The organism is Legionella sp. MW5194, assembly GCF_016864235.1.
Classification (GTDB): domain Bacteria; phylum Pseudomonadota; class Gammaproteobacteria; order Legionellales; family Legionellaceae; genus Legionella_C.
Window position 1 is genome coordinate 3,117,843 of sequence record NZ_CP045732.1, and the last position, 56,781, is coordinate 3,174,623.

The following is a 56,781-nucleotide window of genomic DNA, read 5'->3' on the forward strand; positions in this document are numbered from 1 at the left end:
TGGGGGGGGACACAATCAAACCGCGCTGACCGCGGCCAAAGGGAGCGCATAAATCCACAACCCGGGCCGTTAAATCTTCTGTACTGCCATTGCCCTGCTCCATCACCAATCGCCGGGAGGCAAACAGCGGTGTTAAGTTTTCAAAGGAGATTTTACGTTTGGTGCTGTCAGGGGAATCAAAGTTAATCTGGTCAACTTTCAAGAGAGCAAAGTAGCGTTCATTGTCTTTGGGGGGACGAATTTTACCGTACACCGTGTCCCCTGTACGCAGGCCAAAGCGTCGAATTTGACTGGGGGAAACATAGGTGTCGTCAGGACCGGCCAAATAAGAGGCATCGACTGAACGCAGGAAGCCAAACCCATCGGGCAATACCTCCATCACACCGCCGCCCAGGATATCCTCTCCTTTGCTGGCGTGCGCTTTGAGGATGGCAAATAAAATATCCTGCTTGCGCATACGTGACGTGTTTTCGACCCCCATTTCCTCGGCGATAGTAACGAGGTCACCAATGGGCATTTGCTTAAGTTCTATAAGATTCATACTTCTCACTTGAATGTGTTATTAAATGAAATGAATTTTCCAGGAAAATTGTATGGGAAAGTCAGCAAGGAAACTGCTGCCTACGGGTTCATTTGTCAGTAGCCAATCTTTTTATTTCTGAAATAACTGATTACGAAGTGTTGGTGTAATTTAGCAAATCAGAACAGTCTGGGATTGGTGACCTGAAAAATTAGCCACATATTGAAGTTTTATCGTATCACACTCTGGCTATGAAAGCCATCTTTTTTTACCCTGACTGCGCAAACAGCCAGGGTAACCACTCGTTACACATTGCTTTCGACAAAAGCACTTAATTGGGATTTAGACAACAATCCCATTTTAACGGCCTCTACCTGCCCATTTTTAAACAGAATCAGGGTAGGAATACTCATCACGCCATATTTGGACGGCATTTGCTGATTTTCATCGATATTCAATTTGGCAAACGTCACGCTGTCGCCGTGACTGGCGGCCACCTCTTCGAGGATGGGGGTTAATGCACGACAAGGACCGCACCATTCCGCCCAGAAATCAACCAGAACGGGTTTATTGGAATTCAGTACATCCTGTTCGAAACTCGCGTCCGTTACTGTTTTTATATAGTCACTCATGGATATAGCCCCTGATTTAGGTATTGGAAAAAGTATAGCAATTATAGATCACCCCAGACCGCTTGCAAAACACTAATGGCCGTAATCGCAGCCGTCTCCGTACGCAAAATACGCGGCCCAAGGCTTAAAGGCAGAAAGCCCGCTTGCTGAGCCTCATCTGATTCAGAGGGACTTAAGCCGCCTTCAGGACCAATTAACAGCATCGCTTCCTGCACGTGAAGGTCGCTGTAGCTTCGGTAATGATGCAGCGTACCCGGTTGCAGAATAAAGCCGGGAAAACCGTTTCTCTTTAATAACACCTCATGAAACGACACAGGACTATGCACCAGCGGCACCTGGTTGCGGCCGCATTGCTCACAGGCGGCCACGGCTATCGCCTGCCATTGTGCCTGCTTCTTCTCCAGGCGCGCCGCATCAAGTTTGACCGCACAGCGCGCTGTGAACACAGGGCTGATGCTAGCGACACCCAGTTCCACTGCTTTTTGCACCACCCATTCCATGCGGTCGCCTTTGGAAATGCCCTGCGCCAGGTGAAGACGAAGCGAGGACTCCCTGTCCACCCGTTCGGCCTCCTTAAGCCTCACGGTCACGCGTTTTTTATGAACAGCCGTAATTTCAGCCTTAAACTCACGGTTATCACCAGAAAAAAGGGTCAGCCCCTCACCGGGCTGCATGCGCAGCACCACGCCAATGTGCTGACCTGCTTCTTCCGTCAGCGTTATTTCCTGCCCGGCCAGGTAATCACCAGGCTGGTAAATGCGTACTTCCCTCACCTTGCCCCCTGCGTCTTAGGACGCCGCCTCGCTGGTTAAATCGTCCTCCGGCGCGAATTCGATTTGTTCGTGGTGCGCATTGTCGATAACCAGCTCTGACCAGTACAGCATGATTAGGCTGAAAGGCAAAAGACAAACCATATCCCAGGGAAACTGCAAAATACCCAGGCCGCCAAACGAACCCAGATAGGAAATCACCAGCAACACGGTCATGTAAGATAAGAACCAGAATAGACTCTGACCACAGGCCCTGAGTGGCTTGCGGTTATAAATCAGGCTAATCACCAATCCTGCCAGCAATGCCGCATACAGTTTCCATAAAATCGCGAAACCGCACCAATACAGCATTAAATTACACACGTAAAACGCAATGTGCGAAAAAAAGCCGCTGTAAGGCAGTCTGAACGGTCTTGGGGTATCCGGCTGCAATCGTCGCATTGCCAGAAGACAAATGGGACCAATGCCGTAAGACAGAATACTCGCTGACGATAAAAACGCCACCAGCTTCTGCCAACCAGGGAAGGGCAGGAATGAAAACAATCCTACCAGGAAATTGGCATACAAGGTGACGTAGGGGATTTTATGGCGATTCACTTTAAGGAAAAATTCAGGCAGGTGATGATTTAAAGCCATGCCATACACGATACGGGACGTAGCCGCTGTATAAACCAGCGTGGTGCCAAAGGGGGAAAAGGCCGCATCGATCATGAGCAGTGTGGCCACCACGGTTAAACCCAGCAACAGGGTTAACCCGACCAACGGACCGCTGTCGCCCGGATAGTGGAGTGCCTGCCAGCCATTGCCCAGGTATTTTTGCGGCATGGCGGCAAGGAAACTGAATTGCAGCATGAAATAAAGTGCAAAGCCAATTAACACCGCCCCGAGAATTGCGATGGGAATATCACGCTGCGGGTTCTTCACTTCGCCAGCCAGAATCAGGCCATTTTGAAATCCGGTAAAAGCAAAGGCCACGCCTCCGGCAGACAGGGCCGTAAAAATCTGCACCCAGCTTTCCTTATCGCCAAGATGGATGGAAATATTAGCCAGCGACGGACTGTTATGAAGCAGCGCGATAATCGCAATACTGGGCAGAATAAATTTAATGATGCTCGCGTATTTGTTACATTCCGCCAGCATTTTAATGCCATAGGAATTGAGAATCACCACAAAGAGCATGATGGCGCCTGCAGCCGCATACCCGTATCCTGACAAACTGAGTGCGGCGGGATCACCTGCCATCAGAGCCGGGAAAAAATGGCTGGAGTATTGCAGGATCGCCTGAATCTCAATCGGGGTCATCACCACATAGGAAAGCCAGGATGTCCAGGCAAACAAAAAGCCCACCTCCTTGCCGTGAGTGAACGTTGGGTAATTAGACATCCCGCCCGCAACGGGAAACATCGTCCCCAGTTCACACAGCGGAAGAGCGATAAATAACATGAACAAGGCAGCGATAACCCAGCTGACCAAGGCATTGCTCCCTGCCATCTGCGCACTGATGAAGGGGCTAAACAGCCAGCCTGAGCCAATCATTCCACCGGCGGAGGCGACTAAGATATTTGTTCTCGAAATATCGCGTTTTAACATGTATTGTTTTCCTTCTATCGCCCATTCTGATCCCTTGGCCAAAGCGGCTTGCCCCCGGAACTCGTTGTTATTTCACATCGCCTGACTGTTTTTAATCAAATCACAACCAGATTTAGCGAATGAATAGACAAAACCTTTTTCGATGGTATCATTACAGCGCTTTTTCAGGAAGTAATGTAACGATTTAAGGGAGTAAATAACGTGAAGTATTTTGTCAATAAAACCAGCTGCCTGACCCTGGCTTTAGCCTGTGCAACACCTGCTTTTTCAGGCACCATGGGTGCAGCGGAAGATCTGGGCCATCATTTTTTCTTTAGTGTCGCCCCCTTTTATGGCGCCATCACGGATGAAGGGATTAATAAACTGGTCTTTGCCGAGCAGGCAACACCGTCAGGCCAGGTGACTGCCTTCCTGCCCGATGGGGAATCCGACTGGGGTTATACCTTAAGTCTGGGCTATGCGTTTGATCCCAACCATGAGCGCGATCTGGTGCTGACTTATTCCCATCTGTCAACTGAAACCAGCAAAAACATTGCCGTGGGCGAAGATGGCCTTATCATTAACCGTTTAAGCCAGCTTGCCAATTTTGGCCCTCAGTACGTCAGAGGCCCCGCGTCAGCCGGTATAAGTGCGGATTATGAATACCAGACTGCCGATTTGATTACCAATCACTATTTCCCATCCGAACAGTTTAACCGGGTCGAGTTTTCCCGATTTTACGGCATCAAGGCCACGGAATTTAAAAAGGGATTCACAGCCAATTACAATGGCCGTTTCATCAATGAGTTCGCCGGGATAAACATACCCTCAATTGACAACATCAATTACTCCGCCAAGTATTACGGGATTGGCCCACGCATCGGTATGGGCGGCAAGTGGCGCTTAAACCGCATTTTCAGTGTCGGCGGCGATGTATCGGCATCCATTCTAGTCGGCTCCTATAAAAACGAATGGAATGAAACGCTGGCCTTTGACGAGTTCCTTGGTGAACTTCCGCCAAGCCCTGTGCACACCTACACTCAAGTCACCAACAGCCGGGCCTGGGTATCGCCTGTATTAGCCGGAAATCTGGCCGTGGCCGCTGATTTTGATGTCAGAAGCGCCAACCATATCCGCATTGAAGGCGGTATCGGTTCCGAACAATACCTGCCCCACCTGTCGCCCGATTCCTACCGTGCCAAGGAAGGGGATAATACACTTTATATTCCTCAGCATTTCTCCATCAGAAGCCTCTTCATCAAATTCACTTATTTCTGCTAATGGATCTTCACAAGGCTTGATTCCAATCAAGCCTTGTTTTGTTTTTTTGGAGGTATGGTCGTGCAAATGAGTCAGTTGGATCAGCAGCATGTACGCGACAAAGTTATTCCTATTCACCAGCAAATTCATCCTACTGCCCTGATTGCCCAGGGAGCAAGAATCGGATCCAATGTTAGCATTGGTCCGTTTTCTGTCATTGGCGAAGACGTTGCCATCGGCGCCAATACTGTCATCGGCTCCCACGTGGTCATTGAAGGCTGGACGACCATCGGCGAACGCAATCAGATTCATACCGGCGCAGTCATTGGCTCTGTTCCGCAAGATTTGAAATTCAATGGCGAAAAAAGTTTCGTTTCCGTGGGTGATGACAATATTATTCGGGAATACGTTACCATCAGCCGCGGCACAGCCGGCGGAGGAGGCGAAACCACCATTGGCCATGCTAATTTATTAATGGCCAGCTGCCATGTGGGCCATGATGTACGAATGGGCGATCATAATATCATTGCCAATGCTGTCGGTATCGCGGGGCATGTCATCATCGAAGATTGGGTCACCATTGGCGGTATTGCGGTTATTCATCAATTTTGTAAACTGGGACGCATGGCCATGATAGGCGCCAAGAGTTACATCAATAAAGACATCCCGCCTTTTGCCCTGGTGCAGGGAAATCCCGCCAAATTATATGGGGTCAATATTGAACGCTTGCGCCGCAATCAGTTTAAACCTCAGCAGCGTCTGCTTATCCAGCGCGCTTACAAAATCCTTCATCGCTGCAATTATCATTTACCCAATGCCATTGCCGAAATTGAACAGGACTTGTTGCCGGATGAGCAAATCGCCTGCCTGCTCCATTTTCTTCGTCACAGTGAACGCGGCATTTGTCGGGGGAATCGCGAATGAAATCCTTGCGTTTTAATCAAAATCACGGCCCATTCAGCTTAGCCACCTTGGCCCGGATTTCTGACGCTGCACTGCATAACCCCGAAGACAGCGATTGCCTGATTCATCAGGCAGCGCCTCTGGATGAGGCTAAAGAATCAGACATTGCCGTATTCCATAATCTAAAATACATCAAGACCTTTAAAAACTCCTCTGCGGGAGCCTGCGTCATTTTCCCGGACGCGGTTAAACATGCCCCGCCGGCTATGAAGTTGCTGATTCATCACAACCCTTATAAAGCCTTCGCACTGGTCATGCAGCATTTTTATTCCCGCCCCAAAGAAGCACCCGGTATTTCGCCCCAGGCTTTTATTGCCAGAAGCGCTTCCATTGGCAAGGGGTGCATTATTCAGCCTGGGGCATACATTGGTGAACGTGCCGTCATCGGCGAGGGAAGCGAAGTTGGCGTGAACAGTTACATTGGCCATGACGTGATCATTGGTAAAAATTGTCGCATAGAAAACAACGTCAGCATCACCAACACCCTGATGGGCAATGACGTGGTGATTTATACGGGCGCTAAAATTGGGCAGGAGGGCTTCGGCTTTGCCACGGACGCAGAAGGCCATTACAGCATTCCTCATATCGGCTGCGTCATCATTGGTAACAACGTGGAAATAGGCGCCAATACTTGCGTGGATCGAGGTTCCGTTAAAAACACGATCCTTGAGGATCATTGCCGCATTGATAACCTGGTGCAGATTGGTCACAATGTCACCATTGGCCGCGGTAGCATCGTGGCCGGCACTTCCGGGATTGCCGGCAGTTCCCACCTGGGGGAATTTGCGACCGTAGGCGGGGGCGTCAGCGTGGTTAACCACGCGAAAGTCGGCAACGGCGCCATGGTATTAGCCCACTCGCTGGTCATTAACGATGTGCCGCCCGGGACACGGGCAGGAGGAACCCCCGCCATCGAGGCCCGCCAATGGCATAAACAATCATTAAGCTTGAAAAAATTATGCCGATGAAGGCGCGGCCTGGAGGAGTTTGATGACCGCCATGGCGGCCTTGCTATTGGCATCCTGCTTTAACTGCTGATGCAACCGCTCAAATTTTTCCATTACCCTGGCAGGGGCGTCGCCCTTGGCCAGTAATTCTAGAAGGCATTGGCTGATGGCCTCAGGCTTGGCCTGCTTTTGAATAAATTCCGGCACCAGCGCCTCATTGGCCAGCAGGTTAGGCAGCGCAATGTAGTTAATTTTAAGCTGCGGGGCAATGATGAGGTGACTCAAGGCACTCCATTTATACGCGACCACCATATTGCATTTTAATAACATGGCTTCAAGGATTCCCGTACCCGATTTAACCAACACCGCATTAGCCAGCGCCATCGCCTCTCTCGCCCCCCCCTGCTGAAGTTTTATATTCAGATGAAGATAACCTGACGCACGCCATTGCGCCTCGAACAATGCCATGGCTTTTGAAGTTGCCAGGGGCACGATAAAGATAAGATCCGGCCGTTTCAGGCTCAGTTGCTTCATCACGTCAAGATACAGCGGACCCAAGTAACGAAGCTCGCCAAGACGACTGCCAGGCAGCAGGGTAACGAGGGTATCGGAATCAGCATAACCAGCCTGTTCTCTTAGGCGCTTTTTATCCACTTGCGGGTCAATCATATCCGCCAGTGGATGGCCAACGAAAGAAACCGGTACCCCGTACCGTTGATAAAATGTTTTTTCAAAAGGGAACAGGGTCAATATCAGATCCACAGCCTCCTTGACTTTATACACCCGTTTTTGCCGCCATGCCCATAGTTTGGGACTGACATAATGGATGGTTTTTATCCCTTGCTTTTTAAGCTTTTTCTCGACGACCAGATTAAAACCGGCATAATCAATGCCGATAAACACGTCGGGGGGATTCATTGTCAATTCCCTGATTAGTCGTTTGCGCAAAAAAAGCAGCGGCAAGTAACGCTTCAACACATCGGTAATCCCCATGACCGACAGGTAGTCCATTGGAAAAAAAGAATGAAATCCCTGGCTTTGCATTTGCGCTCCGCCGATGCCGACAAACGTGACATTCCCAAGCCCCTCGTTAAGCGCCGCAATTAATCCCGCCCCTAATAAATCCCCCGAAGGTTCCCCTGCTACGATGGCTATTTTGATTGGACGCTCGCCCATCCCTTACTACTCTGCGGAATTTTAAGTAAACCGACTATAGTGGACATTCCCTTGCTTTACAATGCACACGGTGCTGGTAAAATTCACGTTTTGTGCTGTGAGAGTGCTATGGAACACAAGGAAACATCCCATGAGCCATCCATCACCTGGTTAGGGCGGCTGTTTTACCATGCATTCCATAAACCGACGTCTCAAACCCACACCAACATCCATGCTGCCTTTGGAAATCGACTATCGGACAAACAAAAAAAACAATTGATTATGGCTTTTTATTCCCACATGATCACGCTGTTTAAAGAGTTGATTATTTGTCTGTTACGGGGGGTGAAACCCCTGAAAAGAAAAACGGATATGCAGGGGCTTGAACATTTATTGGAAGCCGTAAAGCAAAACAAGGGCGTCCTGCTGCTCACTGGCCATTTTGGCAACTGGGAAATTGGTTGCCCCCTCTGTTATGTCATGCTCCCTACTTCTAACCCGGCCTATGCTGTACGCAAGCCCATTAAACGCGCCTGGGCGGAAAAATTGCTATTTGCTAATTACCGACGTCACGGCTTAACCATTATCCCTAAAAACAAGGCCAGAGGCCCTATCCTTGACGCTCTCAGGCGGCAAGGCTTGGTCTTCATCACCTTTGATCAACGAGCGCCAGCGAAATCAAAAGGGACGTTACTCACTGATTTTTTAAATTTGCCAGCCTACACTTATCAGGGTTTGGCTTTATTAGCCAACGAATCGGGTGCCCCTGTCGTTCCTGTTTCCTGCCATCGATTACCGAAAGGCAGGCATCGGATCGAATTTCATCCCGCACTCACCTGGCAGGAGGATCCAGATTCAGCCGCTGCCCTATTAAAAAATACCGTGATTTATAACCAAACACTGGAGAGGCTGCTGTTGCGTCATCCCGAGCAGTGGATTTGGTCTTATAAGCGCTGGCAACTCTAAAGGACCCGGAGCATCCATGCCGCAAATCTCCCTCGATAATCTTAAAATCACTGCCGTTGGCCGCCTGATGTATTATCTCGTCCCGCTGCGCAAGCGCATTATCATGAAAAACATAGAGCGCGTTTTTAAATGCCATTCCAAACAGGAAAAAATGAATCTGGCCAAAGCCTTTTATTCCCACTTTTTAACAACACTCAAAGAAATCATTTCTATACGATGGTGCAATCATGACAAGCTGAGAGAGGGAATAGAAATCGAAGGCCTTGAGCATCTTCTGTCTGCCCATGCACAACAACGCGGCGTGATTTTACTTTGTGCTCACGTAGGCAATTGGGAATATGCTCCCTTACTGGGCTTTCCCACGATTGCGGCCCTTTCTGGCCGCTTTTATTTTGTCCGCCGTGCAATCCGTATCAAATGGTTGCAAAAAATCCTGTTCCAGCGCTTTCAAAAGGCAAATCTTTCCATCATTGACAGCCGCGACATGTTTAAACACGCACGAAAATTGCTGCGTGACAATAACGTCCTGGTGTTTACATTTGACCAGCATGCCAGCATAAATGGACGTCATGGTATTGCCGTTGATTTTTTTGGCAGCAAAGCAGGAACCTATAAGACGCTTGCTTTCCTGGCAGGTAAAACAGGGGCGTTGGTTGTCCCCGGCGCCACCTATAGACTCAACAAAAAACACCATGTTCTTCAGTTCTATCCCGCCCTCGTCTGGAAAGAAAATGAGGATTGGGAGCAGGCCCTGCATGACAACACCCGAATTTATAATCAAGCCATTGAGCAATTCATCTTAGCCAATCCCGCCCAATGGTTATGGCCGCATCGGCGCTGGAAACTGGACGACCTGGAAAAAAGCGGTTGATTCTGTTGCGGCCCGCTGCTGTGGCTGTGTTAAGATTAGCATTTTGCTAATCAGGAACCCATTATGAGTAACACACGCATTGAAACGGACAGCATGGGCGAAATTGCTGTGCCCGCTTCCCGGTATTGGGGCGCACAGACAGAGCGATCCCTTCATCACTTCAACATTGGCCGCGACATCATGCCGCGAGAAGTCACCCATGCCTTTGGCATTTTGAAAAAAGCAGCGGCGTTAACCAACCTTGAGCTTGGCAAGCTAAGTCAGGATAAAGCCGATTTAATCATCAAAGCCGCCGATGAGGTCAGTGCCGGCCTGCTTGATGAGCACTTCCCCCTGCACGTTTGGCAAACTGGCAGCGGCACCCAATCCAATATGAATGCCAACGAAGTCATATCCAACCGCGCCATTGAGCTGGCCGGCGGCGTCATGGGCAGCAAAACACCGATTCATCCCAATGACCATGTCAACATGTCACAATCGTCGAACGACACCTTTCCTACCGCCATGCACATCGCTGCCGCACTGGCTTTCAAGCAGAAATTAATACCCGCCGTGCAACATCTTCGCGATGCGCTCGCGGACAAAATGGATCGTTTTAACCGCATCGTTAAAATTGGCCGTACGCATCTGCAGGATGCGGTGCCTCTGACGTTAGGTCAGGAGTTTTCGGGTTACGTAGCCCAGCTTGATGCCTGTCTGCATCGTTTTGAGGCGGTGTTGCCGGAACTTTATGAACTGGCTTTAGGGGGTACCGCTGTCGGTACAGGATTGAACACTCATCCCCAGTTCGCAGACAAAGCCGCAACGCATATCGCCGCATTGACACAACTACCCTTTGTGTCAGCAGCCAATAAATTCGCGGCCTTGGCCTCGCATGAGGCACTGGTGATGGCGCATAGTACGATGAAGGCTTTAGCCTGTGCTTTGATGAAAATTGCCAATGACGTGCGCTGGTTGGGCTCAGGTCCTCGCTGCGGATTGGGCGAATTGATTTTGCCTGAAAATGAACCCGGTTCCTCCATCATGCCCGGCAAGGTTAATCCCACCCAGTGCGAGGCCATGACCATGGTTTGCGCTCAGGTGATCGGCAATGACACCAGTGTCGCGGTGGCGGCCAGCCAAGGGAATTTCGAACTCAACGTCTTTAAGCCGGTCATTATTTTTAATGTTCTGCATTCTCTGAATCTGCTGGCAGACACCTGCCATTCATTCCAGGAGTTTTGTGTGGAAGGGCTTGAAGCCAATGAAGCAAAAATTGCGTATTACCTTAAAAACTCACTGATGCTGGTCACTGCGTTAAATCAACACATTGGTTACGACAAAGCGGCCAAAATTGCCAAAACAGCCCATCATGACAACACGTCGCTTCAGGAAGCCGCCGTCAAGCTGGGTTACCTCACCGCTGAACAGTTTAATGAGTATGTTAAACCGGAAGAAATGATTTCACCCCGCTAATCCTTACGGGCAATCTCGTTACTCAACAGGGCGCTGACAAGCTGCGCCCTGTTGGTAAACACCCATCGAATACCGCGATTCAATTCCCGATACAGGCTGTTTTTTGAATCGATGAATCCAACCCCCACCTGCTGCCTGGCTGCCGTGAGCGGTTTGATTTTTTTATTGCTCAATAACAAATAATGACCTAACACCCCGCCGTAATTTGCTTTTAAACTCAAGGTGCAGAACTGTTGCACATTGTTATGTTCCGGGACGAGAAGAAGGGCTGCTCGCGGGAAACGTGTGAAGGGACGAAGCAATGCCTCATCAAGGCTAATCAGATGGTAATCGTCAATTGGGGTTAATGCCTGCAGGTCTTCATACAACAGGGTCTCATCCACGGGGGTTTTCAATTCAATAAACAAATGAAGTCGCTTGCCATAATGGTTGATGACCTCCGCCAGCGAAGGAATGTCCGGGACCCGTTCCCGCAAGTCTTGAAAAGACAACTCGCCAATCGCTTCAGGTCGCTGCCATAATCGCATAAGGGTGGGGTCATGATGCACAACAAGAACACCATCCGCAGTGCTTCGCACATCGAGTTCGATTCCCCAACAATGGCAGCTTAGGGCGCGGGCAAAAGCCGCGTCCGTGTTTTCGATAACCTGGCGGTCATGGGCACCGCGATGAGCAATCACGCGCGCCTGTTTAAGGATCTCAGGCGACGGCCTTCCACGTGGAATGACCGCCATGATGGTATTGATGCACCGTTCAATCACCGTGACGAAAGACATGAGGTTTTCCAGAGTTTTGTTTTTTGTAAAAAATTCAACTATAACAAGAATACAGGGGTATAGAGAGTCAGAAAAACACTTTATTTCATAAAATACTCGAATAATCATTGACAGACCCGACGTTCTTGAGTATTTTACCGTCCTATGCCGAGGTGGTGGAATTGGTAGACACGCTAGCTTCAGGTGCTAGTGGGGGTAACCCCGTGGAGGTTCGAGTCCTCTTCTCGGTACCATTGATGGATTTCATTTTACGCAGTAAATCGTCGCATTACATGAACCATTTTTGAAATAAATACTCGCGATTTTTCTTCATTCGCCTGAATCAACATCATTAAAAACATCAGTCAATGTTTCAATTCATCCATTATCGTACTGAAACGCTCATGTGTTTAATCCCCTGTGCCATTCTGGCAGATAACAATAGTCGCAACGGTGACAGCAACACAGGTTAGTCTCGAGCCAATGGTTATTTTTAAGGTGAAATAGTCGCTAGCGCTTCACCATAACGAATTCCATCGCCAGCCTTAAGCGATGGAAGCCAGTCCACTTTGGCGCCATTGGCAAACATCAGCACCACCGTTGACCCGAGTTTGAAGTAACCCATCTCTTGCCCTTGCTCAAGGCTAAGGGGGCTTTCAGCGTAGCTGAATTCCTGCACCTGATGCAGGCGCTTTAAATCGCCCTCCCAGGCCGTGCCAATCGCCCCCACAATGACAGCTCCCACTAATACCATGGCCATCAATCCAACCTGGGTCTCAAAAAAAACCACAAGGCGTTCGTTGCGCGCAAACAGGCGCGGCACCGTTCTGGCGGTGGCGGGTTGTACAGAAAACAATTTTCCTGGGACATAGATCATGTGTTGCAAAGTCGCCTTTATCGGCATGTGAATGCGGTGATAATCCTTAGGCGACAGATAAAGGGTGGCAAAACGGCCATTCACAAACGGCTCATAGCGCGATGGCTCGCAGGCCAGGAAATCATCCACGCTATAATAACGCCCTTTGGCCTGCAGTAACTGACCCCTGTCAATACGACCCAACTCACTGATTACGCCATCCACGGGCGACACAATGTCAGCGTCCGCCAGCGGACGACAATCAGGCTTTAAATGACGAATAAAAAAATCATTGAAACAAGCATAATTCTCGGGGTTTTCCTCGTACGCCTCACTCATGTTCACGCTGTATTTGGCAATAAAGCGTTTGATCAAACGGTTTTTGACCGCCGGCACTTTCACTTCCGCCAGCTTACCTGCCATGGAGGTTAATGTGTGTTTTGGCGCAATGAATTGCGGCAGGGTTTTTAGAAAATCACGGGACATGAGTATTTATTAAAAAAAGCAGGATGAGGAAATATACCCTGAAAATACGCCGTTTGTCATGAATTATAGCGTATTGTGAATGCTGGATTAGAAATCATTTTACAATTGGATAATTATATGGCTAATTAATAATTGGTTTTACAAATGAATGGAATGGAGCTCAACTAGGATGGTTATTGCTCTATAGGACGTCAGGGAGGATTTATGCGGGAAGGGCATCATCAAATCACCTATCGCGCCATGCCGCCACAAGCCCGGTTTGGTTTTTTTACTCGTCCGCTGCATGACGAATCCTGCTACACTCAGGACGAACTGCAATTGCGGGAAGCCATTGTCGCGGCCCGTAGCCAAAGCGGCCTCGACCCCGACTTGTTGCGCACGGACATGGCCTGGTTTTCCCCTGATAACCAGGTGGCCCTCGTCAATGTCAATGAAGGCTCCTGGATTTTTGCCAACGAATACCGCCCGAGACAGGGTTTAAGCCGTGATGATTTTCACATCGGCCTGATAAACCGCCAGCTTCATTGGCCCGCCTTAAACACCATGACCCGCTACATCGGCGACTACCTGTTAATACGTAATAATCAATTGGACGACCGGCATCTGAATCAGCCGCTTAATTATGTGTTCCTTGATGCCGTACAAATGCTTAACCGCATGGCGGTTATTCATGATGGGCGATTTGTTAACAAACAGCTGCAATTGCTTAATAAATACCTGCGTGTGGTCGAAACACACGTTTCACCGACTCAGGGAAGCGACCGCCTGTTCCTTGCCGATTGCCGTTACACGCTGGAACATCGCATTGCCAAAGACATTGAGAATAGACAGCAGTCACACCAGTTAAAATTGCAGTTTGAACAGGTTAGACACCAATTAAACCGCGTCGCTGAACTCCGTCACACGGTGCTGCATTTTGCCCTGACAGACGGCACGGTTAACCCTCATCCCTATTGGGAGCATTTTTCAGACGTGCCCAGAGGCATTGAAGGCAAGCAGGAGTTTCCCACCCTCTCTGCCAAACACTGTGCCGAAAAGACAAGCGATGCCCTGGCACAACCCGGAAACCCGGAACTAAGTCAATTAAAGCTGACGCCGCATACCCTGGACAACTGCCCGGCGCTGGGATTAATTGACAAAACCTCGACAGACATTAAAGCGGCTTACGGTCAGAGCATCAGCGACTTGCAAGAGGTCTTGCGTTTTCAACATATTCTCGATTCCCTGCTGCAATTATTTGACCAGGCCGGCGAAGTGTTTACACTCATCCAGTTTCGAAGGCAAATGAACAATCTGCTGCTTGGCATTGAACAGTTTGTTCAGCAATCGGAACAACACATCGTCAGTGTAGTGGAAGCAAATTCACGGCTTTATCATCAATTGATTCAGGATAAGCAGGATTTAAGCTGGTGGCAACGAATGACGTCCGGAAAAGCGGAAAAAATCGACCGCTATATTAACAATCAGGATAACCTCGCGCGCTTTCCCACCTCCGTCTCGGATTTAAGCGCCGCCAGCAAGGAATTACTCGATGGGGTGCATGAGGTGCTCACTCATCTGAAGCAGCAAGGGACAGAAACCCGGCAAATTGCCATGGTGAGTTCCACGCGTGAGCTTGTCCAGCATTTAATGGATTCCATGCATGCCTGGGTTGGTCATCAACAGGAGATGAATGGTTTGCCCGTCCCCGATAAACCCACACCGATCCTCGACAATCAACAGCAACTACCGCCTGTGGATTTAGGCACTCGATCATTTGAGCCGCCCTCATCTTTTGCCAAACAGGCATCGCTACCGCAGGCGCCGCTTTTTTTCCAGGCGCAATCCCAGCGCGTGCCGGCGTCATCCTGCCTAACCAACCAACCCTGCACAGCCTCTCTACTGGCAGGCAATGACACCCTCGCCCAAAGCAGCCCTTCAAACACCGCTGCCTTAAAGCCAGAAGCGGCGGCCATTTCGGCTTCTGTCCTGTTGGGTACGCTGGTTTTGTTGCCTTTAGTTTTTATCGGCCTGAAATTACTGTACGACGCCTGGCAGAGGCCTGCACCAAGCCGACGTTCGTCCAATGACAAAGAAACGTTTAACCAGCTGGCCACCCAGGCGGCGGATTTATTATCCGCTGCCTCGCACCTGCTTCCGCAAGAGGAAACCAGCTGCATGCAGGAGGAGTTTGACCACCTTAAGGACAAAGCCCAAACATCACAGGATTATGATAATGAATCCATGAGCGATTTAGTGCATGAGCTAAAAGAGACGCTGTCTCCCTTAAAGCCCGGGCAAGTCAGCCTTAATGGCTGAACTCCCGTGGCGCGGTGTTTGTTTTGTTGAAACTTCGCGATTTGGCATTTTCGTATACTGCATTAAAAAAATGGGCTCGCATGTCATCTGTTGTCACTTGATTGGCGAGGGGATAAGCCCCCTCGCTGGCCTGCATTAGCTGCACCACTTCTTTGAACACCTCGTGACTGAGTGCACTTTCACAGCCTCCGCCACAAAAAATTTTGGTCAGAATCATCTCATTGCTGTTGCCAGAATCTTTAAGATAACCTTCCACTTCAGTAGCGCGCGTCCTGGTACTGAAGATATTAAATGAGTAAGACTTATAATTATTCTTGATGACCTGCCGAATTATTTTTTTAAACTTTTCACTATCGATAGTCTGCGCCCATTGATACATGCTATCTGTGAAGGACTGACGCGCCTTAGCAGAATAAACATGGGTAAAGCGAGGGTCCGCTTGAACAAACTTCTGCGCTTCGGCGGCGTAAGTTCTGACTTCAAATTCTTTTTTTTGCACGGCTCGCAAAACAGATGACAAATTGACATCGCTTTGCCCAATCCGGTGCGTCAGCATCATGGGCACGAGGTATTGGATGAGCAGCGTATTCAATGAATTGCTCTCTGTTCCCCCTGTCGCCAGAATACATCCGAGAATGTTTTCCCCTTTTTCTTTGCTGTTTTTAAGGTAGCTTAAAACATCGGTTCGATGTTTATTGGATAATACATTCAAAGTAGAAGGCTTGTAATGCTTGACGATCACCTCGCCAATATAACCATCCAGCGTGATACGACCAATGTCGTTTGCCCAGTCGAACAGGGCTTGCAGCGTCGCTGAAATCACCGCTTTTTCGGTATGATTACGCATCACGAATGGCGTTGTCTCAGGCTTCTCCTGACGCCCAATCGGCGCATCCTTGCCTTTTAGGTGTCGCACAAAACCAAAACTGGTATTAAACTCCCACATTTGGTTAATGATGTTACGCCAGGCTTCTGCGCTGGGTGTCTGGCCAAATAATTTAAAAAGCCGATTTTCATAATTGTGACAGCAATTGGTTATGTCGATACAGAACTGCATGTTGGCTTCGTCATTTAACTGCCCGGCCTGCAGGTCAAAATACCGATCAGTGCATTTCCCTAAATCCTGCCTTAACCGCTTTAATTCAATGTACCCCTGAGCCAGCGGATTTTCTTCATCGCAATCCAGTTTAGGCATCTCGATGTCCGACTTAAATAACTGAATGGAGCGAGTAATCTCTTCCATGGGCTTGGTGGCAGAAGCTTTACTTGTTTCCAGTGTTTTGCTGGCCAGGGAGGTCTTTCGGGTTAACTCCTCCCAAAGACCTTCCAGCAATTTGTCAATGTTGGATAGGATGGCTTTAAAATGCAGGGTGTGAGCATCACGCCAGATTTGATGATAGCGGGCATGCATTCTTTCCAAATCATATTTTGCCGCAGTCGGTAAACAATAATAATTCGGTGCACCTGCTGACGGGGCTGACTCGGCTTTCTTTTTATACGCTTGCGAGTACTCTTCTATGGATGCATTTTCCTGCTCTGCCCAGGCTTTGGTTTTATTAAAGGCAGACGGCCGCGCCTGCAGGAAATCACGAAAACTCATGACCGGAACACCGGATGCGTTTTTTTCTATCCCCCCATAAAAAACGGTGTTACGATAAAACTCATCGTATTCATGCTGCATAACGTCAAGGATGTGGTTAACGAAAGGCTCACGATCCGTTTCCGTATTAAACAGGCCAGGGTAAGTTTTTGATAATAATTCGGCTTTATCGCTCGGCAGTGACAGGTAGTTTAGCGGCTCGTCGCCGAAATACTCATTGAAACGCTCTTTCAGGGTTGAGGGTTCATACGTTAATAATTCCTGCAAAATCGCACTGAAAAACTGCTCCTGGAAACTTTGGGGCTGGCTATCGGAATCCAGTTTGATGGAGGGATTGGCCGCAAGATCGCGAAAGGACTGATAACACATGTGCCGTTTGGTCAGGTTCAAATTGCCTGGCATGGTGTTGGTGGGCCAGTGAGTACGGGTCTCGATAATGGGAAAATTATCAAGATCCGTGCTTTTTAAGCCCATGGACGTTTCCGGATGTTCCTTGACAATGCCATCGGTATTACGAGCGCCTTTCATTATCCAGGTGATGCCCCACAGCATCATGTCGTAGTCGAGAATGTTGTCCAGGTCGGTATTCCCAGGGTGACGATCGTCGCATTTATGCCGCCAGGCTGCGATAAGCCACTTGGCGACATTATGCGCCAACAAGGTATTGTAGCTCGGATAAACCTCTTCTCTTTCACTGGCATTGACAGGCAGGGTAGCACCGGAAGGGGCCATAGGCTTGTATTTTTTGAGGGCAATTGAGAGGGTTCCACAAATCTCACCCTTTTCATCGTAGACCAGCCGCTCTTCCGCTGCATTATCGCCCAGGGAATTGCGCAGTGCAACGCTGACAGCGACTGAGTATAGAGCCAGCACTCGTGGGTAAGAGCCGCTTAGGGGTTTAAAAAATCCAGTTTTCTCACCATCAACAGCATCTACAAAAGTTGCTTTTTCTATTACATGACCAGAGGAGGGTACCGTCTTGTCGTTGGTAAATTTTAACTGGCCATACCGTAACGCCTTCTTTGGCAAAGTCATGGCTCATTCCTTAAGTTTCCGTCGGTGCAGAATAATCATATTAAGCAGAAAATCAGGCGTAATTCAATAGTATTTTCTATAACAAATGTGCATGGACATGAAATTGTTTGCATTTTCCGTGGACATAAAACCTGATGTTACGATTATTGTTTGCCTTTTGATCAGCTTAAATTGTTTTTACATCACCTGCTGCGGAATGGGGCGAAGACTTGGAGAGAAATAAAAATGCAATAGTGGCAAACACGCATTCCAATAGTGGTGGAACCCAAAACCAATGCCATTGAACAGCCTGTTCGGCAAACGGCAAACTCACCGCACCAATGCTGGCCGCCAATGCCCAGACAGTGGACACACCGCGGCAACGGTACTGGGCCGGTAACTGTAAATAGAGGAAATAAAACATGGATGAACAAATCAAGCCATTGGTCAATACATAGCCTGCCAACGCAGCGATCACACCCGGAGCATAGGCAATGGTAGTACAATAAAACAACACCGGTGCAGTCAACAGGGCAATCACGGCACCGAGTCGCAATAGCAAATACACACGTTCCGGACTCACCGCGCGCGCCAGGGGCAGAGCCAGCAAGGCCGAACACAATTGCGCTAGTGAACCAATCCAGGCGCATTGGCTGCTGCTCCAAAGACCCCGGTCAATGGCATAGGAGACCCAGAAGGCATTGCAGAGATACACGGTGACACTGACAAATGCGCCAAGCATGGCAATGTTCATCAATCCCTGCGCATGTGTACGCCAGATCTCGGCAATGGGCGCGTGATTGGTTTTAAATTCGGGCGATTCCGTCAAGCGCTTGCGAAGCCGGCAAACCCACAAGGACAAAAGACCAACACTGGCAAAGAGTAGTCGCCACATCCAGGGAACAGGACTGTATTGCAAAAGAGCAGCCATTGCCCCGCCAAGAAACATACCAGCCGCACCGCTTGCGGCAACAAGACTGCCCGCCCGCAGCGGTTGTTTTGCATGATGTTCAATCAAAAACATGGCGGAGGTATTGATTTCCCCACCCAACGCCAGACCCTGCGCCACGCGCAGGAATAAAAGACCAAAGGCAGCGGCAATGCCAATGGTGTTGTAGTCGGGTAATAAGCAAATACCTACCGTTGCGATGCCCATTAAACCGGCAGACCAAACCATGGGCTTTCGTCGGCCGATGGCATCCGCCTGCTGCCCGAACAGCCATCCACCCAAGGGGCGCGCCAGGAAAGCAGCGGCAAAGAGCGCAAACGACAGAAGCAGACTATACGACGAAGGCGGAAAAAATTCTTTGGCAAATACCGATTTGGCCAAATACAAATAAAGACTGAAATCCAGCCACTCCAAAAAAATCAATGCCAGGACAATCGCTAATGCACTTCGTTTCATGCCGCAGGCGCTCCAATGGTCCGTGCAAGCTCAATATCCAGTGTGTTGATGTCTTCGCTGGTGGTCGGCCGCTCAAAAAAGAGAAAATCGCCGCTTTTTCGGTAATGGTAAGCGTTGGCAAGAGTCAGCGTAAAAATCAAGGTCACCATGTTGGCAATGATCATCAGTGTTTTTCTTAATCGCGGATTCCTGTCTTCATTGGCTATGGTCATCAGGGGAGTCTCCACCTGTTTAAGCTGCTTTAAAAAGGTGTCTTTATGGGGGGGCACCTCCTGATTCATTGCCGCAAATACCATCTGGTAAAGTTGGGTCCGGTATTGACGTTCCGGCTCAAGGTAACGAGCGAGTTTATCTGGGGAATGCGTTGATAATCGCACGCGGATATTCTGAAAACGGGTTTCAATCTGTGTGACCATAGTAAAAAACTGCCTGCCTTTTTCGTTCTCTTCGAGCAGGAGATCGATTAGTGTTCTATCGAGCCCTAACAGTCGAAAGCGATTGACTAATAGCACACGCATCGCCAGGTAATCACCATACTGCCAAGTAGTATCGCCGGCGAGCGCCTGTCCCTCCTGCTCGGGCTTAAAAAATCCGCCAGTCTGACGCTGGGTAATGCTCCTGTAAACAAACTGCGCGGCATCAGACTGCAAAGCCGCCGGGAAATGTTCAACCTTAACCATGATTTTGCGAAAGTCATAGCCTTGCTCATCGTTTTCCATCGCCAATTTGTAATGCGCGGCATTCGTTGAGCCTCGGCGTGCCAAACGATTAACCAAAACCACGCGGGAGGCCTGATTCTCTTCCTGTAATAACGACCGTACTGGCAGGTTTCGTTTATGAACGGCTAAAACAGCCTCAGCCAATTGGGGGTTGGTTATTAAGGCCGGGAAATAATTGGTTAATGGACTGTCCTGGTCTTCCAGCTGAATGATTTTAAATGCTGCGACCGCCCGCTGTATGAATTCATCCGCGGGCTTGTCATCCAGCATGACAAAAAAGGACGCGAATTCCTTAAACAGCTGAGATGCCAGCATCCGGCTAATGCCCCCGTGCTTTGAATCGACATCGAGTTGACGCAGAGCAACCGCCATCGCCTCCAGCCTGGGTTTCTTTTTGAGTAAATCAAGCCAGCGCAAATCGATGCCGAGAAGAGACGCCAACGAAGCGACTTGTTGATAGTCATTGATAATGCGGCTTAACTGATGAATCATCTCAGGCTTATCCACCGGGGCCGGGAACTGGTTTTTTAACAGCCTGGGTAAAACGTCAGTCAGGTATTCTTTGACCTCACTTTTATAGAGCGAATTTTCACACTGACTGTAAAGCAAACTCAACAAATGACACAATGGTGAATCAAGCACCGCGAGATCAAAAGGCAACTTTAATGTCATTAAGAGATTCAGGGCCCTCGATTTTACTGGATTGCTGCTAATGCCCTGCATCTGTGACGGCATGAATTTTTCTTCATGCATTAAAACGATAAGATTAGCAAGGTAAGGTTCTGCAACAAGGCGCTGCCGTAATTTGTCCATGTCCTCCACTTTGATTAATCCCAGCGCAACAAAAACCAATAATGCGCGTTGCTGCGCCAAAGGATAAGTACTCATGGCGACGAGAACGACATGGAAAAGGGGCATATTCAGTAAAGGACTGATCGCTGATTTAAGACTTAAGGAATCTAAATGATTGATGGCCAGAACCAATGCGTCATTGGGCACCGTAAATGCCAGTATTTCTGCTGGAAACCCCAGTTCCAACAATACCTGACAAGCCTTGATTTGGTTATCATTTTCACAAATAGCCAGAATATGGAGGTCTTGCCCGTCGATGTAGCGTTTCCCCAACCCTTTGAGGAAATCAGGCTGAAGCGGTTTTTTACGTAACATCTGAGCCGTTGCGAATTTGGGCAAGACATTAGCAAAATAGACCTGCATTTCCTTAATGCGTTCTACTTGCCGGCCGAAGGGCTGTTGCTTGGCCAGATAACCTGTCAATTCCATAGGGTTAAACACCTGTGAAAGGAATTTGGAAGGGGTAAGGCTATCGATAAGCTGAGTCAGTTGCTCCGGAGTTAACTCAGGATCAATAAGCAGCAGTTGAAAAACGACCGCCTGAATGTAGTGATCGTCCTGCTTTGCAAAAACACCATGAAAAAATGCCACTGCCTTCCATACCACGGGCAATGGCTTGCCTTTGTGGGTGATTAATTGGCGGGCCAATTCCATTTTATAAGGGGACTGGTTTAAAAAGCGGAAAAACTCAACCTGTTCTTGGCTATTGAAATGCTCTTTTAATTGATCATCGAATTCATTTACCAGGCTTTTTACAAAAGCAAGCACCGCATCATTGTCAGCCACCCAACCGTATTGCTCCAAAAGCCCCAGTCTATCCAGCCTCAAGGCGGCATAGGCTTTCTCACGATCGTTTAAGGTTATGGTCTTTTTATCCAGGATAGACAGTAAAGTCTTCTTTAAGGGTGACTGGGGCTTTAAACAATCCATCACCTGCCGCGGGGTTAACTGACTGCCCACGCCATTGAGTTTTTGCAACAGCAAATCATTGAGAATAATGTCCGGATTTTTTTCCAACAGCTGCAGCAGCGTGTCATTGTCCTCGAACCGGGAGAATTCCGAAGTCACATACTGGGCACAATGCATGAAGGTATCGGCATGGACATTAAATTTGTTGATACCGGGAACCAGGCTGCGAGCCATTGCCTCGATGCGCGGTGAATTGATGTAGGTTGCGATGGTTCCAGAAATGGGAAACAAGGTATGAGAAGACACCGAGGTTGCTCTTTTTTCAGGCTCCACAAGGTAGGGTTCGGGGTTAAAGCCGGTGACAACATAGACTTCACGCTGCTCGACAGGCAGGTGGGTGTTTTTGGTGATGGCAATCAGCCAAAGGCTGGGGTCATCGGCACGGTAACAATAACTGAATCCTGAAGGAACACCGGCTTTATCCACATAGGCAAACGAAACGGCTTTTTTTTGTTTGTAATAGCTTTCACTTAAAAGCTCATTGGGCTCATCCGCCTTTCTGAATGTATCAGGAGGAAAAAGCAGCTGAATGTTGCCCGCGCTCATATCTCCCTGCCAATAGAAAAGATGATTCGGGATGGTTTCGTCCTGCCAGTGCTTCAGGTGCGCCTTTAATTCGCTGCGAGTACCTAAAAAAAGCGTGCGGTTGATGTCAACGATAATACTGTCTCTGGTCTTTTCCGGCTTTTCAAGCAGCGAAGGTCGTTTGAGGTCAAAAATTAAATCCTTTGCCTTGCCATGTATAAAATAAACCATTGAAAATCCTCCCTCAGGCTGGACTGCCATTATACTTCATGTTTGGTCATTTAGAAAAAAATACATTCCTATTGTGCAAATTTAGCCTTGCAGGTTCTTCTACCTTTTTGCATCCGGTTTCGGAAGAACGGGACAAAAGACACCCACTTCCGTAAAAGCCTCCTTGACAGCCGTCGTATCCCATTGGCGATCCTGCGCGGCCTGAATGACACCACAGGCAGCAAAATCGTAATAGGCAATGGGGGACCAGTAAAAGCGATTGGCATCAATCATTACCTGGAAAGCCTTCTGCACAGTCCAACCTGGTTTATTGGCGAGAAGGTAAAACGCTTTATTGTAGACGCCGCTACTTAAATGCACATCCAGGTCATCGGTATACTCCCTGGCATGCTCGATGGACATGCCGTCTTTGCTCGGCTCATCCATGTAACGTAAAGGCGCACCGCCAAGCACCGCCTCACGGCCTATCGTCCAGTCCTTTCCATCCCAATACCAGGGGTAGCTCTGTCGTATGTAGTCCTGCAGGGCTATCGCTGCCATATCAGAAAACGCTTCGTTAATAGCCCCCGACTGCCCCTCATACACCAAAGCCGAATGAAGCTGGGTAAAATTATGTGATAATTCATGAGCAATGACCGTTTGAGCAGGGGCGGTGAGGAACTGATGGCCATTGCCAATGATGATTTGTTGGTGGGCCATTAATTGGCCATCCAGCGACACGGTGGGTATGGCAAACGCATTGTCCATTTCAGACAAGTGCGTATAAACCCGCAGAGGCAAATCCGTGCCCAGAGGATTTTGTTGCTGATAATTTTTTTCATACATGGCCAAGGTCTGCCCAGCAAAGTACATGGCATCGTTCACAGGAGAAAAGGAATAATTAACTGGCCCTGTGTTGGCATCATTGTAATTAAGATAATACGAGGACGGATCGCAGGCGTAGGAAAAGGCAGTTAAAGCATAGGTGTTTTCGTCTTCCGTACTGATGGGGAAGGCTTCGTAACCGAGTGGTAAATTGGCCATGTTAATGACACGCAGAGAGTCATTCTCGACATAACACCGCCCGTCTTTTACTTTGACTTCGAATTTGCCCAGCGAAGGCAAGCCGGGCAGAGCATCACCGTGTTGAAAAGACCCGGGACGGTAAGGCAAGGGAAACGCGTTTCCGCCAAGACCCTGCCCCCACTGTTCACGATGAACAGCATCCCATGCTTTTAATACCTGACCCGTATTGGCATCCACCAGCATCTGGGGTTCACGCAAGGCAGAGTCTGGTGCATGGGTGTAGTAAGCCATGAGGTAAGCGAGATGGGCGTGCTGTTGGCTATCGAGGTAAATAACCTTTTGATGATGAAACCACTTCACCGGGCCTTTGACTTTCGCCAGCACTTGCTTTCTAAGCTGCTGCACCGACAACAAGCCCTCTGACGTTTTAATTGTTTCCTCCAGCCCACGGACATTCATCCCGGTAACCCAGACCGGCTGGTTATCCAGTTGATGAAAGATCAACTGATAACCCCAAACGGGAATTCCTCTAAAAAGAATCTGATACCGTGCATGCTGCGCGGCAGTCGATTGCAAACGCAACTGATACGGGCTATCCGCCATGTTTCTGAGCGGGGTCAGAAGCGAAGGCCGATGAAGCGGAATACTCTGGTATTGCTGCAGAAGACGGTTACTTTTGCCCCACATCAGTTCTCCCGTGGCAGCAAAAGCCATGCCCGACAGACAACCCAGCGAGACGATACAAAGCCTCCTTATTCTCATTCTCATACATCATCCTGATTGATACACCAACGCCCTTTTATTCTGCGCTCAATTTACCAGTATTTTCCGTGAAAGGCGAAGGTAAGTCTTACGCATGCTTTCTGGTTGATAGTTGAGTATACTCTTAAAACTTTTCCCTTAAACCCTGACCATGCTCCATACCTTACTCGCCATTCTTTTACTGGAAGGATTTGTCACTATTTCCGTCGAAATATTAACCATACGGCAATTACTGCCTTTCTTTGGCGGCAGCGTGGTCATTACCAGCATTATTATTGGTTTTTTTTTGTTATTTCTGGCCCTGGGCTATTGGCGCGGCGGCATGCATTCCAGCGATTTCTATAAAAAGTTAAACCGCAATTTCATGGTCAGTGTGATTTGGATAGGGATTGGGTTGAATTACAGTTTCATTGGCAGCTTTTTCGAGTGGACCATTAACAGACTGTCTCTGCCTTTTCTGGCCAGCCTGACCCTTTACCTGCTGCTCGTTCTGGCGCCTGTTGTTTTCTGGCTGGGACAAACCATCCCGTTAACCACGAATTTATTCAGTCAGGAACAGCGAGTTAGCCGCATCAGCGGCAAGGCCCTCTTTTTAAGCACGCTGGGGTCTTTTTCAGGGGCGCTGGTGACGTCACTGCTGCTTTTTCAGTTTGCCGGCGTAGCCTGGACCGTCGTCGTGAATTGCACCCTGCTTTTCTTGCTGGTTATTTTGCTAAAGCCTCAAAGTGGCCTCGCCTGGCCCCTCCTGATTTTGCTCGGGTTGGCTTTGTATTTCATCAAATTATTGAATGTGAACTATGAGCAGCAGTTTTTTAAATTAACAAACAATTACGGTAATTATGAAATCCTTACCGCTCAAAATGCGCGTCTGCTTCGAATTAATTTATCCGGCAGCTCAATGATAACGGAGAAGAAAGAGGGGTTTGCTTACATTGAATTTATCCGTCATTTCTTGTTTAACCAGCTCCAGTTGCAGCATAAAAGAATACTGGTCATCGGTGCTGGCGGTTTTTCGCTCACCGCAGCAGGCACTCATGCGAATGACGTGACGTATGTCGACATTGATCCGCAAATTAAAAGCGTGGCTGAAAAGCATTTTCTTGAGGGCAAAATCCATGGTCGTTTTATTGGTCAGGATGCACGGCGTTACCTCAATGAAACACGGGAACAATTTGATGTCATTGTGGCGGATGCCTACAGTCACCAACAAACTATTCCAGCCTCCCTGCTCACTGCGGATTATTTTGCCCAATTGGCTTCACACTTGAAGCCTTCAGGTCTTTTAGTGGTCAATCTCATTACCAACCCCCTGTTTAACAGCTCGTTCAGCAAGCGCGTCCATAATACCATCTTGAGTATTTTCCCTTTTTGTAATGTAGTCCCTCTCGACTGGAAAAAATTAAGTAATGTCATCTACATTTGTCCGCGACAGGGAAAGGATGACGTGATATACAGTGATAATCTAACCGGTTCCACGTTTGATTTTTATCATCAGTTGCAATCCAGCCAATAAGGCACTATCCCTTGCGGGTTTTAAAGCCCGTCTGACGACTCGCTCATCCCCCAAACAGGACTGAAGATTTAAGCTTGATTGAGAGTGGCTGTTTTTTGCTGCCGAACATACAGGGTTTTTTTGACTGTGGCGACCACTTGCTTTTGTTCATCCACAATGGCCACTTCAAATGTTGGGTAAACCTTTTCATCGCGTAGGGCGGCTTCACGGATTTCCGTGACTTGCTGCTCGCTTAACGCAAATTCCGCGTAAACCCGGCCTTTACCTGGCCGAATGTAATTAATTTCGCTTTGCTTGTCCCAGGCCACATACCCTTTTCCCAGACGTTTAATCAGCATCAATACAAAAAAAGGATCCGTCATGGAAAACAGGCTTCCGCCATACTGGACACGCATGTAATTTTTGTTATACCAGCGAAAAGCCAGCGACACGCGCACATAGGAGAAATCATCGCGAAGCTCTTCAACTTTAATGCCCGCGCCCCAAAAAGGGGGCCAGGCATTTAAAATCCACCGCAATTGCTTCGCTGACAATTTCATTGGTTCGCCGCCTTAAAGACTGTGACCTGAAGCGATGTCACGTTCTGCAGGCCCCGCGGTAAACGATTGCCGCGGCGGCCGCGCTCACCCGCGTAATGGTTTAAATCCTCATTCTTTAAGGTGAAATGACGCTTGCCGGCATGTACCGTCAAGGCATCTTCAGCATGCAACACCTGGATGTCGATGACGAACTCTTCGCGCGCCATGACTTTGGAGGCAGGAATGCTAATCATCTTGTTCCCTTTGCCGCGATTGAGTTCAGGCAATTCTGACGCTTTGAAAATCAGTAAACGTCCAACATTGGTCACGCAGGCCAGAAGCTGGTTTTCCCTGTCGGTTAACACACGTGGCGTCAACAGGCTGCTGCCCTCTGGCAGTTTGACGCAGGCTTTGCCGTTGCGGTTTTTTACATACAACTCACCAAGGCGGGTAATGAAACCGTAGCCAGCATCCGATGCAAGGACAAGCCAATCATCGGCCTCGCCGCTGGCCAGAGCTTCAAACATCATGCCATCGGCAGGGTTCAACTTGCTGGTCAGGGGCTCTCCCTGACCCCGTGCTGAAGGCAGCACATGCCCCGGAAGAGTATAAACCTTGCCTTCACTGTCAAAAAAGAGAATCTGCTGATTGCTGCGAGCATTGACCTGCGCTTTAAATTCATCTCCCGCCTTATAACTTAACTCACGCCCTTCGACATCATGCCCTTTTGCCGCGCGAATCCAGCCTTTCTGCGACAACACCACGGTGATGGGTTCATTGGGTAACAAATCTTCTTCCTTTAAGGCCTGGGCATCATGTCGCTCCATTAAAGGAGAACGTCGCTCATCGCCAAACGCATCCCGATCAGCGATGATTTCTTTTTTAACCAGGGTTTTAAGGCGTGCTTCACTGGCTAATGTTTTTTCAAGCATGTCGCGTTCGTTGCTTAACTCGTCATGTTCAGCCCGCAATCGTATTTCTTCCAGCCTGGCCAAATGCCGCAATTTCATCTCCAGAATCGCCTCGGCCTGCCTTTCGCTCAAATTAAAACGCTGAATCAAGGCCGGTTTCGGTTCTTCGCTCTCGCGGATGATGGCAATGACCTCATCGATATTAAGGAAAGCAATGATTAAGCCCTCAAGCACATGCAATCGCTCAAGTACTTTATCCAGGCGGTATTGAAGTCGCCGTTTTACCGTCATCAGCCGATAAACCAGCCACTCATTGAGCAAGGTCGATAAACTTTTTACCCGCGGTTTGCCATCCAGACCAATCATATTGAAATTAACGCGGTAGCTTCGCTCCAGATCCGTGGTGGCAAACAGATGGGACATTAGCCCATCCACATCAATGCGATTGGAACGAGGAATAATGACAATGCGGGTGGGGTGCTCATGGTCAGATTCATCGCGCAGGTCTTCGACCATGGGTAATTTTTTTTGTTGCATCTGGGCTGCAATCTGTTCAATGACTTTGGCACCGGATACCTGATACGGTAGGGCAGTAATGACAATGTTTTGCTTTTCTACGGTAAACACCGCGCGCATTTTGATTGAGCCGATACCGGTTTCATACACCGTCCGTATCTGACTTTTGGGCGTAATGATTTCAGCGCTGGTTGGAAAATCAGGTCCCTGAATAAATTGGCAAAGGTCATCAAGGCTGGCTTGGGGATTGTCAAGTAAATGAATGCAGGCATCCGCCACTTCCCGTAAATTGTGCGGCAGGATGTCCGACGACATACCCACCGCAATACCTGTTGCACCATTCAGCAGCACGTTAGGCAAACGAGCCGGCAGCAGGGAAGGTTCTTTCAGCGTGCCGTCGAAATTGTCTACCCAATCCACGGTTCCCTGCTGTAACTCGGATAACAGTAACTCCGCATAAGCCGATAAGCGTGCCTCCGTATATCGCATGGCGGCAAAGGATTTTGGATCGTCTGCAGAACCCCAGTTGCCCTGACCGTCGACAAACGGGTAACGGTAGGAGAAGGGCTGGGCCATCAAGACCATGGCCTCGTAACAGGCGGAATCCCCATGAGGGTGGAATTTACCCAAAACATCCCCCACTGTACGCGCGGATTTTTTATGCTTTGCCGTGGCTTTAAGGCCCAATTCCGACATGGCGTAAACAATTCGGCGCTGGACCGGCTTTAATCCATCGGCAAGATGAGGCAAGGCTCTGTCCAGAATAACGTACATGGAGTAATCAAGGTACGCTTTTTCTGTAAATTCCGTAATCGGTTTACGCTCTATAGCATCATTCATAACAATATTCATTCGCTGGTTCTTTTCAATGTTGATCGTAGTTTACTCTGGAACAATTTGGCAAAGCTATTTTATCAAACTCTGATGCCGGCTAAAAACAAAAAAGACCAGGGATGTGAATAACTTTCCATCAGCCTAGCCTTATTTTGAATATTAATCAATTATCTCCTTGATAATTAATGATTTTTTATGGTGGCCGTCATTCGCAGTCATTGCACAACCTGTGGATAACCCTGTGAATTTAACTGCAAGTGCTTGTTATTCCTCAACTCTTTCCTTGCGCGGGGTCTCGGGTAAAAGGTAAAGGCTCAAATAGGTCAATAACTGAAACCCACCCTGAACCATATGATTTTCTTCCAACTCAAATTTCATTACCAGTTGATCCGCAAGGAAAAAGGCCAGCCAATAACTTAAGGAAATAATAAAAGCCCAATCAGCGCGTCGCATCCAGCCTGATGTGGGCTGAAACAAGGCTAACGCCGTCCAGCCGAAAGCCAGGGTAGACAGGAAAGACCACAGGATAATGCCCGCAAAGGACCATTGGGATACCCAGGCAGGCACAGCATACATTTTGAGCGACTCCACCAGAAAAGGGTAATTTGTATCTGGCGCCCAGCTTTTGATTAACCAGCCGTTGTGGGCGAGCAGGCCGACAACATCTGTCCAGAGAGCAATGAGCCACCAGACAAACCAGAAAAGAATCGTTATTTTTTTAAACCCTGTGATGGGATTGAGATGTTTCATTGCTTCACCTGGAGTAGTATTAGTTGCAGTGGAGTAAATGTGTCGTTATGGTTCGGATGTTCTTCGTTTCACCTCTTGCCACAACTCACCGAGAAATTCGATGGGTTGCCCCTTTAAATCAGTATACCCTTTCTCGCCTGCCAATGCTTTAAGTGCCTCCATGCGGGCGGTAAATTTATCGGCTGTCCTGGCCAGTGTTTCATGAACATTAAAGTTAAGAAAACAACAGAGGGAAAGGGCTGTGTGCAATAAATCACCGACCTCTTCCTGCACACGCGCGGCGGATTGCCGATTATCCAGTGCCTCTTTAATTTCCTGACATTCGCTTATGGCCTGCTCGATAATCATGTCGGCATCGGGCCAGAGAAAACCAAAATCACGCACCTCTTTTTCGAGCGTTAATAAGCGCTGCAACGCTGTTTCTGTCATTCATCACCTCACAAATGCAGGTTTAAACTGATCGGTTTGGCCGGTAGCAACAAGTCCGTGTCATTGTCATTGTTCTTTTCAAAAAAGCCAATAATGGATGGGCGTTTCTTTAATGCTGGCTCAAGCGATGAATTAACCACCGCATAACTTAACTGGGCCTTTTTGGATGGTGTTGACGGCAACGCCAACGAGCCATAACGGTACACATTCAGACGCGGCAGCCCACCCTGGGGGAGGGTATACCAGGGGTCGATCAGGTTAATCAAGCCACCTTTTGAATTTTTTCCGAGAAAATTATCAAGGCTTATTCCAAAGGAAGGCGAAGCCAGATCATGGCCGTGAATCAGGGTTAATTTAACCTTGGTCCCAGCCTGCAATTGAGTGGTATCCCGATTCCAGCACAGGCGAAAAAGAGGACACTCTATCGGCATGCTTTGAGGGAGGCCGTCACGATAAAACATTTCGAGATAACACCGCTCAGAATCGATGGCTTTTCGTAAGTCCAGGCTGACAAAGACAGCATTCACGGCATCGATTACCTTGGCCAACTCCCCTGCACCCAGATGATAAAAACAGGTTTTTGCATGGTCAACTTCTTCCGGAAGGTGAAGTGTGGCCCGTAAAGCTGCCGTCATTCGCGGTTTATATTCATCATAAAAGGCATACAACGTTTCCAAACCCACCGGCGCATGAGTATACAGAATAAGTTCATCGTCATCTCCCTTGCTGCAGGCAAAAAGGCCCAGGGTGGAGCGATACAGACTGAATAGATGGATAAATCGCTCTTCAGGAAACAGTCCATGATAAAGAAAAAACAAGGCACCAAACGCGGATCGCATCTGTTGATTACGCAATCGGTCATACCCCACAGTCAGAGCAATCTTTGGTGAATATTCACCATTTAAGACCAGGCTGATAAAGGCCATGTCATGATTGGACATCAGGGTTTCGACCCGAATTTTTGCGATGAGAAGCCACTCATAAATCAATAAGGTATACAAATCATTATTACCGCGATCAGCGACCACATCCCCTAGAAAGCGAAGAATCCCTATCTGGCCGGGTTTCGCCTGGTGGAGGATGCGAATAAAATCATCCATGGCCTTTTCATAGGGCGCATAATCAGCCGCTTGCGGGTCTAACTCCTGTTCATAAATCTCCACGATTCTTTGGTAATCTTCTGCTCCTCCTGCCAGCGTCATGAGGCCTGTTTTTATCAAAAAATAAATCATTTTCAGGGCGTTGCCGTGCCCGTCGCCAAGGGTCACTTCATCCTCATTCTTCAAGGGCGAAATGTCGGAAGGGTATTTTCGCAGATCAACATCCATGTGAATCAATTTAAGAGCCATCCCTTTTCCTCTTGTTTTTTTATTGTGTGTTACACTTTCCTATAAAGAAAACCGTTCTCTGACTATGGCATCGATCCGGGCTTTTTGGGGTATACAACTGCCTCAGGCAGCGAATAACACATTGGCTGGCTTGATCCGTTCTCTGCAAACCAATCTGGTCAATACAAACATTCGATGGTCTGCGCCAGAAAATTTACATATTACTTTACAATTTTTAAAGGCCATTGATAAGGAGGCTATTCCTTCTCTGATTGCCTCGGTGGGGCAACAGGTACAGGACCTTCCCGCTTTTCCTATCCAGCTGGGAAAAATCGAACTATTCCCATCCTCGCATAAACCGCATGTCATTTCGCTTGCAGTACCCGTCAATCATTCCCTGATTACGCTTGCCAATCGAGTCGGAGAAGGCATCGGGCGGGCGGGGTATGAGATTGAACAAAGACCCTACCGTGCTCACCTTACCTTAGGCCGCCTGCGACAGAAGGGAAAAGTGCTTTTGCCAGAGGATTTGATGTGGCCCGATGTTGGGGACATCCCTGTGCAGGAAATCAGTTTGTGGGAAAGCAGACCTTCACATCAGGGATCCTGTTATCTCCTGCTGCATAAAGAGCGATTGGCAGGCGTCTGATTGATTTGCTTTTCTGTAGGGCAAATAGAACGCTGCCTTAGAGCATTGGCCAATTATCACAACATTCGGTCTAATACCGGTAAAAAAAATCCCGCCAAGGCGGGATTTCTGCTGTCTGGTTCGATTATTTTAAATTCTTGCGAATTTTTTGTATGGCTCGAATTTGAGCAACCGCTCTGGCCAGTTCGGCTGCGGCTCGGGAGTAATCTAGATCCGTGTTTTTGTTGGCAATCTCTTCCTCGGCTTTAGCTTTTGCAGCCAGAGCCGCGGCTTCATCAAGGTTATCCGCACGCTCTACGGTATCAGCCAACACGGTAACGCAATGAGGTTGTACCTCCAGCATGCCACCTGATACGTAGTAAATTTCCTGACTGCCGCCAGGAAGCGTTATCCTGATTTCACCGGGTTTAAGTACGGTCAGCAAAGGGGCGTGGCCAGGGGTAATCCCTACCTCGCCAAGCTCACCTGTTGCCACAACCAACTCAACAACGCCTGAATAAATTTCCTTTTCAGCACTGACAATGTCCAGATGCGTGCTAATCGCCATGTTATCCTGCCTCATAAGGTCTTCGCTTTGGCAACGGCTTCTTCAATGCTACCCACCATGTAAAAGGCTTGCTCAGGCAGGTCATCGTATTCACCAGCCAGAATGCCCTGGAACCCTTTAATGGTGTCTTTCAGTGACACGTATTTACCGGGTGAGCCCGTGAATACTTCAGCCACGAAGAAAGGTTGAGAAAGGAATCGTTGAATTTTACGGGCACGTGTCACAACGCGCTTGTCTTCTTCAGACAATTCATCCATTCCAAGAATGGCAATGATGTCTTTCAGCTCTTTGTAACGTTGCAGCGTTTGCTGTACACGACGGGCAGTATCATAATGCTCCTGACCTACAATCAATGGATCCAATTGACGGGACGTCGAGTCTAATGGATCAACAGCGGGGTAAATACCCAATTCAGCAATCTGACGCGACAAAACGACGGTGGCATCCAAGTGAGCAAAGGTGGTTGCAGGAGAGGGATCGGTCAAGTCGTCAGCAGGAACATAAACCGCCTGAATGGAGGTAATAGAGCCTGTCTTGGTTGATGTAATACGCTCTTGAAGCATACCCATTTCTTCAGCCAGGGTCGGTTGGTAACCTACGGCGGAAGGCATACGACCTAACAATGCAGATACTTCCACACCAGCCAGCGTATAACGGTAAATGTTATCAATGAAGAGCAGTACATCACGGCCTTCATCACGGAATTTCTCTGCCATGGTCAAGCCAGTCAACGCCACACGCAGACGGTTCCCTGGCGGCTCATTCATCTGACCATAAACCAGGGATACTTTATCGAGTACATTGGAGTCTTTCATTTCATGATAGAAATCGTTACCCTCACGAGTACGTTCACCCACACCAGCAAATACAGAGTAACCACTGTGCTCAATTGCAATGTTACGGATGAGTTCCATCATGTTGACTGTTTTACCCACACCCGCACCACCGAATAAACCCACCTTACCCCCTTTGGCAAACGGGCAAAGCAAGTCGATTACTTTAATACCGGTTTCCAGTAATTCCTGGCTGCCGGCCTGCTCTTCGTAGCTTGGGGCTTTACGGTGAATAGACCAGTATTCATCTGCTTCAATAGGACCAGCTTCATCCACTGGACGTCCCAATACATCCATAATACGGCCTAAGGTTTTCTTGCCGACAGGAACTTGAATGGGTTTACCGGTGTTTTTAGCTTTTACACCGCGCTTGAGACCTTCTGACGATCCCATCGCAATCGTACGGACAACACCGTCGCCAAGCTGCTGCTGTACTTCAAACGTTAAATCGCCATCAACCAGATGCAAGGCATCGTTTACTTTGGGAACCTCATCACGGGGAAATTCCACGTCAACAACCGCACCAATTACTTCAACTACTGTTCCTAAACTCATGATATACCCTCGTTATAAAGCGTCAGCGCCACCGACAATTTCAGCCAATTCCTGAGTAATGGCAGCCTGTCGGGCTTTGTTATAAATCAAGCGAAGCTGTTTGATCAATTCACCGGCATTATCCGTTGCACTTTTCATTGCAATCATTTTGGCAGCCTGCTCGCAGGCGATGTTTTCTACAACCGCTTGATAAGCCTGTAATTCGATGTAGCGTTCCAATAAACCATCGAGCAATTCCTTGGCATCCGGTTCGTAGATATAATCCCAATGATGTCCCAGGCGTTGTGTGTCTTCTTCAGACATTGGAAGAGGCAGCAACTGTTTCAGCATCGGCTTTTGGGTCATGGTGTTTACAAATTCATTGTAAATGATGTGCAGGGCATCAATTTCACCACGGTAGAATGCATCCAGCATGACCTTGACCACACCAATTAAATCACTCACGCTGGGTTTATCACCCAACTGATCCACGGATGCAATGACTTTGCCGCCGAAACGCTTGAAAAAAGCCTGACCCTTGCGGCCTACGACACTGACATCGATGTCCTTGCCTTCCTGCTGCCATTGCCGCATATGACGTACAGTGTCTCGCAGCAAATTTGCATTTAAACCACCGCATAAGCCACGATCGGTCGTCACCACAATGATGCCTACACGCTTAATGTCACGACCAGTCATAAAAGGATGACGGTATTCCGAATTCGCTCGAGCAATGTGCTTGACCACGTCATAAATTTTTGAGGCATAGGGTTTGGATGCACGCATTCGATCCTGCGTCTTACGCATTTTACTCGCGGCAACCATTTCCATAGCCTTGGTGATTTTTTTCGTATTGTTAATACTTGCAATTTTAGTACGGACTTCTTTTGCACCAGCCATATCTGCTTCGCCTTAATTACCAAAATGATTCAACTCATTCTGCTTAATCATTGAGCCGCCAGTAAACTCAACCGGCGGCTATTCATTACCAACTTCCAGTGTTTTTAAATTCCTCAACTGCTGCTTTTAATTGCGCTTCAATGTCAGCGTCATAAGCACCAGTTTCATTGATTTTATGCAGAAGACTTGCATGAGAGGATTGCATGTAGCCCTGCAGCGCCGCTTCAAATGCTCTCACTTCAGCCACTGGCACATCATCGAGATACCCTTTCTCAATAGTAAACAGCGACAGACCCATCTCTGCGACAGACATGGGAGAGTATTGCTTCTGCTTCATTAACTCGGTAATTCGCTGACCACGCTCCAATTGTTTGCGTGTTGCGTCATCCAAATCAGATGCGAATTGCGAAAAGGCTTCCAGTTCACGGAATTGCGCGAGTGCCAGACGGGTACCGCCACCGAGTTTTTTCATAATCTTGGTTTGAGCAGCACCACCAACCCGCGAAACGGAAAGACCCGAGTTAATGGCGGGGCGAACACCGGAGTTAAAGAGATCAACATCAAGGAAAATCTGACCGTCGGTAATCGAGATTACGTTGGTAGGCACAAATGCGGACACGTCCCCGGCCTGCGTTTCGATAATGGGTAATGCAGTCAGGGATCCTGTCTTGCCTTTCACTCGGCCATTGGTTAATTTCTCAACCTCATTGGCATTAATGCGTGCCGCCCGCTCAAGCAAACGGGAGTGGAGATAGAAAATGTCGCCGGGGTACGCTTCACGACCGGGTGGACGGCGTAACAACAGGGAAATTTGGCGATAAGCCCAGGCCTGTTTGGTTAAGTCATCATAAACGATGAGGGCATCTTCACCGTTTTCCATGAAGTATTCACCCATGGCGCAGCCGGTGTAAGGTGCAATAAACTGCAGGGCAGCTGAATCAGACGCACCAGCAACCACAACAATGGTATGTTCCAATGCGCCGTGCTCTTCCAATTTACGGACGATGGCGGCAACAGAAGACGCTTTTTGACCAATTGCGACATAGATACATTTAATGCCAGTACCCTTTTGATTGATGATGGCATCAATCGCAATGGCGGTTTTACCGGTTTGGCGGTCACCGATGATCAATTCGCGCTGGCCACGACCAACGGGAATCATTGCATCGATCGCTTTAAGCCCGGTTTGCACGGGTTGATCCACGGACTGACGGGAAATAACGCCTGGAGCCACTTTTTCAATCGGTGACATCTTTTCAGCATCGATTGGACCTTTACCGTCAAGAGGATTACCTAAAGCATCCACAACACGGCCAAGCAAACCTCGACCGACAGGCACTTCCAGAATACGACCGGTACATTTGCCCTTTTGACCTTCTGACAAACCGGCGTAATCACCAAGAATTACGGCACCAACCGAGTCACGCTCAAGGTTAAGAGCCAGGCCATAGCGTTCGCCCGGAAACTCAATCATTTCACCCTGCATTACATCGGCCAGTCCGTGCATGCGAACAATACCATCTTTCAGGTTGACAATCGTTCCTTCGTTTCTGGCTTCAGAAACAACGTTAAACTGGTCTATTTTCTTTCTGATTAAGTCGCTGATTTCAGCGGGGTTTAATGCGACATGTTCTGACATGAATACTATCCTCTCTATTACGCGGCCAAACCTGCACCGAGTTTATTTAATTTTCCACGGACTGAACCATCAATAACCAAATCACCGGCCTTTATGATCGCACCGCCCAGTAAGGATTTATCAATGGCTACCTTGAGTGTCACCTGGCGTTGCAGGCGCTTGCTTAAGGCATCGATGAGTTCTTTTTCCTGTGTGTTGGAAAGGGTGGAATAGCTCGTGACACTGATGGTTAATGTCTTTTCCTGCTCTGAGCGCATGGCTTCAAACAAGACGTAGATATCAGGTAAAATCTGTAAACGCTTGTTTTCAGCAAGCGTACGGATAAAATTATCCAGGGCTGGGATTTCCCCGGTGTCTGCCATTTTTTTCAGAGGGTCAGCCATCAGGGTTATCTGCTGCTCAATCGTGGCAGCAGGGTTACCAATAAAACTAATTACGTGGTCATTTAAGGCAATTTGCGAGGCGGCGAAGAGAATCGTTGACCACTCAGTCAATTTCCCTTGATGCAATGCATGCTCAAAAATTGCTTTTGCGTAAGGTCTGGCAATGGTAATCGTCTCGGACATATCAAATCTCTTCTATCAGTTTATCCAGCAATTTACTGTTTGCCTGCTCGTCGATTTCCTTCATCAGAATTTTTTCGGCACCTGCAATCGCCAGCTGAGCGACTTGTTTTCTCAATCCTTCTTTCGCATGATTCACTTCCTGCAGAAGTTGATCGTGCGCCAGCTTGGCTTGTTTTTGCGCTTCCAGTTTGGCCGATTCTTTGGCTTCTTCAATCATTTGATTGGCACGACGATTGGCCTTTTCAATGATCTCGTTTGCCTGCGCCTTGGCGTGCTTTAATTCATCGCGGACACGATGTTGAGCCAATTCCAATTCCTTACGACCGCGTTCAGCGGCAGAAAGCCCATCAGCAATTTTGTCCTGACGCTCTTCTAACGCCTTGGCTAATGGCGGCCATACGAACTTCATGGTGAACCAGACAAATGCTGCAAACACGAGCATTTGAATAATCAGTGTTAAATTAATATCCAATGTAGTCTCCTTGTAACAATTCAGGGCGCACAGCGCCCCACTTTGGTGTTATCAAGAACCGAGGTTGCTTAAGAAAGGGTTAGCAAAGGTGAAAAACAGAGCAATACCGACACCAATCATGGTCACAGCATCAAGCAGACCGGCGACAATGAACATTTTAACCTGCAGCATGGGCACCATTTCAGGTTGACGTGCGGAACCTTCCAAAAATTTGCCGCCCAACAGACCGAATCCAATAGCGGTTCCAAGAGCACCGAGCCCGATCAACAGTGCGACGGCGATTACAGTCATACCTTGAACTTGTGCGATTAAATTTGCAGCTTGCATATAAATCCCCTTAATGGACAATGTTTAAATTAAAATCAATAAAAATGCAGGTTAATGTTCTTCATGAGCCAGACTCAGGTACACAATGGTCAGAACCATGAAAATAAACGCTTGCAGGGTAATCACTAAAATGTGAAAAATGGACCAGGCCAGAGCCAAAAGGAATTGCGCCACACTCAGAGTGGCTGTACCGGCAAACGACGTGCTTGTGGCATTTAAAGTCAACAGGGCAATCAGAATAAAGATAAGTTCGCCCGCATAGAGGTTACCAAACAAACGCAGTGCCAGAGAAATTGGCTTGGCAATAAGACCAACCAATTCCAGCAACAGATTAAACGGAATAAAACCGGGGTGATTAAACGGCTGCAGGGTCAGCTCTTTAGTGAAGCCTTTTATCCCTTTAATTTTGATGCTATAGAACAAAATGAGCAAAAAGACAGTCAACGAAAGGCTGAATGTCAGGTTTAAGTCATTGGTGGGCACCACTTTCAGGTAATGAATCCCCATTGATTTAGCAACGATTGGTAATACGTCGACGGGAACTATGTCCATGAAGTTCATTAAAAAGACCCAGGCGAAAATCGTTAACGCCAGAGGACCTATCAGTTTGTTACGGCCATGAAAACAGTCTTTAACCTGACTGTCGGCAAACTCAAGTAACATTTCTGCAAAATTCTGCAGCTTGCCCGGAACGCCTGTTGTCACACGACGTGCACCCATGTAAAACAAGAGCAGGACAAAGGAGCCCAGAATAATGGAAAAGAAAAGGGTATCAAGGTTTAGAGTCCAGAAGCCACCATGCGTACCAAATTCCATTGATTTCAGGTCGTAAGTCAGGTATGTCAAATGATGTTTAATATAGTCTGTGCTTGATACCATTTCAGTCACTTTTTGGCCTATTTTGTTTATTTGCTAAAAACAGTGGCGTGAACCAGAAATTCAATACCACCACAATGTACGTTAAAAAAAATGCCAGCGGCTTTACTTTGTAAAAAGTAAATACCAGGATAAACAGCCCAATGGATATCAGGATTTTTAAGGCCTCACCAGCATAAAAACGGTTAATAATTTTTTTTGCTGCCCTGGCTCCCTGATGCTTGAACAATGTCCTGGCAAAAAAAAACGATGGCAACACAGCGACCAAGCCCCCCAACAGAGCGGATATCGCTTCGTGTTGACCATAAAACAGGACCAGGACAAGTGCCATAACCGCTGTGCTTAAAAGTTGTGTAATAAGTAAGGACCTTACAACGCTTGTTGCCTGCTGGTTTTTCACTGTTCACCTGTTCATCTTCGCGGCGAATTATAAAGTAATCAATTTTGAGAAGCAATGTCAGTTGGTTAAATTTCGACTTGCAGGCGGCGCAAATGGCAAATAATGACCACATTGACTATATTTTTATATGAAATGGGATGTTTGTTAATCGTCCCTCGTTTATCAAGGTAATAAGGAATTGATTATGTCTGAAAAACAGCAGCGTACTTCCGTCAGTATGCGTGAACGCATGTTAAACCGATATGGTGATGGAATCCACCATAAACACGATAAAAACCACCACACTTACCGACAGCACTGTCGATCCCACCCCCCCACAAAGACGTTAAATGGCAAAGAAGAGACCAGCGTGAATTCGTCGACAGGCCTCTTAAGAGAATTTAAAGCAAGAAAAATTCGTAAACGACTGGATAAAGGTCGCTTCCATTGATAGAGTAAAGGTTAACCTCCAGGTTAGCCACTTCCTGGTACGGGGCAGTACAATGTGGCCTGTTTTCAACCCAGGCCACAGTATTAATGCTTACCTGGCTTCGGGGTTTCACTCAAATTATAGTAATTCAGTAGTTTCACCACGCGAATGACCCCTCGGGTCTGACGTGAAATGGCAATAACCCGTTCAGCCTGTTCAGGAATGACATCCCCCATAAGATATACGATGCCATCGACGGTGATGATTTTAAATTCTTTGGGATTAATTTCAGCGTCAGCCAAGATCTGGGTGCGGATCAGGGTGGTAATCCAGGAATCGTGCAGCGCATTGTTTTTCTCTTTTGTTACTGCAACCTGATTAAAGAATTCACGATAACCGCCAAGTTTTTGCAACCGACTGGCCGCCAAATCCCGTAAACCCTCCGTAGGAACATGCCCCGCCAGCAACAAGTCGTTGTTAAATACAGCCAAATCCAGGTAGCAACCCGGCTGCTTGAAGACCTTGTCGTCGAACAGTTCATGATGGGCAACGGCGGCAAGATTGTAATCATCCAGTTTTTTATACACATTGTGGCGGTCATACACCAGGGATGCACCTGTCCACAGGTTGCTTACACAGCCCAGTAATTGCGTCAATGCCAGACCAATCAGAATGAAACATCCCTGTTTTTTCATATTAATTAATGTATTGGAATACTTTAACCACTTTAGCGACACCATTAATCTGGCGGGCTACATCCACCGCGAGGTTGCCTTGCTCCTGCGTGACAATACCCATGAGATAGACAACGGAATTTTCAGTGACGACACGAATTGAACCGGATTCCAACCCCTTTTTGGTTAACATTTTGCTTCGTACCTGGCCAGTAATCCAGGTGTCTTTGGTCCGTTGCGTCATGGATAAGGGGTGCTCGATGGTGACTTCATCATACACACGGCGGACATTGGGTGTCTTCTGGGCGATTTTTTCTGCCATCACCCGCAAGGAAGCCGTGGGTGTTTGTCCAACAAGCAGAACAACGCGGTTAAAACTGCTCACCAGAATGCGTGAGTCACGAAATTTCGGATCAGTGACTATGGCCGTATGGACCAGATGGAAAATCCGGGCATCACTTTCCAGCGTGACCACGCTGCGTTTGTCATAAACCACCATTCCCGCTGCCGCGCCGGCAACCACCGCGGCCACACAACCGGTTAATAACGCACTAACAATTAAAAACAAAACCGTTCGCAACTTCATACTTACCCCAACATTTGGCCAAATAATGATTGATCAATTAAATCGCAAAAACAATGCAGTATAAATAAATGGGTTTCTCTGATGCGGGCCTCCGTATCGGCGATGACACGCAATTCAATGTCTTCGGGGCCTAAATGGTTGGCTAAAACACCACCGTCCCGGCCACTCAGCGCAATGGTATCCATGCCGCGGTCGTTTGCTGCATTGACCGCATGAAGGATACTGTCGGTATTGCCGGAAGTCGATAAGACCATCAATACATCGCCTTCCTGACCCAAGGCCTGTATCTGACGGGCAAACACATGATCGTAATGGCTATCGCCGGCAATAGAGGTCATGGAAGCGACATCCGCGGTTAAGGCAATCACTGGCAGGGGTGGGCGTTCAACATCAAAATGATTAAGCATCGCCGCGGCAAAATGCAGGCAGTTAGCGGCAGAACCGCCATTGCCGCATAAGAGAATTTTGCCGTCATTTAACAGACAATTGACTAAACGAAGCCCTGCTTTGGCGATGGGAGCAAACAACACATCGGCTGCCGCGATCTTTGCCTCAATACTCATTCCGAACAATTGCCTGACCCGATCTTCCATTGGTGTTGACATGATAGATGACCTCATTCAATTTAATAATCCAATCCAAACGCGTCTTTAATCCACTCAAGTTGACATGGTGTGCCTTGCAGGCAAACCACATCAAAGCGTAATGGATGCTGATTTTGTCGATTTTGCGTCAACTGGTAATGCAGAGCGGTTTGGATAAGCCGCTTTTGCTTACTTGCGGTAATGCTGGCCAATGCCCCGCCAAAAGCGTTTGATTTGCGAGCCCTGACTTCCACGAACACCAAATAGCTCTCATCGCGCATAATAAGATCTATTTCACCAAAGCGGCAACGGTAATTACTGAGTAACAGCGTCAGGCCCTGCTCCTTAAGGTAGTTGCAAGCCAATAACTCCGCCTTATCCCCAATTCCTTTTGACATGAACGACTCGCAAGAAGGGTTCGCCCGATAAACCCCAATATCAGATGGTTTGGCTGGTGAGTTCGGCCACGCCGCCCTTGAATTTACCCCAGGCCAATACCCTGGCCACCTGCTGAGCGCGGTTTAAATATAAAACACCGCTCTTGTCATCAATGCCCAACGCAGGGAAAAGGATTAATTGGTTTAACTGGGTCGCCAGGGCGTAACTGTCCATGCCCAGGGCATAAAGTCGGTTATAACTGTTTAACTGCTCAGGCCAGTTTTTATTCGCCAGCTGGTGGTTAAAAACCCAAGGCATATCACAGAAAATGATGCCATCCAGATCCCGATCGCGCATGGTATTGGTACTGCCGCCATAAACAGAGGAGGTGGCATAGACAGGCACATCGCCAGCAAAATAATATTTCAGCAGTGGCATGATTTGCCGCGCTTTGGAAGGATAGGCGAGCAGGAAAATCATATCAAAATCCTGGCGTCGCTTCGGCAACTGCTGCCCCTCAGGCTCAGCACCAGGTCTGAATTGTTTTTGCCGCGCCTGATGCTCGGACACGTGCAGAAAATCACGCACCGCTGCCGTGAGGTTGGTGTGATCATCAAAAGCCAGACGTTCGACGATGACACCGCCGCTTGCACGCCATTGATCAGTAAATGCCGCGACAATGTCATCACCCCAGACGCCTGCTGGCGCAATCACCAGTGCGCGCTTTAAACCCTGCTTACTGGCTTTGGCGGCCACCTGACGTGCTTCGTTGGTGGGAGATAAACCAAAGCGATAGGCATTATTGCTTGAGCCAACATCGATATCATTCAAAAACAGGGTAGGTACCGGATGATTCAGTTTGGCCACTTTGGCCACATCCGCTTTGGCCAGAGGACCAACAATGTAATCGGCGCCGTCATCAACAGCTTGTTGATAGAGTACCGTAACATCCTGGGCGGCGGTATCATACAGTCTGACACTCACCTCCCTGTCCGGATCATTGCTGGTATAAGCGGCCATGAATCCGTCACGTATGGCGCCGCCCGGGCCGGCTAGCGGCCCGGTGACTGGCAACAACAAAGCCATGTTATGCGGTTTCCGGTGCAAATAGGGTTTAACCGCATCCAGGGGAGTGGGTAATAAATGGCGTGCAGGATGCCCTGGGAAATGATCCTGCCACGTTTCGACCTGCGTCAGGATCGATTGCTTTGTCTGCTGCTGTCTTGGGATCAGGGCAAGTGTCATCCAGCCCTGCAATTCAGAACCGTCCTCCGCCTCAACAGCCAGGGTGTTGAGCTCTGCTGTTGGCAAACGGGTCAGGGTCAGCCAGAGAATGCGGCGATTGTTGGTGCGGGAAGCCTCATCGGGAAGCAAATGCTCCAGTTTTATTCGCTCGGGGACAGCATAGGATGAGTTCCCTATCGACTCGTAGGCGGTGGCCAGAATTTCGTGGTATTGCGCTTGATAGAAAGCCGGCAGACTGGCACTATTACGCACCGATGACAACCTGGTGATCGCCCCGCGCGGTTGATCACGCAACATATCGGCTTTGGCTAAAAGAATATTTTTTTCACTGGCCTGCACCGGGGATAAATTGTCCGTTTCAGACAGGATAGACAACGCCTGCCGCCATTGGCCATCATAAATGGCACGACCGGCGGCCATGATCAGCATGTTTTGCCGCTCATCTCCCCCCTGGTTTTTTGCCATGGCCAGGTAAGCCGTTGAAGGCATGGTGTAGGGTGTGGGTTGTTGCCGGGTGGATTGAGGACGATTTTCTGCAACTTTTGTACAGCCAGCCAGTATAATGGCTGAAATCATCATCAGCATGAGTTTTTTAATGAGTGAATTCGCTACCATGAAGAAAGGGTCCAAAACGCAGGAACGCAATAGGATAAACTATGGATAAAAGTTCAGCAAGCTCTAAAGGCTGCCTTTATATCGTTGCCACCCCAATCGGCAACCTCGATGACATCAGCCTTCGAGCCATCAATACCCTGAAACAAGTGGACACGGTATTGGCTGAGGATACCCGCCACTCCGGAAAACTGCTTCATGCACTGGGGATTGATAAACCGCTAATATCGCATCACGCCCATAACGAAGGCCGCCACAGTGAAAACCTGATTGCCGCCCTGCTTAACGGCAAATCGTTTGCGCTTATCAGTGATGCGGGGACGCCTTTAATCAGTGATCCGGGCTTTGAACTGGTTCGTCAGGCTCGTGCGCATGGCATTGAGGTGGTTCCCATCCCCGGTCCATGCGCGGTCATTACCGCCCTGTCTGCAGCCGGCGTTCCCTGTGACACGTTTACTTTCCTGGGCTTTCTGCCGGCTAAACAGCAGGCTAGGCGCGAACAACTCAAAACCATTAGCCGCAGCCTGCACACCACCGTTATTTATGAATCCACTCATCGTATTCATGATTGCATTGACGACATTGAGGAGGTATTCGGCCCTGATTATGCCTTTGTACTGGCTAAAGAATTAACGAAGGCGTTTGAGCAATTCATTCATGCTCATGCGCCGGCCATAAGGCAGTGGCTTATGGAAGATAACGCGCGAAGCAAAGGCGAATTTGTGTTAATTTTTCCAGCACAAGCGAGAAAAGACGAAACAGGCAGAGAGGATGAACTACTGCAGATTTTGTTGAACGAGCTGCCGTTGAAGCAAGCGGTTAAGCTGGCGGCTGAACTGAGCGGCTCGCCTAAAAATGAATTGTACAAATTGGCTCTGAAGCTGCAAAAATCTCCTTAGATAACCCCGAATTCAACTATAGTTAAAAGAGGGGAGTATGCTTCGTCGGGTGGGTTATGTCGTTGGGCAAAAGACTCAGTTTTCTTACCGGGTACCTGTTGCTTTTACTGCCGTTGGCCGGTTTCTTCTTGGGCGGAATTTATAATTTTCTCGCCTTTTTTGTTCTATTTACCAGTGTCCCGGTGATTGATTACTGGGTGAGGGATTCCAGCAATACCCCGGCGCTTGAGGAAGAAGCAATCGCCCGTGATCCTTATTTTTCAGCCATTGTTTATGCCTATGTCCCTGTGCAATGCCTGTTATTGCTGTTTTCTGTGTATGTGATCAGTCATGTGCCCTTAAGATGGTATGAATGGCTGGGTTATACCTTGTCCATCGGCCTCATTACCGGTGGATTGGGTATTACGCTGGCGCATGAGTTAATGCATAAAAAAGGGCGCTTACAGCAATTTCTCAGTCAATGCCTGCTGGTCATGGTGTGTTATGGGCACTTTATGATTGAACACGTTCGTGGCCACCATGTGCGCGTCGCCACCCCGGATGATCCGGCCTCAGCTCCTCTGGGAATGAGCGTTTATCGTTTTATTCCCCGCTCCATCATGGGTTCGTTTCAATCGGCCTGGCATCTTGAAAAACAGCGCCTTAATAGGAAAGGGTATTCCTTCCACAGCTTCCACAATCAATTCCTCTGGATTATCGGAGCCCCCTTGATAATAGCTATAGCCCTTTATGGTTATGGCGGTCTGTCCGCGCTGGGTTTTTTCCTGCTTCAATCCCTGGTTGCCATTTTTTTACTGGAAACGGTTAACTACATCGAACATTACGGTCTTCAACGTAAACGATTACCTAATGGCCGTTATGAACCGGTTTCAAACCAGCATTCCTGGAATGCCAATCACTGGTTGAGTAACGTCATTTTGTTTCATCTCCAGCGCCACTCCGATCACCATGCGCAAGGCGCAAAACCCTATCAGGTTTTGCGCCATTGCGAGGAAAGTCCTCAACTGCCGTCCGGTTACCTTGGCATGATCATGTTGTCCCTGGTGCCTCCGCTTTGGTTTGCGGTGATGGACAAACGGGCCCTGCGTTATCGTCAAGACGCGTAATTCCTCTTTTCAATTGGCCAAGACAGCGATATAAATAAATTTTGATCATGTTATTAAGGACTTGTATGCCGAAAGGTTATCTTTTATTCACCCTGTCTTTTCTTGCTTCGGGTCTATTGATGGCAACTCCGTTGGGACAGGTCACTGTTGCGGATCCGGTTCTTGGCAGCCGGCAATTGGTTTATGAACAAATCAATGACTACGCCGTCGTTGAAGGCGATATTCTGATTGGCAAAACGACGGATTTAAAACGGCCTGGTGCGGTCATCCGGCCCAAGGTCGGCGGCAGCCGCTGGACTCATGGCATTGTCCCCTTTGAAATCGCCGAAGAGCTACCGTTTAAAAATAAGCTCGCTGTCATGCAAGCCATTGCCCACTGGCAAGAGCATACCGCACTTGAATTCGTTGAACTGACCTCAAAAAATCGTGCACAGTACTCTGATTTTATCGCGTTTATCCCGGCTGAAGGCACCACCTGCTCCTCGTATGTCGGCAAACAGGGGGGACGTCAGGAAATTAATCTGGCGCCGCGTTGTACAACCATGAATACAGTGCATGAAATCGGCCATGCCTTAGGCCTGTGGCATGAACAATCGCGCGCCGACCGGGCAAATTATATTCACATCGTCTGGGAAAACATTGAGGACGATCATCGGTATAACTTCGATCAGCATTTGACAGACGGCAAAGACATCGGCGAGTATGACTACCAGTCTATCATGCATTACGGCCCTTATGCGTTTTCCAAAAATGGTCAAAAGACCATTATTCCCTTGGTGGAGGGGGTCGAAATTGGTCAAAGGAGTCATTTAAGTGAAAAAGACATTGCAGCAATTCAAGCCATGTACCCGGAAATCTAGCCGTTTGTTATTACTCACCGCATTGGTAGCAGGGATTAACCCTGCCCAGGCGGCAATCAATTGCAGTCATCTTGACGGCATCTGGCAAGGCACATTAACTGATTTTTCCGCGGTTAAATTAACCATTGCACCTAAAACCGCGCAAAGCAAACTGGGTTTTATCCAGTTTGTAGACAGTCGCTTGCAGAACCGAAGCTATGATGTCAACGAAGCCACCTGCCAAGTGCTCTCCGATAAATCAGTCTCCGTCACCTTTTACCGTAACCGCGGCGGTGCCGAGGTCAATCTTAAGGTGTATCTGGCTGGCAACAGTGACGGCAAGCTCCTGCGAGTACCGCTTTTTTCCGTAAGGGAAAATCGTAAATACGAAAAAGTCAGCGGCACTTTAAGCAAAGGTTAACTGGCATAAAAGCCCAAGAGAGCATGAGTGTCGGAATTGTGTGGGTGATTTTCATCCACCGGATTTTCCACGTCAATGACAACAAGCGAATTTTCGCCGTCCATCGGCGTCATCTCAAACACCTCCGGTTCCTGAGAGGCATTCTTTTTCTTGCAATAGGCATTCCATAACTCGTAGGCGGCATACACAGCAATCAATACGACGGCGGCCTGCCAACAGACTGCAAACGTTGCAAGAATCAATGTTGGCATCACTGTGTTTTTAATCATCGTAAAGATAAATTCATTCCTTGCTGCCTGATACTCTTCCAACACGCGTTTCAGATCGTCAGCAGGGACATTCTCGATATGCGCTTGTTGTAACCGCAGGCTTTTTTCCTTGTAATTGTTGTAGGCGCCATCGGATAAATACATGGCCACGGCCACCATGCACACCGCATAGGAAACAACAATCAAGGCCGGGGATGCAAACAGCATGGAGGCTGAAAATCCCGCACCCAGCATCAGCGCCGCCGCGGCGTTAAACAAAAAGGTGGAATTTTTAGCCTGCCAACTGATTTCAAGGTTTTTAAGCTGCCGGGTGAGCAGGTCATAACGCTCCAAATCCTTCATGTGCAAGCAATGCTGTTGCTCGGCCGTATACTGCGCCTTTTTGGTGTTGTACTCTTCCTCTGCCAAATGGCGGCGCCAGAGAATCAGTGCAAAATCAAAGAGCATGAATCCTGCCGTTATCCACCCTGCTGCAGCGGCAGAGATATGAAAAACCTGAGCATAGTTAGTCACGCCATTAACGACTGCCCACACGACATCATTTAAAAACACGGGATGGCGTTTGTAGATTTCGAGATAAAAACGCTCCTTAAACGGCAGCGACTTTTCTTCCTTGGACGAACCCGCCATGTGTTTGATGGTTACCAGACTATTGAGAAACAGGCGAGCCAAAAAGAATCCCACGCTTAACCCTCTGAATATCGAATTGGGCGCCTCAAGGGTATCAACCACCGCATCCACATCAATGTTTTTACCAATCGCATTTTCAAGCAGTTCGAGAATCTTGACGTCACGCAGCAAGCGCAGGGAATTGGTGAAAGTCAAGCGGCAAAACACCCAGTAAATACGGATAATATTATAAAATCCAACTTTATCCCGCAGCTTGGACAGCTGGGTAGGGGTTTTGAACAGCTCGACGACGTCATTGCCAATCTCTTTACCCACACGGGTAAAAAAGGCATCCTCTTTCTTACTGTTTTTGACAACCCTTGCTCCGTTGAAGCTGGCTTTAATTTTATCCGCAATGGCTCTGTATTCCTGAGCCTTGGATTTTTGACCATAATGCGTATGGTACGTTTCAAGCATCAGGGCACAGTAATAACAATACAGCCAAAAATCCCGTCGATTTTTCTTTTTTGCTTTCAAGCTGGCAAAAAGCTGTTCGAATTCCTGCTGCAGAAGGAGGTGATTTCTGGCAATGAAGGGATAGTCCGATTTGTTGGCCTGTTTTTCAGCAAAAGCAAGAAGATCTTTTCCTTTTTTTCCCTTAGCAGCCGCCTTATCAAAAAATGTATTTTTATTCTGGTAGAATGCATCGTACTGTAAGGCGTAAACCATCTTATTGCCCCTCTTCTTAAGTTGATATTAACGTGTGGTTTCAAGTTCCCAAAGAAATCATTATGTATTTATTTTTTTCATGTTGCAAGCTCGCGACCAATTGTGTTTATAAATAAGCATTTATTGCTTTTCTTTTAGCAATCCTGTTTACCATAATGTCGATAACAGGCTGGCATCATAGTTCAATAAGGGACGCTGCGCTTTAACACGCTCGACCAGATCGGGATTGGCAATGAACGGTCGCCCGATAGCAATTAAATCAAAATCCCCCTTATCAATACCCGCTGCGGCACGCGCCAGCGCGTAACTGCCGGAGGCAATGACGGTGCCATGATAAACCTGACGAATAAACCCAGTCATGGTTTGATTGCCAAGCTCACTGAATTGAACGCTGTCATCAAAATTACCTGTGTGCACATAGGCCGGCTGGATTTCATTGAGTTGTTGCAATAAATACTGAAATACTTCCGCATCGCGGGAATCACCGGTGATTTCATTCAAATAGGCACCGGGCGACAAGCGCAAGCCCACCCGTTTTGCACCAATGGCGGCAATGCAGGCACTGACCACCTCCAGCGCAAAGCGTGCTTTATCGCGGAAAGTACGCCCGTACTCATCCTCCCGAAAATTGGTATGGTAGTGGAGAAACTGGTCAATCAAATAGCCATTGGCACCATGAATTTCAATGCCGTCAAAACCGGCTTCCATGGCATTTTGTGCGGCTATGGCATAACTTGCGATTAACGATTGAATCTCCGCAAGCGAGGCTTCCCGTGAAGTCCCATAATGCAACTCCTTCGTGCGCGCAACTTTCCCGGTCATCGTCGTGGCTGAGGCTGAAAGCGGTAATTGGCCATTCAAGAAGGAGGGATGAGATACCCTGCCTACGTGCCAAATCTGCATAAAAATTTTCCCCTGACGGGCATGCACAGCTTCAGTTACTGCCTGCCAGCCTTTGATGTGAGCCGCCGTATAAATACCCGGAACATGGCTGTAGCCGCGACCATCTGGCCGGATAATGGTTCCTTCCGTAATGATTAATCCCGCGTCAGCCCGCCTGGCATAATAATCCGCCATGGCCGGAGTAGGACTTAGATCATCATTCGCCATATTGCGCGTCATCGGCGCCATGACGAGGCGGTTTTTTAACTGAATATCGTCATTCAGCCGATAGGGTTGTAGCAACGTTTGCAATGACATACAGCCTCCATTAATCGGTTAATTTAAATATTGCAAATTCCCGATATATTAATCCAAATTTTTTTACAGTACGGTTTTTAACACCGCCAGAAATTCGTCAATGAGTGTTTGGTTTAACTTGCAATAAGTCCACTGGCCACGGCGTTCCATGCTGATAAGACCGGCCTGTTGCAATTGCGACAGATACTGCGAAACCGTCGATTGCGACAAACCCGATTTTTTTTCAATCAGGCCAACACAAACGCCATCGGCAATAACATCACAATGCGATGAACTGAAATGTTTTCCCGGTTCCTTAAGCCACCCAAGAATTTTTAAGCGCTTCTCATTCGCCAGGGCTTTAAGTACTAAATTAATGTTCATACCCTGATTATATCGGAATATTACGATATGTCAATAAAGCACACCGATTGGATTAGATGAAATAATTTAGTGTATATTGTTTATTTTTTATAATCGTGAATAACCAGGAGGGTTCATGTTCAGTAAATTACAGTCCAGACGAATTCAGTTATCACCGCAACAACAGGACGGCGATTGCGGTTATCAGGTAATAACCCTTGGTCTTTTTTACCTGGCCCTGCGCGCTGCATCCTCATCCTCTTTAAAGGAACAACTCAACAACAGCGAAGCGCTTGCTGGTTTGCTTTCCTGCGTCATTCCGCCGGTACCTCGCTGCCTGCCACAGGACAAATCCTCAGGCAATGCACAAACTCTGCTTCATCATCTACGGGCCGTCTCCTCAACAAGCATGTGGAATAGCCCTGGTTTTGATGAAATTCTGTCATCCTTTACTGTGGCATTAAAACTGAGAGCTTCTCAGTCAACCTGGCTAGCTGACCAGGTGAAGCAAAAAATCAAAAGCGGCCTCTGGTTCGAAGATTATTGCTATTGGGAAAATTACCACCGCTTTAAATCAATCAAAGAAAAAGTGATAAGACAAATGGACGAGCTATACGCCAGATTAAGCAAAAAGGACGCCTGCGATTTTGAAAAAATACAGGAAGTCATGTTTAAGGCTCGAGTTGGAGTATGTAATCAATTAAGCGATGAGGAATTGCTTGAACCCGTAAACGAAGTTATCCGTAAATATTATCAGGATGTGTCTAAAAAAACCTGGCTGGATTGTGAGTTTTTAAAAGCGCTGACTGCAGACTTACTGGGTAGCACTGACCCTTTATTTGGCGGGGACGTGATGATTACCGGTTGCGCTACCGACAGCAATCATTGGTCCATTGAATTGCCTGAGGATGAGGCTAGCGAAACACTCATCGGCCTTTATCAACAGGGTTACCAGAAGACCCTTTCCATTCAGAACATTTATACTAACAGCAGCAACTGCTTTTTTAAGACGCCATTAAAAAACCAGGAAAATAATCAAACCGCTAATCCTCAATTTACTTCATGAATGATCCGGTGTGTTACCCTTTTCCATTGGGGTGTCGGATTTTATTGATGTTGTTGCAAAAAAGCCTGTCATGCCTGTGGCTTTATACGAAGCCTGCTCCTGTATTACCCTAATTTCCTCTTTCAGACCCGCAATTTTATTTTGAGTCAGGCTGATGGAACTACTGAGAGCGACAAGTCTGGTGTAATTCGGCATTAAGCTCTCTTGTTCTGCTAAAAAGGGCAACAACGCCGCAGTAATGGTTGGTTCATCGGGGGGATCTGTCTCAAAAAACCCAAGGGCCGTGACCGCTTCATTGGCGGATTTTATGTGTGACTGAACAGTCTGTAATGCTTCTGTGAACTCAGCAAGTTTATTTTGACGGAGACTGAGCAAATCCTTTAAGGTCTCCTTTTTGTCATTCAGCGTGGTCTCTGCTTTGTTCTTAACGATAAAGCGATCAATGACTCGTAAATCTTTCATATGTCCTTTATTCGCGGCATTGAGGAGCGTGCCTGTCGCCTCATCATCCGGCAAATCAAGATACCAATGACAATCTGACGTGCCCTTACTGGTTATTTCAACCCCTTTTCCATCAAACAGCAGCGTAGTGGATGAGAATAGCGTCTGACAGAGAAATTCAAGGAACTCTCGACCAACCCATACTTTCCGCGAGCCAGGGCCATAATGGCCTCTAACAACCTCTTCTGCCATTTTTTCCAACTCGTTGTCTTTCAGTTTTTGGCAGACTTCAATTGTTGCTTTAAAACGAATTTCCCCAGCCTCTTCAAGGTCAACGGCTCGGTTTCCTGCGATTTCGCTCATGCGATCAAAGATACGATTTTCCAGCTTTTTAAAGGATGGCAGTTTATTCCAATCGCTATGATCGAAACTCCAGGCTCCCTCCTGAATAACGTTTTTAAAGTAGTCCCTGCCCCAGAGACTGTACATCAGTGTGTGACGCACGGCATTACTGAAATCACTCAATAACTCCGTATAACTAATCCTGTCCCAGTCTGCAGACGCCATGGAATCGAGTATTTGCCGCAATATCACCACATTTTCACTCGATGAGGAGGTATTACTTTTCATGGTCTCAAGCAGATCCGATAAGGCCTGGCTATTATTCAGTGTTTTTTCCAGGCTGTCTTCATTCTGAGACGCCAGGGCAAGGTAGAGTATCCCGGTAAAAAAGGCATAGTAGCCACAATCGCCAGCATTAAAGGGCGGTTCCAGTTTAATCCGTCTAACCTCGGATTGGGTTTCTGATTTTTGCTGCATGGTGAATGTTTTAAATTACAACATATGTGTAATTAATATACACCACGAATATTAATGGAAGCTTATTTGCCTATACAGAAGCTTGAGAAAATTTTTCCCAGCAAATCATCCGTCGTGAACTCGCCGGTAATTTCATTTAAGGATTGATGAGCCAGGCGCAGATCGTCTGCCAGTAATTCACCGGCCTTTGCTTGCTGCAATTGCAATTGGCCATTGAGCAATAATTCTTCTGCCTGTTTAAGCGCTGCCAAATGACGCCGCCTGGCAATAAACTGCCCCTCCGTGGGCTGGTACCCAACCACGTCTTTGATTTTTGTTTTCAATAAATCAATTCCAATCCCTGATTTGGCTGATAAATAAATGTCATTGTCCTGCTGAGAGGGTTGACGATTGGCTTTATCAATTTTATTGAATACCTTGATGACAGGCACATTCGGAGGCAGTTGTTGTTGAATAGCCTGACTGAGTTCCAAGACCTGATGCGTATCCTCAATATCGATCACCATCAGCACACAATCAGCCCGGCTGACTTCCTGCCAGGCGCGCTTAATGCCTTCCTTCTCAACGACATCCTCACTTTCCCTCAAACCGGCTGTGTCAATAAGGTGCATGGGCAGATCATCAAGGAGAATGTGTTCGCGCATGACATCCCGGGTAGTTCCGGCAATGTCGGTAACGATAGCGACTTCCCGACCGGCCAGCGCATTGATTAAAGTCGATTTACCGGCATTGGGCTTTCCAGCAATAACGACGCCCAAGCCTTCACGAAGCAGAGTGCCCTGGGCCGCCATGGCGCCAATGGCCTGTACATCCGTCAATAAATCGGAGAGCATGCCCGCAATTTTACCGTCAGCAAGAAAATCAATTTCTTCCTCCGGGAAATCAATGGCGGCTTCTACGTACATGCGAAGGTAAATCAGTTTGTCATTCAAGGCATGGATCTTTTTTGAAAAATCACCTTGAAGCGAGCGGACTGCAAGGCGAGCCGCGGTTTCAGAACTGGCATTAATTAAATCGGCAATCGCCTCAGCCTGCGTTAAATCCATTTTATCATTCAGGAATGCCCGCTCGGAAAATTCACCGGGCCGCGCCAGGCGGGCGCCTAATTCCACACACCGTTTCACCAGCAGGTCTAAAACCACCGGTGAGCCGTGGGCATGAAGTTCAACCACGTCTTCGCCGGTGAATGAATGCGGTGCCTTAAAGAAAAGGGCAAGACCGCTGTCAATGGCTTCGCTTAAAGGATTAAAGAAAGAAGTATACGTTGCCAGCCGGGGCTTTAACTGCTTTTTATGAGTTAAATGCAGGGCAATGGCATACGATGCAGGACCAGAGAGGCGGATAATGCCTACTCCGCCGCGACCGGGCGGAGTAGCGATGGCAACGATGGTTTCTTCCTGCATGGCTATTTGGCGGTTGCAAGCTTTTTGGGGTTGGGCTTGTCATCGCTGTATTTACGGGTGATATGCCACTGTTGCAGGATAGACAGGGTGTTATTCACAATCCAGTAAAGAACCAGACCAGCCGGGAAATTCCAGAATAATACCGTGAACAATACCGGTAAAAACATCATGATCTTGGCCTGCATCGGATCAGGTGGGGCAGGATTCAATCGTTGTTGAATCAGCATGGTTCCCCCCATGATAATGGGAAGAATGTGATAGGGATCCGCTGCAGCCAGATCATTGATCCACAGAATAAAGGGAGCCTGTCTTAATTCGACACTTTCCAATAATACCCAGTAAAGCGCAATGAAGACAGGGATCTGCACCAGGATAGGTAAACACCCGCCCAGGGGGTTTACTTTTTCCTGACGATAAAGCTCCATTGTGGCTTGACTCATTTTGGCTTTGTCGTCGCCATAACGCTCACGCAAAGCTTGAAGTTTAGGCTGTAACTGCCGCATTCCTGCCATTGAACGGTAACTGCTGGCGGATAACCGATAGAACGCCAGTTTTATCAACAAGGTAACCAGAACAATAGACCATCCCCAGTTACCCACCACGCCGTGGATGGCTTTCATTACCGCAAACAGGGCAGAAGACAGGAACCATAACCAGCCATAGTCGACGGTCAAATCCAGGCCAGGAGCAATGGTCTGCAACACATGCGTAATTTCAGGACCGACATACAATTTTGCGCCAACGGTTTTACTCTCACCTGGTTTCACAGTAATGGGTGAACTGACCACACCAATGGTGTAATTATTGTCTGCTGAACGAGTGTAAATGACATTTTTGCTTGAAGCATCAGGGACCCAGGCGCTTAGAAAGTAATGTTGCTGCATGGCAACCCAACCACCTGTACTGTCTGTGTTCAGATTGGATTTAGCCATGTCCTTGAATGGCACTTTCTGGTAATTATGTTGACCGGGCACCGAATAGGAAGCCCCCACATAAGAACCGACATGAAATATGCTGGATTGATCTTCTCTGGGAGAATCGCGCAGTAATTGCGCATTCAGGTATCCCTGCCAATCGTCGCTGCCCTCATTGGCAATTTGATAATTGACCTGGATAAGGTAGCTGCCGCGGGTGAATTCAAAGGTCTTTTTCACCTCAAGGCCACTGGCACTCTTGCCTTGCAATACGACAGTGAGAGTCTTTTGATTGTTATCCAGCTGATAGGTTTTCTCCTGACTGCTGAAATTCAGATCAACCGGCATCACACCCTTGGTTGAACTGACAAGCAGGTTGCTGTTGGCGACATAACGCTCATCCGGATTATTATTCAGTAAGGTGATGGGCTTGTCTTTTTCTTCAACACTGACGGGGTAATCCAGCAGGCGGGCATTAACAATATCACCATGCTCCGTATCAATCAGGACGTCCAGGACGTCTGTTTTTACGCTGACATCACTGGCATCCGTTTTTTTGTCGAATGAATCCGGCGTGATGGTTTTTTGATTCTGGCTTTGATTCTCAGAGGATGACCCAGTCGCCACATCGGGAAGCAGCTGATTTTCTTTGGACAGTTCTTTGGTTTGCGGCTGTACTGCCGGAATCGCAGGGTAATCCTGATGCCAACTCGTCCACAACGAGTAGACAATCAGAGCCAGTGCAGCATATAAAATAACTCGTCTTGTATCCATTAATGTTTCTCTTCGTTAGGTAATACCGGATCGTAGCCGCCATCACACCAGGGATGACACCGCATAAGACGGCAACAGGCTAATTTCATGCCTTTAAGTACGCCGAAGCGGCGGATAGCCGTCAGGGCGTATTGTGAACAACTTGGATAAAATCGGCAGCTTGGCTTCATAACAGGGCGGATGAATAACTGATACACAATAATCGGTAACGCAACTAATTGCCGTACAATGCGATTAATTTGTTCCATGTTAAACCTAGCTTGGTTGCAATGACTTTATTTTCTACTTTGGCCACCCCATGTCTGGCGAGAAAGATAATATCTACTGCTGGCAATGGATGGGTGCGGAAACTTTCACGGAGTAAACGCTTCAGGCGATTTCTCTGATGCGCTTTGGGCACCATTTTTTTTGACAAAGCTAACCCCAGACGAGCATACCCCAGACTATTTGCTTTATGTAATATCACAAATTCTGAGGTTACTGTTTTATGAGGTTGATTAAATACAACATCGAAGTCTGTTTTTTTTAACAGTCGACGTTTCTTGTCAAAACAATACACTTAGGCAGATAAACGTTTACGTCCTTTGGCTCTGCGTCGCTTTAAAACCAGACGACCACCACGGGTTGCCATACGTTGACGAAAACCATGATCGCGTTTGCGTTTTAGATTACTGGGTTGAAAGGTGCGTTTCATGATGAACCTGTTTAAAAATTAAATTTTGAGGGTGGGAATGATAGAAAACTTTACATCTTCTGTCAAACCATCTGTGACAAAGGTGAGAAAGAAACCTGTTATTCATGCCGCCAATTAACATAAAAAAATAAGATCTTAAAATTTTGTTTTTTTTATTAGCAAGCCAATTTCTGTTGATAATAATTAATAAGATTTAAAAATCAATGAGTTACATGATTTATTACATTGTTGATAATACGGCTGTTAGCGCTTGAATATCTTCTTGATAGCTTCAGGGTTTGTCTTTTTTGGCTATTTATACTCCTTTTATCCACGTCGTTTTTATAAGGTTATCCTCCACTTGTTCCTTGCTTTTTGAAGTGTACGAGAGAATTGTCGGTGCACAGAAGTTGTTTATAACGTTACTTGAGTTAATGAATATTTCCATAATCCTGTGGATAACTCTGTTCTTTTGTGTTTTGGAGGGTATAATGATTTCTCATGTGTCTATGACATTCCTTCATTCATTGCGGTGAATTATCCTTTATTGCTTAAGCGGCAGGCATTTACTCGCCTGGACTTGCTCGTTGTAAATGATAGTGGCACTATTTAAATCCGGGTTGCCTTTCTTCAGTGCGACCTTGTAGGTAAGGGGAGTTTTT

At 47.8% G+C, this 56,781-nt stretch carries 54 protein-coding genes and 1 tRNA gene (1 of these 55 cut by a window edge); 16 read left to right on the forward strand and 39 right to left on the reverse strand.

What is annotated here, in order from left to right:
* The 4 genes from rho to GH742_RS14455 all read right to left on the reverse strand — a co-directional run.
* On the reverse strand, positions 1-541 hold the beginning of the coding sequence (gene rho, locus GH742_RS14440) for a transcription termination factor Rho (RefSeq protein WP_108290948.1). It extends 716 nt beyond the left edge of the window; only the first 541 of its 1,257 coding nucleotides appear in the window; the start codon lies at positions 539-541; its stop codon lies off the left edge, out of view.
* 284 nt (positions 542-825) lie between these two features.
* The gene (gene trxA, locus GH742_RS14445; RefSeq protein WP_058532582.1) at positions 826-1,152 is read right to left on the reverse strand and encodes a thioredoxin; all 327 of its coding nucleotides are present in this window, start codon (positions 1,150-1,152) and stop codon (positions 826-828) included.
* A 41-nt stretch (positions 1,153-1,193) separates the two neighbouring features.
* A complete protein-coding gene (locus GH742_RS14450) occupies positions 1,194-1,925 on the reverse strand; it encodes a 16S rRNA (uracil(1498)-N(3))-methyltransferase (RefSeq protein ID WP_203455548.1) in 732 nt (243 codons plus the stop codon).
* A 15-nt stretch (positions 1,926-1,940) separates the two neighbouring features.
* Positions 1,941-3,512 carry an APC family permease gene (locus GH742_RS14455; RefSeq protein WP_203455549.1) on the reverse strand — a complete coding sequence of 524 codons (1,572 nt, stop codon included), beginning with the start codon at positions 3,510-3,512 and terminating at the stop codon, positions 1,941-1,943.
* Between the two features lie 201 nt (positions 3,513-3,713).
* Between GH742_RS14455 and GH742_RS14460 the strand changes: the two genes are divergently transcribed.
* From GH742_RS14460 to lpxD, 3 genes are read left to right on the forward strand one after another with little or no spacing between them, the layout of a single operon-like run.
* The gene (locus GH742_RS14460) at positions 3,714-4,772 is read left to right on the forward strand and encodes an Lpg1974 family pore-forming outer membrane protein (RefSeq protein ID WP_203455550.1); all 1,059 of its coding nucleotides are present in this window, start codon (positions 3,714-3,716) and stop codon (positions 4,770-4,772) included.
* Positions 4,773-4,832: 60 nt separating this feature from the next.
* Entirely contained in the window at positions 4,833-5,675 is an 843-nt protein-coding gene (gene lpxA, locus GH742_RS14465; RefSeq protein WP_203456970.1) for an acyl-ACP--UDP-N-acetylglucosamine O-acyltransferase, read from the forward strand.
* Positions 5,672-6,682 (forward strand): UDP-3-O-(3-hydroxymyristoyl)glucosamine N-acyltransferase, encoded by a 1,011-nt coding sequence (gene lpxD, locus GH742_RS14470; RefSeq protein ID WP_203455551.1) that lies wholly within the window; start codon positions 5,672-5,674, stop codon positions 6,680-6,682. Before lpxA ends, lpxD begins: the two co-directional genes overlap by 4 nt.
* Here lpxD and lpxB read toward each other — a convergent pair.
* Complete coding sequence (gene lpxB, locus GH742_RS14475; protein ID WP_203455552.1) at positions 6,671-7,837, reverse strand: lipid-A-disaccharide synthase; 1,167 nt, start codon at positions 7,835-7,837, stop codon at positions 6,671-6,673. The two genes, lpxD and lpxB, sit on opposite strands and share 12 nt — an antisense overlap.
* 108 nt (positions 7,838-7,945) lie before the next feature.
* On the opposite strand from lpxB, the gene GH742_RS14480 reads away from it, so the two are divergent.
* The 3 genes from GH742_RS14480 to fumC all read left to right on the forward strand — a co-directional run bounded on the left by GH742_RS14480 (position 7,946) and on the right by fumC (position 11,108).
* Positions 7,946-8,782, forward strand: a complete 837-nt coding sequence (locus tag GH742_RS14480; RefSeq protein ID WP_203455553.1) for a lysophospholipid acyltransferase family protein — start codon at positions 7,946-7,948, stop codon at positions 8,780-8,782.
* Between the two features lie 16 nt (positions 8,783-8,798).
* Entirely contained in the window at positions 8,799-9,653 is an 855-nt protein-coding gene (locus GH742_RS14485; protein WP_203455554.1) for a lysophospholipid acyltransferase family protein, read from the forward strand.
* A gap of 63 nt (positions 9,654-9,716) precedes the next feature.
* Entirely contained in the window at positions 9,717-11,108 is a 1,392-nt protein-coding gene (gene fumC / locus GH742_RS14490) for a class II fumarate hydratase (protein WP_203455555.1), read from the forward strand.
* On the opposite strand, the gene GH742_RS14495 is transcribed toward fumC, so the two are convergent.
* Positions 11,105-11,884 (reverse strand): glycerophosphodiester phosphodiesterase, encoded by a 780-nt coding sequence (locus GH742_RS14495; RefSeq protein WP_203455556.1) that lies wholly within the window; start codon positions 11,882-11,884, stop codon positions 11,105-11,107. The two genes, fumC and GH742_RS14495, sit on opposite strands and share 4 nt — an antisense overlap.
* A gap of 146 nt (positions 11,885-12,030) precedes the next feature.
* On the opposite strand from GH742_RS14495, the gene GH742_RS14500 reads away from it, so the two are divergent.
* Positions 12,031-12,117 (forward strand) — tRNA-Leu (locus GH742_RS14500).
* A gap of 239 nt (positions 12,118-12,356) precedes the next feature.
* Here the strand turns inward: GH742_RS14500 and asd are convergent.
* On the reverse strand, positions 12,357-13,205 hold the full coding sequence (gene asd / locus GH742_RS14505) for an archaetidylserine decarboxylase (RefSeq protein WP_203455557.1): 849 nt from the start codon (positions 13,203-13,205) through the stop codon (positions 12,357-12,359).
* A gap of 204 nt (positions 13,206-13,409) precedes the next feature.
* Between asd and GH742_RS14510 the strand changes: the two genes are divergently transcribed.
* On the forward strand, positions 13,410-15,503 hold the full coding sequence (locus GH742_RS14510; protein WP_203455558.1) for a hypothetical protein: 2,094 nt from the start codon (positions 13,410-13,412) through the stop codon (positions 15,501-15,503).
* Here the strand turns inward: GH742_RS14510 and GH742_RS14515 are convergent.
* The 4 genes from GH742_RS14515 to GH742_RS14530 form a co-directional block, all read right to left on the reverse strand.
* Complete coding sequence (locus GH742_RS14515) at positions 15,493-18,138, reverse strand: hypothetical protein (RefSeq protein ID WP_203455559.1); 2,646 nt, start codon at positions 18,136-18,138, stop codon at positions 15,493-15,495. The two genes, GH742_RS14510 and GH742_RS14515, sit on opposite strands and share 11 nt — an antisense overlap.
* Positions 18,139-18,304: 166 nt before the next feature.
* Positions 18,305-19,522 carry an MFS transporter gene (locus GH742_RS14520; protein ID WP_203455560.1) on the reverse strand — a complete coding sequence of 406 codons (1,218 nt, stop codon included), beginning with the start codon at positions 19,520-19,522 and terminating at the stop codon, positions 18,305-18,307.
* Positions 19,519-22,818: a hypothetical protein gene (locus GH742_RS14525; RefSeq protein WP_203455561.1), complete on the reverse strand. Its 3,300-nt coding sequence runs from the start codon at positions 22,816-22,818 to the stop codon at positions 19,519-19,521. Before GH742_RS14525 ends, GH742_RS14520 begins: the two co-directional genes overlap by 4 nt.
* A gap of 99 nt (positions 22,819-22,917) precedes the next feature.
* Complete coding sequence (locus GH742_RS14530; protein ID WP_203455562.1) at positions 22,918-24,591, reverse strand: M4 family metallopeptidase; 1,674 nt, start codon at positions 24,589-24,591, stop codon at positions 22,918-22,920.
* A gap of 145 nt (positions 24,592-24,736) precedes the next feature.
* Here GH742_RS14530 and GH742_RS14535 point away from each other — a divergent pair, with 145 nt between their 5' ends.
* Complete coding sequence (locus GH742_RS14535; protein WP_203455563.1) at positions 24,737-26,098, forward strand: fused MFS/spermidine synthase; 1,362 nt, start codon at positions 24,737-24,739, stop codon at positions 26,096-26,098.
* Between the two features lie 68 nt (positions 26,099-26,166).
* Here the strand turns inward: GH742_RS14535 and GH742_RS14540 are convergent, their stop codons facing one another.
* The 5 genes from GH742_RS14540 to GH742_RS14560 all read right to left on the reverse strand — a co-directional run bounded on the left by GH742_RS14540 (position 26,167) and on the right by GH742_RS14560 (position 31,405).
* Positions 26,167-26,637: a DUF4442 domain-containing protein gene (locus GH742_RS14540; RefSeq protein WP_203455564.1), complete on the reverse strand. Its 471-nt coding sequence runs from the start codon at positions 26,635-26,637 to the stop codon at positions 26,167-26,169.
* On the reverse strand, positions 26,634-28,883 hold the full coding sequence (gene parC, locus GH742_RS14545) for a DNA topoisomerase IV subunit A (protein WP_203456971.1): 2,250 nt from the start codon (positions 28,881-28,883) through the stop codon (positions 26,634-26,636). Before parC ends, GH742_RS14540 begins: the two co-directional genes overlap by 4 nt.
* 258 nt (positions 28,884-29,141) lie before the next feature.
* Complete coding sequence (locus GH742_RS14550; RefSeq protein WP_203455565.1) at positions 29,142-29,627, reverse strand: hypothetical protein; 486 nt, start codon at positions 29,625-29,627, stop codon at positions 29,142-29,144.
* Positions 29,628-29,672: 45 nt separating this feature from the next.
* Complete coding sequence (locus GH742_RS14555; RefSeq protein ID WP_203455566.1) at positions 29,673-30,056, reverse strand: MazG nucleotide pyrophosphohydrolase domain-containing protein; 384 nt, start codon at positions 30,054-30,056, stop codon at positions 29,673-29,675.
* Between the two features lie 8 nt (positions 30,057-30,064).
* A complete protein-coding gene (locus GH742_RS14560; RefSeq protein WP_203455567.1) occupies positions 30,065-31,405 on the reverse strand; it encodes a hypothetical protein in 1,341 nt (446 codons plus the stop codon).
* A gap of 64 nt (positions 31,406-31,469) precedes the next feature.
* On the opposite strand from GH742_RS14560, the gene thpR reads away from it, so the two are divergent.
* Complete coding sequence (thpR, locus tag GH742_RS14565) at positions 31,470-32,033, forward strand: RNA 2',3'-cyclic phosphodiesterase (protein WP_203455568.1); 564 nt, start codon at positions 31,470-31,472, stop codon at positions 32,031-32,033.
* A gap of 124 nt (positions 32,034-32,157) precedes the next feature.
* Here thpR and GH742_RS14570 read toward each other — a convergent pair whose 3' ends face one another.
* The 9 genes from GH742_RS14570 to GH742_RS14610 form a co-directional block, all read right to left on the reverse strand.
* Positions 32,158-32,580, reverse strand: coding sequence for a F0F1 ATP synthase subunit epsilon (locus GH742_RS14570; protein WP_203456972.1), 423 nt, complete (start codon positions 32,578-32,580; stop codon positions 32,158-32,160).
* A gap of 11 nt (positions 32,581-32,591) precedes the next feature.
* Positions 32,592-33,968: a F0F1 ATP synthase subunit beta gene (atpD, locus tag GH742_RS14575; protein ID WP_108290994.1), complete on the reverse strand. Its 1,377-nt coding sequence runs from the start codon at positions 33,966-33,968 to the stop codon at positions 32,592-32,594.
* Positions 33,969-33,980: 12 nt separating this feature from the next.
* Positions 33,981-34,847 (reverse strand): F0F1 ATP synthase subunit gamma, encoded by an 867-nt coding sequence (atpG, locus tag GH742_RS14580; protein ID WP_203455569.1) that lies wholly within the window; start codon positions 34,845-34,847, stop codon positions 33,981-33,983.
* A gap of 85 nt (positions 34,848-34,932) precedes the next feature.
* Positions 34,933-36,486 carry a F0F1 ATP synthase subunit alpha gene (gene atpA / locus GH742_RS14585; protein ID WP_203455570.1) on the reverse strand — a complete coding sequence of 518 codons (1,554 nt, stop codon included), beginning with the start codon at positions 36,484-36,486 and terminating at the stop codon, positions 34,933-34,935.
* A gap of 17 nt (positions 36,487-36,503) precedes the next feature.
* The gene (locus GH742_RS14590; RefSeq protein ID WP_203455571.1) at positions 36,504-37,052 is read right to left on the reverse strand and encodes a F0F1 ATP synthase subunit delta; all 549 of its coding nucleotides are present in this window, start codon (positions 37,050-37,052) and stop codon (positions 36,504-36,506) included.
* A 1-nt stretch (position 37,053) separates the two neighbouring features.
* A complete protein-coding gene (locus GH742_RS14595; protein WP_108291002.1) occupies positions 37,054-37,524 on the reverse strand; it encodes a F0F1 ATP synthase subunit B in 471 nt (156 codons plus the stop codon).
* A gap of 51 nt (positions 37,525-37,575) precedes the next feature.
* Positions 37,576-37,851, reverse strand: a complete 276-nt coding sequence (atpE, locus tag GH742_RS14600) for a F0F1 ATP synthase subunit C (protein ID WP_028385819.1) — start codon at positions 37,849-37,851, stop codon at positions 37,576-37,578.
* 51 nt (positions 37,852-37,902) lie between these two features.
* On the reverse strand, positions 37,903-38,730 hold the full coding sequence (gene atpB, locus GH742_RS14605; RefSeq protein ID WP_203455572.1) for a F0F1 ATP synthase subunit A: 828 nt from the start codon (positions 38,728-38,730) through the stop codon (positions 37,903-37,905).
* Between the two features lies 1 nt (position 38,731).
* Positions 38,732-39,058 carry an ATP synthase subunit I gene (locus tag GH742_RS14610; protein WP_203455573.1) on the reverse strand — a complete coding sequence of 109 codons (327 nt, stop codon included), beginning with the start codon at positions 39,056-39,058 and terminating at the stop codon, positions 38,732-38,734.
* A 253-nt stretch (positions 39,059-39,311) separates the two neighbouring features.
* Between GH742_RS14610 and GH742_RS14615 the strand changes: the two genes are divergently transcribed.
* Positions 39,312-39,557: a hypothetical protein gene (locus tag GH742_RS14615; protein WP_203455574.1), complete on the forward strand. Its 246-nt coding sequence runs from the start codon at positions 39,312-39,314 to the stop codon at positions 39,555-39,557.
* A gap of 83 nt (positions 39,558-39,640) precedes the next feature.
* Here the strand turns inward: GH742_RS14615 and GH742_RS14620 are convergent, their stop codons facing one another.
* Genes GH742_RS14620 through GH742_RS14640 form a run of 5 tightly spaced genes read right to left on the reverse strand, consistent with a single transcriptional unit; the run spans position 39,641 to position 43,618 of the window.
* The gene (locus GH742_RS14620) at positions 39,641-40,231 is read right to left on the reverse strand and encodes a BON domain-containing protein (RefSeq protein ID WP_203455575.1); all 591 of its coding nucleotides are present in this window, start codon (positions 40,229-40,231) and stop codon (positions 39,641-39,643) included.
* 1 nt (position 40,232) lies between these two features.
* Positions 40,233-40,796, reverse strand: a complete 564-nt coding sequence (locus tag GH742_RS14625; protein WP_203455576.1) for a BON domain-containing protein — start codon at positions 40,794-40,796, stop codon at positions 40,233-40,235.
* Between the two features lie 2 nt (positions 40,797-40,798).
* Positions 40,799-41,401 carry an SIS domain-containing protein gene (locus GH742_RS14630; protein ID WP_203455577.1) on the reverse strand — a complete coding sequence of 201 codons (603 nt, stop codon included), beginning with the start codon at positions 41,399-41,401 and terminating at the stop codon, positions 40,799-40,801.
* 20 nt (positions 41,402-41,421) lie between these two features.
* On the reverse strand, positions 41,422-41,778 hold the full coding sequence (locus tag GH742_RS14635; protein ID WP_203455578.1) for a YraN family protein: 357 nt from the start codon (positions 41,776-41,778) through the stop codon (positions 41,422-41,424).
* Between the two features lie 40 nt (positions 41,779-41,818).
* The gene (locus GH742_RS14640; RefSeq protein WP_203455579.1) at positions 41,819-43,618 is read right to left on the reverse strand and encodes a penicillin-binding protein activator; all 1,800 of its coding nucleotides are present in this window, start codon (positions 43,616-43,618) and stop codon (positions 41,819-41,821) included.
* Positions 43,619-43,659: 41 nt separating this feature from the next.
* On the opposite strand from GH742_RS14640, the gene rsmI reads away from it, so the two are divergent.
* The 4 genes from rsmI (at position 43,660) to GH742_RS14660 (ending at position 46,880) form a co-directional block, all read left to right on the forward strand.
* Positions 43,660-44,514, forward strand: a complete 855-nt coding sequence (gene rsmI / locus GH742_RS14645; RefSeq protein ID WP_203455580.1) for a 16S rRNA (cytidine(1402)-2'-O)-methyltransferase — start codon at positions 43,660-43,662, stop codon at positions 44,512-44,514.
* 56 nt (positions 44,515-44,570) lie between these two features.
* On the forward strand, positions 44,571-45,620 hold the full coding sequence (locus GH742_RS14650; protein ID WP_203455581.1) for an alkane 1-monooxygenase: 1,050 nt from the start codon (positions 44,571-44,573) through the stop codon (positions 45,618-45,620).
* 65 nt (positions 45,621-45,685) lie between these two features.
* The gene (gene legP / locus GH742_RS14655; RefSeq protein WP_203455582.1) at positions 45,686-46,480 is read left to right on the forward strand and encodes a Dot/Icm T4SS effector Zinc-dependent metalloprotease LegP; all 795 of its coding nucleotides are present in this window, start codon (positions 45,686-45,688) and stop codon (positions 46,478-46,480) included.
* Positions 46,434-46,880 (forward strand): hypothetical protein, encoded by a 447-nt coding sequence (locus tag GH742_RS14660; RefSeq protein ID WP_203455583.1) that lies wholly within the window; start codon positions 46,434-46,436, stop codon positions 46,878-46,880. The genes legP and GH742_RS14660 overlap by 47 nt, the downstream gene beginning before the upstream one ends.
* Here the strand turns inward: GH742_RS14660 and GH742_RS14665 are convergent.
* The 3 genes from GH742_RS14665 to GH742_RS14675 form a co-directional block, all read right to left on the reverse strand.
* A complete protein-coding gene (locus GH742_RS14665) occupies positions 46,877-48,487 on the reverse strand; it encodes a hypothetical protein (protein ID WP_203455584.1) in 1,611 nt (536 codons plus the stop codon). The genes GH742_RS14660 and GH742_RS14665 overlap by 4 nt on opposite strands.
* 147 nt (positions 48,488-48,634) lie before the next feature.
* Positions 48,635-49,687, reverse strand: a complete 1,053-nt coding sequence (locus GH742_RS14670; RefSeq protein WP_203455585.1) for an alkene reductase — start codon at positions 49,685-49,687, stop codon at positions 48,635-48,637.
* A gap of 63 nt (positions 49,688-49,750) precedes the next feature.
* The gene (locus GH742_RS14675; RefSeq protein WP_203455586.1) at positions 49,751-50,050 is read right to left on the reverse strand and encodes a helix-turn-helix transcriptional regulator; all 300 of its coding nucleotides are present in this window, start codon (positions 50,048-50,050) and stop codon (positions 49,751-49,753) included.
* A gap of 115 nt (positions 50,051-50,165) precedes the next feature.
* On the opposite strand from GH742_RS14675, the gene GH742_RS14680 reads away from it, so the two are divergent.
* Positions 50,166-51,095, forward strand: a complete 930-nt coding sequence (locus tag GH742_RS14680) for a hypothetical protein (protein WP_203455587.1) — start codon at positions 50,166-50,168, stop codon at positions 51,093-51,095.
* Here the strand turns inward: GH742_RS14680 and GH742_RS14685 are convergent.
* The 6 genes from GH742_RS14685 to rpmH form a co-directional block, all read right to left on the reverse strand.
* Positions 51,090-52,355 (reverse strand): hypothetical protein, encoded by a 1,266-nt coding sequence (locus GH742_RS14685; RefSeq protein WP_203455588.1) that lies wholly within the window; start codon positions 52,353-52,355, stop codon positions 51,090-51,092. The genes GH742_RS14680 and GH742_RS14685 overlap by 6 nt on opposite strands.
* Positions 52,356-52,417: 62 nt before the next feature.
* Positions 52,418-53,758, reverse strand: coding sequence for a tRNA uridine-5-carboxymethylaminomethyl(34) synthesis GTPase MnmE (mnmE, locus tag GH742_RS14690; protein WP_203455589.1), 1,341 nt, complete (start codon positions 53,756-53,758; stop codon positions 52,418-52,420).
* A gap of 2 nt (positions 53,759-53,760) precedes the next feature.
* Positions 53,761-55,446, reverse strand: coding sequence for a membrane protein insertase YidC (gene yidC / locus GH742_RS14695; protein WP_203455590.1), 1,686 nt, complete (start codon positions 55,444-55,446; stop codon positions 53,761-53,763).
* Complete coding sequence (gene yidD, locus GH742_RS14700; protein ID WP_203455591.1) at positions 55,446-55,694, reverse strand: membrane protein insertion efficiency factor YidD; 249 nt, start codon at positions 55,692-55,694, stop codon at positions 55,446-55,448. Before yidD ends, yidC begins: the two co-directional genes overlap by 1 nt.
* Positions 55,661-56,005 carry a ribonuclease P protein component gene (gene rnpA, locus GH742_RS14705; protein WP_203455592.1) on the reverse strand — a complete coding sequence of 115 codons (345 nt, stop codon included), beginning with the start codon at positions 56,003-56,005 and terminating at the stop codon, positions 55,661-55,663. Before rnpA ends, yidD begins: the two co-directional genes overlap by 34 nt.
* Entirely contained in the window at positions 56,006-56,140 is a 135-nt protein-coding gene (gene rpmH, locus GH742_RS14710; RefSeq protein ID WP_019215662.1) for a 50S ribosomal protein L34, read from the reverse strand.
* Positions 56,141-56,781 lie beyond the last annotated feature (641 nt).

Bases quoted from the DNA above. Each gene is read 5' to 3' on its own strand.
- GH742_RS14555 (WP_203455566.1), bottom strand. From the start codon at position 30,056: ATGACAGAAACAGCGTTGCAGCGCTTATTAACGCTCGAAAAAGAGGTG.
- GH742_RS14620 (WP_203455575.1), bottom strand. From the start codon at position 40,231: ATGAAAAAACAGGGATGTTTCATTCTGATTGGTCTGGCATTGACGCAA.
- rsmI (WP_203455580.1), top strand. From the start codon at position 43,660: ATGGATAAAAGTTCAGCAAGCTCTAAAGGCTGCCTTTATATCGTTGCC.
- GH742_RS14610 (WP_203455573.1), bottom strand. From the start codon at position 39,058: ATGGCACTTGTCCTGGTCCTGTTTTATGGTCAACACGAAGCGATATCC.
- trxA (WP_058532582.1), bottom strand. From the start codon at position 1,152: ATGAGTGACTATATAAAAACAGTAACGGACGCGAGTTTCGAACAGGAT.
- GH742_RS14535 (WP_203455563.1), top strand. From the start codon at position 24,737: ATGCTCCATACCTTACTCGCCATTCTTTTACTGGAAGGATTTGTCACT.
- GH742_RS14570 (WP_203456972.1), bottom strand. From the start codon at position 32,580: ATGGCGATTAGCACGCATCTGGACATTGTCAGTGCTGAAAAGGAAATT.
- legP (WP_203455582.1), top strand. From the start codon at position 45,686: ATGCCGAAAGGTTATCTTTTATTCACCCTGTCTTTTCTTGCTTCGGGT.
- GH742_RS14685 (WP_203455588.1), bottom strand. From the start codon at position 52,355: ATGCAGCAAAAATCAGAAACCCAATCCGAGGTTAGACGGATTAAACTG.
- thpR (WP_203455568.1), top strand. From the start codon at position 31,470: ATGGCATCGATCCGGGCTTTTTGGGGTATACAACTGCCTCAGGCAGCG.
- GH742_RS14630 (WP_203455577.1), bottom strand. From the start codon at position 41,401: ATGTCAACACCAATGGAAGATCGGGTCAGGCAATTGTTCGGAATGAGT.
- fumC (WP_203455555.1), top strand. From the start codon at position 9,717: ATGAGTAACACACGCATTGAAACGGACAGCATGGGCGAAATTGCTGTG.
- atpG (WP_203455569.1), bottom strand. From the start codon at position 34,847: ATGGCTGGTGCAAAAGAAGTCCGTACTAAAATTGCAAGTATTAACAAT.
- atpE (WP_028385819.1), bottom strand. From the start codon at position 37,851: ATGCAAGCTGCAAATTTAATCGCACAAGTTCAAGGTATGACTGTAATC.
- GH742_RS14550 (WP_203455565.1), bottom strand. From the start codon at position 29,627: ATGAAACATCTCAATCCCATCACAGGGTTTAAAAAAATAACGATTCTT.
- GH742_RS14590 (WP_203455571.1), bottom strand. From the start codon at position 37,052: ATGTCCGAGACGATTACCATTGCCAGACCTTACGCAAAAGCAATTTTT.
- mnmE (WP_203455589.1), bottom strand. From the start codon at position 53,758: ATGCAGGAAGAAACCATCGTTGCCATCGCTACTCCGCCCGGTCGCGGC.
- lpxB (WP_203455552.1), bottom strand. From the start codon at position 7,837: ATGGGCGAGCGTCCAATCAAAATAGCCATCGTAGCAGGGGAACCTTCG.
- GH742_RS14640 (WP_203455579.1), bottom strand. From the start codon at position 43,618: ATGGTAGCGAATTCACTCATTAAAAAACTCATGCTGATGATGATTTCA.
- GH742_RS14530 (WP_203455562.1), bottom strand. From the start codon at position 24,591: ATGAGAATGAGAATAAGGAGGCTTTGTATCGTCTCGCTGGGTTGTCTG.
- GH742_RS14615 (WP_203455574.1), top strand. From the start codon at position 39,312: ATGTCTGAAAAACAGCAGCGTACTTCCGTCAGTATGCGTGAACGCATG.
- GH742_RS14480 (WP_203455553.1), top strand. From the start codon at position 7,946: ATGGAACACAAGGAAACATCCCATGAGCCATCCATCACCTGGTTAGGG.
- GH742_RS14650 (WP_203455581.1), top strand. From the start codon at position 44,571: ATGTCGTTGGGCAAAAGACTCAGTTTTCTTACCGGGTACCTGTTGCTT.
- yidD (WP_203455591.1), bottom strand. From the start codon at position 55,694: ATGGAACAAATTAATCGCATTGTACGGCAATTAGTTGCGTTACCGATT.
- atpB (WP_203455572.1), bottom strand. From the start codon at position 38,730: ATGGTATCAAGCACAGACTATATTAAACATCATTTGACATACCTGACT.
- parC (WP_203456971.1), bottom strand. From the start codon at position 28,883: ATGAATGATGCTATAGAGCGTAAACCGATTACGGAATTTACAGAAAAA.
- GH742_RS14665 (WP_203455584.1), bottom strand. From the start codon at position 48,487: ATGGTTTACGCCTTACAGTACGATGCATTCTACCAGAATAAAAATACA.
- GH742_RS14455 (WP_203455549.1), bottom strand. From the start codon at position 3,512: ATGTTAAAACGCGATATTTCGAGAACAAATATCTTAGTCGCCTCCGCC.
- GH742_RS14515 (WP_203455559.1), bottom strand. From the start codon at position 18,138: ATGACTTTGCCAAAGAAGGCGTTACGGTATGGCCAGTTAAAATTTACC.
- GH742_RS14625 (WP_203455576.1), bottom strand. From the start codon at position 40,796: ATGAAGTTGCGAACGGTTTTGTTTTTAATTGTTAGTGCGTTATTAACC.
- atpD (WP_108290994.1), bottom strand. From the start codon at position 33,968: ATGAGTTTAGGAACAGTAGTTGAAGTAATTGGTGCGGTTGTTGACGTG.
- GH742_RS14510 (WP_203455558.1), top strand. From the start codon at position 13,410: ATGCGGGAAGGGCATCATCAAATCACCTATCGCGCCATGCCGCCACAA.
- GH742_RS14520 (WP_203455560.1), bottom strand. From the start codon at position 19,522: ATGAAACGAAGTGCATTAGCGATTGTCCTGGCATTGATTTTTTTGGAG.
- GH742_RS14675 (WP_203455586.1), bottom strand. From the start codon at position 50,050: ATGAACATTAATTTAGTACTTAAAGCCCTGGCGAATGAGAAGCGCTTA.
- asd (WP_203455557.1), bottom strand. From the start codon at position 13,205: ATGTCCCGTGATTTTCTAAAAACCCTGCCGCAATTCATTGCGCCAAAA.
- GH742_RS14540 (WP_203455564.1), bottom strand. From the start codon at position 26,637: ATGAAATTGTCAGCGAAGCAATTGCGGTGGATTTTAAATGCCTGGCCC.
- GH742_RS14670 (WP_203455585.1), bottom strand. From the start codon at position 49,687: ATGTCATTGCAAACGTTGCTACAACCCTATCGGCTGAATGACGATATT.
- yidC (WP_203455590.1), bottom strand. From the start codon at position 55,446: ATGGATACAAGACGAGTTATTTTATATGCTGCACTGGCTCTGATTGTC.
- GH742_RS14560 (WP_203455567.1), bottom strand. From the start codon at position 31,405: ATGGCTCTTAAATTGATTCACATGGATGTTGATCTGCGAAAATACCCT.
- lpxD (WP_203455551.1), top strand. From the start codon at position 5,672: ATGAAATCCTTGCGTTTTAATCAAAATCACGGCCCATTCAGCTTAGCC.
- GH742_RS14680 (WP_203455587.1), top strand. From the start codon at position 50,166: ATGTTCAGTAAATTACAGTCCAGACGAATTCAGTTATCACCGCAACAA.
- atpA (WP_203455570.1), bottom strand. From the start codon at position 36,486: ATGTCAGAACATGTCGCATTAAACCCCGCTGAAATCAGCGACTTAATC.
- GH742_RS14525 (WP_203455561.1), bottom strand. From the start codon at position 22,818: ATGGTTTATTTTATACATGGCAAGGCAAAGGATTTAATTTTTGACCTC.
- GH742_RS14635 (WP_203455578.1), bottom strand. From the start codon at position 41,778: ATGTCAAAAGGAATTGGGGATAAGGCGGAGTTATTGGCTTGCAACTAC.
- GH742_RS14495 (WP_203455556.1), bottom strand. From the start codon at position 11,884: ATGTCTTTCGTCACGGTGATTGAACGGTGCATCAATACCATCATGGCG.
- GH742_RS14485 (WP_203455554.1), top strand. From the start codon at position 8,799: ATGCCGCAAATCTCCCTCGATAATCTTAAAATCACTGCCGTTGGCCGC.
- rpmH (WP_019215662.1), bottom strand. From the start codon at position 56,140: ATGAAACGCACCTTTCAACCCAGTAATCTAAAACGCAAACGCGATCAT.